Source organism: Pseudomonas sp. PDM21, from assembly GCF_014852505.2.
In the GTDB taxonomy this organism is placed as follows: Bacteria; Pseudomonadota; Gammaproteobacteria; order Pseudomonadales; family Pseudomonadaceae; genus Pseudomonas.
In genome coordinates this window covers 4,372,543-4,428,084 of the sequence record NZ_CM181223.1, presented here as the reverse complement: position 1 = coordinate 4,428,084, position 55,542 = coordinate 4,372,543, and the positions used below count along the sequence as shown (strand labels likewise).

Genomic DNA, 55,542 nt, shown 5'->3' with positions numbered 1-55,542 from the left:
GTGGAACTGGCGGTTCCCCGCGAGATCGACGGTGTTGACTGGCTAGGCGTCTGGAGTTCCGGGGAGTTCTTTCCTATTGCGCCGCAGCCGTGACCTGACGGTCTGAGCGCGGCCGGTAGTTCGATTTCGGCTTCGCTACAACTTTTTCGAACTTGCAAAAAAGGCTCCCGAGGGAGCCTTTTTCGTTACCGCCAACTCAATTACATGTTGGGGTAGTTCGGACCGCCAGTGCCCTCGGGGGCAACCCAGGTGATGTTCTGGGCCGGGTCCTTGATGTCGCAGGTCTTGCAGTGCACGCAGTTCTGGGCGTTGATCTGGAAGCGCTTGCTGCCGTCGTCGTTGCTCACCACTTCGTACACGCCAGCCGGGCAGTAACGCTGCGCGGGCTCGTCGTAGAGCGGCAGGTTCTTCGCGATCGGGGTGTTCGGGTCGGTCAGCTTCAGGTGGATCGGCTGGTCTTCCTCGTGGTTGGTGTTGGACAGGAACACCGAGGACAGCTTGTCGAAGCTGATTTTGCCGTCCGGCTTCGGATAGTCGATCTTCGGTGCTTCGCTGGCCTTCTTCAGGGTCGCGTAGTCCGGAGTCGTATCGTGCAGGGTGAACGGAATCTTGCCGCCGAAGATGTTCTGGTCGATGAAGTTGAACGCACCGCCACCGATGGCGCCGAACTTGTGCATCGCCGCGCCGAAGTTACGGCTGCGGAACAGCTCGTCATACAGCCAGCTGCCCTTGAAGGCATCGACGTAGTTGTTCAGCACGTCGCCGCCTTCGCGGCCGGCGAACAGGGCTTCGGCCACGGAGTCGGCGGCCAGCATGCCGGACTTCATGGCGGTGTGGCTGCCCTTGATCTTGGCGAAGTTCAGGGTGCCGAGGTCGCAACCGATCAGTGCGCCGCCCGGGAAGACCATCTTCGGCAGCGAGTTCAGGCCGCCCTTGCAGATGGCGCGAGCGCCGTAGGCCACGCGCTTGCCGCCTTCCAGGTACTGCTTGATCACCGGGTGGTGCTTGTAGCGCTGGAATTCGTCGAACGGCGACAGGTGCGGGTTGGTGTAGGACAGGTCGATGATCAGACCGACCACCACCTGGTTGTTCTCCAGGTGGTAAAGGAAGGAGCCGCCCGGGTTGTCATCGTTCAGCGGCCAGCCGGCGGTGTGCACCACCAGGCCCTGCTCGTGCTTGGATGGGTCGATGTCCCAGATTTCCTTGATGCCGATGCCGTAGTGCTGGGCGTCGGCTTCGCTGTCGAGCTTGTACTTCTTGATCAGTTGTTTGCCGATGTGGCCACGGCAGCCTTCGGCGAACAGGGTGTACTTGGCGCGCAGTTCCATGCCCGGGGTGTAGTAACCCTCTTTCGGATTGCCTTCGCGGTCGACGCCCAGGTCACCGGTGACAATGCCGCGCACCACGCCATTCTCGTCGATCAGCGCTTCCTGGGCGGCGAAGCCCGGGTAGATCTCGACGCCCAGGCCTTCGGCCTGCTGGGCCAGCCAGCGGCACAGGTTGCCCAGGGAGATGATGTAGTTGCCTTCGTTGTGCATGGTCTTGGGCACGAAGAAGTTCGGCACCTTGGCCGCCGCTTCCGGGCTCTTCAGCACATAGATGTCGTCGCGCTTGACGGGGGTATTGAGCGGCGCTTCGAGTTCCTTCCAGTTGGGGAACAGCTCGTTCAGCGCGCGGGGCTCGAACACGGCGCCCGAGAGGATGTGGGCGCCCACTTCGGAACCCTTCTCGACCACACAGACGCTGATTTCCTGACCCGCGTCGGCGGCCTTCTGTTTCAGTCGGCATGCGGCGGACAGACCGGCAGGGCCGGCGCCGACGATGACGACGTCGAATTCCATAAATTCGCGTTCCACTATCGATCTCTCCTGAATCAAGGCTCTGGGTATTTTGTAGGTATTGGGATGGGCGTGCCCCCACCCAGTAAGAGCGGGGCGCATTATAGCTAGACCTGTTGCTATATCTAAACCCTTTATCGAACGCAATACAAACGTTTGTTTGAATCGCGTGTAACCCTGATAGAATCGGGGTCCGCGGCTTATGAAGGGGTATTTTCGTGTATTGACCCGCCCGGTCGATGCAGTCAAGATACCTGCGGTTTTGCGGTCGCGTTGCGCTGGATGTAGTCGCAGATGGCGTGCACTACCGGCCAGGCCTGTCTGGCGACATTCCTATTCACCGGAGAAAAACGAGGAATCCATGAAGGTTCTTGTAGCTGTCAAACGAGTGGTTGACTATAACGTCAAGGTCCGCGTCAAGGCGGACAACTCCGGCGTCGATCTCGCCAACGTCAAGATGTCCATGAACCCCTTCTGCGAAATCGCCGTGGAAGAGGCCGTACGCCTGAAAGAAAAAGGCGTCGTCACCGAGATCGTTGCGGTCTCCGTCGGCCCGACCGCGGCCCAGGAGCAACTGCGTACCGCGCTGGCTCTGGGTGCTGATCGCGCCATCCTCGTTGAAACCAACGAAGAACTGAGCTCCCTGGCCATCGCCAAGTCGCTCAAAGCCCTCGTCGACAAAGAGCAGCCGCAGCTGGTCATCCTCGGCAAGCAGGCCATCGACAGCGACAACAACCAGACCGGCCAGATGCTGGCTGCGCTGACCGGCTACGCCCAGGGCACCTTCGCCTCCAAGGTCGAAGTCGCTGGCGACAAGGTCAACGTCACCCGTGAAATCGACGGCGGCCTGCAGACCGTTGCCCTGAACCTGCCGGCCATCGTCACCACCGACCTGCGCCTGAACGAGCCGCGCTACGCGTCGCTGCCGAACATCATGAAGGCGAAGAAGAAGCCGCTGGACGTGGTGACCCCGGACGCCCTGGGTGTTTCCACCGCTTCCACCGTGAAGACCGTGAAAGTCGAAGCTCCGGCTGCCCGTAGCGCGGGCATCAAGGTCAAGTCCGTTGCCGAACTGGTCGAGAAACTGAAGAACGAGGCGAAAGTAATCTGATGGCTATCCTGGTAATCGCTGAGCACAACAACGGCGCACTGGGCGCTGCCACTCTGAACACTGTCGCTGCCGCGCAGAAGATCGGTGGTGACATCGCTGTCCTGGTCGCTGGCCAGAACGTCGGTGGCGTGGCTGAAGCCGCTGCCAAGATCGCCGGTGTTTCCAAGGTGCTGGTCGCCGACAACGCTGCCTACGCTCACCAGCTGCCGGAGAACGTCGCTCCGCTGATCGCTGAGCTCGGCAAGGGTTACAGCCATGTGCTGGCCGCCGCCACCACCAACGGCAAGAACTTCCTGCCGCGCGTCGCCGCTCTGCTGGACGTCGACCAGATCTCCGAGATCATCGAAGTGGTCAGCGCCGACACCTTCAAGCGTCCGATCTATGCCGGTAACGCCATCGCTACCGTGCAATCCTCGGCCGCCGTCAAGGTCATCACCGTGCGTGGCACCGGCTTCGACGCCGTGGCTGCCGAAGGTGGCTCCGCCGCTGTTGAAGCCGTTTCCGGCCCGGCCGATGCTGGCAAGTCCGCCTTCGTGGGCGAGGAACTGGCCAAGTCCGACCGTCCGGAACTGACCGCTGCCAAGATCGTCGTTTCCGGCGGCCGTGGCATGGGCAATGGCGACAACTTCAGCATCCTCTACTCCCTGGCTGACAAGCTGGGCGCTGCCGTCGGCGCTTCCCGCGCTGCCGTTGACGCCGGCTTCGTGCCGAACGACATGCAGGTCGGCCAGACCGGCAAGATCGTCGCTCCGCAGCTGTACGTGGCCGTCGGTATCTCCGGCGCCATCCAGCACCTGGCGGGCATGAAGGACTCGAAAGTGATCGTTGCGATCAACAAGGACGAAGAGGCGCCGATCTTCCAGGTTGCCGACTACGGTCTGGTCGCCGATCTGTTCGAAGCTGTACCGGAGCTGGAAAAGGCCATCTGAGCCCGATCCGCTTGCTGAAGGAACCCGCCCATGTGGCGGGTTCTTTCATTTCAGGCCCCTGATTTTTCTCGGGAAATGAGCGTTTTACTGCGCTGATGACCCATTGGTCACGAATCTTTGCCGAGAAGTCCACCGGCGAAGGTGTCTCATCTACAATGCGCGACGTCTCCAGTTCCTGAATGTGTTCAATCGACACCTGGCTACCGAGGTTTTCATGATCATCAAACCGCGCGTGCGTGGCTTCATCTGCGTCACTACCCACCCGACCGGCTGTGAGGCCAACGTCAAGGAACAGATCGAGTACGTCGAGGCGCACGGCCCCATCGCCAACGGTCCGAAGAAGGTCCTGGTCATCGGTTCCTCCACCGGCTATGGCCTGGCCGCGCGCATCAGCGCCGCCTTTGGCGCCGGCGCCGACACCCTGGGTGTGTTCTTCGAGCGCCCCGGCAGCGAGACCAAGGCGGGCACCGCCGGTTGGTACAACTCCGCTGCCTTCGAGAAGTTCGCCAAGGCCAAGGGTCTTTACGCGCGCAGCATCAATGGCGACGCCTTCTCCGATGAAGTGAAGAAAGTCACCATCGACACCATCAAGCAGGACCTGGGCAAGGTCGACCTGGTCGTCTACAGCCTGGCCGCTCCGCGCCGTACTCATCCGAAGACCGGCGAGGTCTTCAACTCCGTGCTCAAGCCGGTGGGCAAGGCCGTCAACTTCCGTGGTCTGGACACCGACAAGGAAGTGATCAAGGAAAGCGTGATGGAGCCGGCGACGCCTGAGGAAATCGCCAACACCGTGGCGGTAATGGGGGGTGAGGACTGGCAGATGTGGATCGACGCCCTGCAGGAGGCCGGTGTGCTGGCCGACGGCGCCAAGACCACCGCTTTCACCTACCTGGGCGAAGAGATCACCCACGACCTGTATTGGAACGGCTCCATCGGCGCTGCCAAGAAGGATCTGGACCAGAAGGTCCTGGGCATTCGCGAGAAGCTGGCCGTCACCGGTGGCGACGCCCGTGTTTCGGTGCTGAAGGCCGTGGTCACCCAGGCCAGTTCGGCCATCCCGATGATGCCGCTGTACCTGTCGCTGCTGTTCAAGGTGATGAAGGAGAAGGGCACCCACGAAGGTTGCATCGAGCAGGTCGACGGCCTGTTCCGTGAGAGCCTGTACGGTGCTGAACCGCACCTGGACGCCGATGGTCGCCTGCGCGCCGACTACAAGGAACTGCAGCCGGATGTGCAGGACACCGTGAAGGACCTGTGGAACAAGGTGACCAACGAGAACCTGTACCAGCTGACCGACTTCACTGGCTACAAGTCCGAGTTCCTGCGACTCTTCGGCTTCGAGATCGCTGGCGTGGACTACGAGCAGGACGTCAATCCGGACGTGCAGATTCCGAATCTGATCCAGCTCTGAGTTTGCCCCAGTAGAAACGGCGCCTTCGGGCGCCGTTTCTGTTTTCCAGCCTGGTTCAGTTCGACGCGGTCACGGGGGCGTGGTTGCGCTGGAGGAAGTCCAGGTAGAGGCGGGCGGTTTCCTCCGGGCGCTCGATCATCGGCACATGGCCGCAATCGCGCAGGATGGCCACACTGGGTTTCTTCAGCAGTGGCTTCATCACGTCGATGCTGGAAACGTCCAGCACGCGGTCGCGGTCGCCCCACAGCAGCAGGGTCGGCGCAGTGATCTTCGGCAACTCGGGTTCCAGCGGGATATAGCGCTCACGTAGCTGCTGGAAAACCATGGCGTTGAACGCGCTGCGCTCCAGCGAGCGTTCCGCCAGATAGTCCTGCAGCCGCGACGGCAGCGGCGGCTTCTGTACGAAGACGAAGTCGAGCAGGGCGGGGAAGTCATCCACCGAGCGCAGCACCAGCGGGTTTTCGCCCTTCTTGAGGTGCTCGAACAGCTCGCTCGGGTGCGGTGCGATAACGCCGGCATTGTCGAACAGGCCGACTGACAGCACTTCCTGCGGATGCCGCGCGGCCAGCAGTGCGGCGATATGCCCGCCCATGGAGTTGCCGACCACGTGGAAGCGGCCGATGCCCTGTTCGCGCATGAAATCCGCCAGGCGCTCGGCCTGGGTGCCGACGTCGTAGCTGATGTTTGCAGGTTTGCTGCTGTCGCCGAAGCCTGGCAGGTCGACGGCGATGACGTGATAGTCGCTGGTCAGGAAGCGGGCGAAGCGCGGCCAGTTGCTCTTGTCGGCGCCGAAGCCGTGGATCAACAGAATGGTCTGGGCCTTATCCGGGCCGCCCTCGTAGTAGGTGATGTCGAGGTCGTCGACCTGCAGGCTGTTGGTGGACAGCCGGGCGCGGGCGCTTTCGACGTACTGCGCAGTCGCCAGCAGGGTGGAGGGGAAGGCATAGAGCACGCCAGCGGTGACGGCTATCGCCAGGAGAAGGGCCAGAAGGGCTTTCTTCATGAGAAGTCCTTATTACCAAATCAGGTCGGTGTGCTTTACGCTAGCATTTTGCGGCTCTAAGCATGGCCGTTCTTTCTTCTGGTGAGCGAGACTACCGATGCCCGATTGCTCCACGCTGATCCGTGCGGCGCTGTTGCTGGTGACTTTCTCCATTCCCCTGGCCGGTTCTGCAGCCGGCAAGTGCGAGCGCCTGGTGGCCACCGGAAACCCGGAATACCCGCCCTACCTGTGGCGTGATCCGGCGCAGCCGGAACGCCTGATCGGCGCCAACGCCGACCTGCTGGAGCAGATCGGCAAGGCGGTCGGGGTGAACATCCGGGTGATCTACACCGGCTCCTGGGCCCGCGCTCAGGAAGAAGCGCGGCTGGGTCGGGTCGACCTGATTGCCGGCGCCTTCCTCACGCCGCCGCGCCTGGAAACCATGGACTACATCCATCCGGCCTTCCTCACTACCGACAATGTGGTGTGGATGCGCAAGGACGCCACCACGCCCTATGCCGGTCGTGACGACCTGCGTGGCCTGAAGGGCGGTACCCTGGTGAACAACAGCTTCGGCCCGGACTTCGACACCTTCGCCAAGCGGGAGCTGACCCTGGAAGAGGTGCCCAGCCTGACCCAGGCCTTCCAGAAGCTGCTGCTCAAGCGCTCGGATTATGTGATCTACGAGCACTACCCCGGCCTGGCGGTCGCCGATACCCTCGGCATGGCCGACGATCTGCAGCCGCTGGAACCGCCGATCTCCAGCGAAGGTCTGTACCTGACCGTGGCGCACAACTCGGCCTGCAATGACCCGTGGCTGCGCGGACAACTGGCGAAAAAAATGACAGAATTGACGGCCGCCGGAGTCCCGCAGCGCCTGCTGCAGGACAACCTGGCCCGCTGGAAGGCCCAGCAGCTTCAGCCTGCCAGCACTCCCACCGAGTAGGACAATAGATTTCGTGATCAATCGACGGATGATGGTCGCCGGCCTGGCTTTGTTTGCATTGGCCGGCTGTGCGACGAACGACCCGGCTCCCAATGAACAGATGCGCCTCACCGAACAGGCGCTGGAACAGGCCAAGGCCGTGGGTGCGACCGATGACCTGGCCGAGCTCAAGCTCGCCGAGGACAAGTACCAGGCCGCCAAGGGCGCCCTGGCAGTCGGCTCGAACAAGAAGGCCCGGCAGCTCGCCGAGCAGGCTGAACTTGACGCCCGCCTGGCCGAGGCCAAGGAGCTGACGCGCAAGAGCGTCGAGCAACTGGCCGAGCAGAGCAAGAGCATCAACCGCCTGCGCAAACAGTTGGGAGAAGTGCAATGACTTCCGCACAACTGTTGCGCCGTGGCTCGTCGTGGATGGGGGCTCTTTCCGCCGTCGCGCTGCTGGCCGGCTGCGCCAACAGCCAGCTCAGCGAGAAGTCCCTGGAGCAGGCACGCCTGCAGTTCCAGGCCGTGAAGGAGGACTCCTCGGTGCTGCGCAGTGCGCCCAAGGACGTGATCCGCGCCGGCGAGTCGCTGGCCCGAGCCGAGCGCCTGTCCAACTACTGGGGCAGCAGCGACGACGTGCTGCAGTACTCCTACCTCAGCCAGCGCTACAGCGAAATCGCCCGCGAGCACAGCAACCTGGCCCTGAACCAGGAGCGCCTGGGCAAGCAGCAGATGGAGCGTGAGCGTCTGCAACTGGCGATGCGCGAAGCGCGTCTGCTCAACGTGCAGGAACAGAGCAAGTGGCTGGAACAGCAGATGGTCAGCCTTGCCACCAGCGAAACCGAGCGCGGGCTGGTGCTGACCCTCGGCGACGTGCTGTTCGATAGCGGCGAAGCGGACCTCAAGCCCGCCGCCAATCGCACCGTGCTCAAGCTGGTGCAGTTCCTCCAGCTCAATCCGCGCCGGGTGATCCGCATCGAGGGCTACACCGACGGTGAAGGAGACCGCGAGCAGAATCTGCAGCTGTCCAAGGACCGTGCGCAGGCCGTGGCTGACGCGCTGACCGATCTGGGTGTGGACGAAAAGCGCGTGCAGGTGCAGGGCTATGGCGAGTCCTATCCGATCTCGGACAACGCCTCCTCGCTGGGGCGCGCGCAGAACCGCCGGGTGGAGATCGTCTTCTCCGATGAGAAGGGCCAGCTCGGCGCCGAACGCTGATCCCTTCGCAATATCCCGTCACAGGAAAACCCCGGAAGCCTTGGCTCCGGGGTTTTTTGTCAGGGGGATCTCGAAATCTTTCGAGTGGCAGCTTGGCGAAAATAGCCAAGTGCGACTAATCCCCTCAGGGGAGCTGTAGACGAGAGAACGAGATGTCATCGGAAAAAAAGCTTTTCAATGTAATCGTGGCGGACCCGCAACCGATGATCGGTTGGGGCCTGGAACGCTATCTGCTGGAGCGCGAACTGGCGCAGGTGAAAGCCTTCGTCAGCGACACCGACAGCCTGCTGGATGTGCTCACTGCTCATCCCGAGGTCGATCTGGCCATCGTCGAGCTGGCGCTGCCCGGCGCCCGCGGGCGTGACGGTGTGCACCTCATCGAATGGCTGCAGCGCCACCATCCGGAAGTGCCTGTGCTGGTCTACTCGGTCATGGGCGCGCCACTCTTGGCCACCGCAGCGGTCAAGTGCGGCGCCGTGGGCTATGTCTGCAAACGCAACCCGCTGAGCCTGCTCGACGACGCCATCGCCCGCATCCGCAAGGGCGAAACCTACATCGATCCGATGCTGCGACCGCCGCGCCATACCGGCAAGCCGCTGAGCCCGACCGAGATCGATATCATCCGCCGCCTGGCCCATGGCGCCACGGTGGGGGAAATCGCCGAGCGGACCAACCGCAGTGTCTCCACTATCAGCACCCACAAGCGCAACGCCATGCAGAAGCTCGGCCTGACCACCGATGCGCAACTGGTGGTGGCGGGGCTGCTGGACTGGCTCGGGGAGATCTGAGCGAGCGGGGCGGCGTAACTGTATCGGACGGAATGCCTCAGACTGTTCTGGAACAGTTTGCACTTTTTGGCTACTGTTTCGGTTCAATGACCGAGGGATGGCCGTCATGTCCAATCTGCTGCTATACCAGCGCATCGCCCAGCAACTGGCGGAAGACATCCGTCGTGGTGTCTACCAGCCGGGCGAGCGCGTGCCGTCCGTGCGCAAGTTGAGCACTCAGCTCAACGTCAGCCACGCCACGGTGCTTCAGGCTTACGCCACCCTCGAAGACCAGGGGCTGATCCGTGCGCGCCCGCAGTCCGGCTTCTACGTGCACCGCACGCCAGCGCTGACAGCTTCGACCCCGGACATCGCCCGAGTCGAGCGGCCCGGGCTGGTCACCCGCAGCAGCATCATCAACCAGGTACTCGCCGAAGCGCGCCGCGAAGGCGTGTTTCCGCTGGGTGCTGCCGTGCCGCACGTGGACTACCTCCCGGTTCGCGCGCTGCACCAGCAGTTGGCCAAGGTCACGCGATTCTCCAGCCCGCGCGCCTTCAGCTACATGTTCAGCCCCGGCTACGAGCCGCTGCGTCGCCAGGTGGCGATCCGCATGCGTGACGCCGGCGTGGTGGTCGACCCGACCCAGGTGACCATCACCCACGGCTGCGTGGACGCCATCCACATGGCCTTGCGCGTGATGACCCGTCCGGGCGACCTGATCGCCACCGAGTCGCCGAGCTATTACGGCTTGCTGCAGTTGGCCGACATCCTCGGCCTCAAGGTCATCGAGATCCCCAGCGACCCGCTGACCGGTATCAGCCTGGAGGCCCTGCAACTGGCCGCCAACCAGTGGCCCATCAAGGCGCTGGTGCTGACCGCGCGTCTGAGCAATCCGCTGGGCGGCACCATTCCGGAAGACCGTCAGAAAGCGCTGCTCAAGCTCACCGCCGAGCACAACATCGGGGTGATCGAGGACGATATCTACGGCGAGCTGATGTTCGATCAGGGCCAGACCAAGGCGCTCAAAGCCCACGACCGTGATGGTCGCGTGGTGTATTGCTCGAGTTTCTCCAAGACCATTTCCCCCGGCGTGCGCATCGGCTGGATCATCACCGAGCGCTACCAGGAGGAAATCCGCCGCCTGCAGACCTTCACCACGCATTCAGCGTGCACCGTCACCCAGATGGGGGTGGCGGCCTACCTGGAGAACGGCGGCTACGACCGGCACCTGCGCTACATCCGCCAGGAGTACCGCAAGAACATGACCGCCTACCAGCTGGCGGTGCAGCAGTACTTCCCCGAAGGCACGCAGATGACCCGGCCCAAGGGCGGCTTCATCCTCTGGGTCAGCCTGCCGGCCAAGGTGAACACCAAGGAGCTGCACGTGCGCGCGCTGGAGCAGGGCATCAGTATCGCGCCGGGGCTGATCTTCAGTAACACCGAGCAGTTCAACAACTGCCTGCGCCTGACCTGCGGCATCCCGTGGGACCGCGAGGCGGAGCGGGCGATCATGACCCTTGGCATGCTGGCCTGCCAGCTCTGCCAGGAGGAGCTGATCGCTGCCTGACGGCTGTTCAGCGTCCCTTCATTGCTTGCGTCATGGGGCGCACTACCGTTCGCGGTCGTGCGCCCCATGAAGCTTCCGGCGCACGAATCGACCCGTTTCCACTCGCCGTCTCGTCCAAGGTCATTGACCCCTCGATGAGACCGATGCCGTGCCGCTCGACAGTCAAACCCTCCTGCCTGCTGGCCAGTGGCGACCCGGCGCTACACCAATACGCGCGACATCGGTGATACTGGACGGCTGGCGCAGTGCCTGCAGACACCCGCCCCGATACGGATCGAGAGAGTTGAAGATATCCCCCAAGGACGAAAGCGACGCGGCATTGCTGCGACGCTACCGACAAGGCGACGCCGAGGCCTTCGCCGAGCTCTACGCTCGTCATCGCCTCGGCCTGTTCCGCTTCCTCTGCGGCCTGTGTGGCGACCACGCCCAGGCCGAGGAAGTGTTCCAGGAAACCTGGATGAGCCTGATCCGCAGCGACAGCCAGCCGCTGGGTGCGGCCAGCTTCAAGACCTGGCTGTACCAGATCGGCCGCAACCGTCTGATCGACCATTGGCGCAAGCTGGGCCGTCACCTGGGCCGTCAGGAGAGCTTCGACGAGCAACTGCACGGCGAGGCGCTGGCCGGCGAAAGCGTCGACCCCGAGCGCGAGCTCAGCCTGAGCCGCGACCGGCAGCGCCTGCAAGGCGCGCTGGAGTCCTTGCCGGAAGAGCAGCGCGAAGTGTTCCTGCTGCGCACCCATGGTGACCTGGAGCTGAACGAAATTGCCGAGCTGACGAAAACTCCGGCCGAAACGGTGAAGAGCCGGCTCCGCTATGCGATGCAGAGACTGCGTCGGTTGTTGTCCGACCCGTCGGTGACCGAGGAGGTGAATCCATGAACCGCGATCCGCACGAGCAGGACCTGCTCGAGCACTACCGCCGGCACAGCGATGAGCAGCCGTCGGCGCAGCTGGACGCGCGCATCCTGGCTGCAGCCCGTGCCACCGTGCAGGAGAAGAGGCCGAGTCTCGCCCAGCGCCTGCACCATTGGCTGCAGGGCGCCTGCAGCCGGCAGCGCTGGGGCGTTGCCGTAGCGGGTCTGGCAACCCTGGGCATCGGCCTGAGTCTGACCCTGCGGACCTACGAGGAGGCGCCGGATCGTTTCGATGCACCGGCCGCTCCGGCGATGATGCGTGCGCCGGCTCCCGCTCCGGCCATGGCACCGCCAGCGGCCCCGTCTGCCGCGCCCTATGCGGCGGAGCCGAGCATGGCCGCACCGCAGAGGGATAGCGTGGCTGCCGGTGCTTCGATGGACGAGCTCGCCAAGCCTGCGCCGATGAGCAAGAAATTGGCCGTGGAGAGTGCGAAGGCCAAGGTTCAGGCAGAGGCTCGCGAGCTTTCTGATGCCCAGGCGCAGGGAAAGGTGCAGGCGTTCGCGGCGGAGACCGACGAGCCGCGCACCAGCCTGTTGCATCTGCGCGACTTGCAGGACAAGGGAAAGAAGGAGGAGGCTGAACGTGTGCGCGAGAGCCTGCGGCAGCGCTTCCCGGACCTGGATATCGATCACGCCTTGAAGGATTTGCCTGACAACCCTTGATCAGTGACAGGCGGGGTTCAGATCGCGCCTGTCAGACTGATCGTCGTAATGGTTTGTCATGGCAAGGCTCTTGCTCTGCCTCGCATCTCGCGCCAGCATTGCGCGGTTTTTCTGACGGTCAGCTCCATGAAGATGTCCAGAATTCTCATTGTCGCCAGTTTGTCCCTGCTGCTCGCCGCCTGTGGTGATGAGCACAAGGACAAGGCTGCTGCTCCGGTTCCGGCTCCAGCGCCCGCTGCAGTGCCGGCGCCAGCGGCCAGCGCGCCCGCGCCCGAGCCGAGCGCCGAGCAACCGCGCGAGTCGGAAGCCAAGCCCGCTGCCGCCAAGGCCGTGGCCTCGCCCAAGGCGCCCGCGGTCGAAGCGGCCATCAAGCCCGAGGCCAAGGCGCCGTCGAAGACCCCGGCGCAGGTAAAGAAGCCGGTCGACCCTGTCGTCAAGCAGCCACTGCCGCCGGTGAAGCTCGATCTGCGCCTGCCCAAGGATATGGTCCACCCGCTCGATCCGGATAAGTCGGTGACCGAGTTGGAGGACAAGCCCCTGCTGCCGCAGATGTTCGGCGAAAAGACCGGGCAGAGCCCGTTCCAGGTGGGCGGCCGGTTGATCTCGCGCGAGCCGAATGAGCGCGAAACCAATGACGACAGCTGGCACTCGGATATTCGCGGCGCCGAACTGCAGTTCCAGTTCCGCAACTGACCCCCTCGGTTTCCCTGTAGGAGTGAGCCTGCTCGCGAACATCGCCGCGCCTGGAACTCCAGGCAAAGCTTTGCGAACAGGCCCGCTTCTGCGAAGGTTCGCTCAGAAGCGGTGAACGCCGCCGCGAATCGCCTCGAACAGCGCGCCGTCCAGCGCCCGGTAGTCCGCCTCGCCGGGTAGTCGCACGAACAGCGCCTCGGTCACGGCTGAGGGGTCGTAGGCGTTACGCTTGAGGTCGGTCTTCTTGTACTTGAAGGTCCCGGTGGTCTCCACCTGGACCAGCAGGCGCAGGAATAGCGGCACGGCGTAGGCCGGTAGCTCGCGGTCCAGGTGCGCCGCCAGCAGCGCGGCGTCCAGGCTCGCGCCATCGGCCAGGCGCAGCGCGGCCATGCCGCAGCGGCCGTTGGTGCCGGGAATCTCCACGCCGTAGACCACCGCATCCTCCACGCCGGGGAAGGCGCCCAGGGCGTTTTCCACTTCAGTGGTGGAGACGTTCTCGCCCTTCCAGCGGAAGGTGTCGCCGAGGCGGTCGACGAACTGCGTGTGCTTGAAGCCGATGTCGCGCATCAGGTCGCCGGTGTTGAACCAGGTATCGCCTTCCTTGAACACGTTGCGGTAGATCACCGCCTCGCTCTTGGCCGGGTCGGTGTAACCGTCGAACGGCCACTTGTCGCTGATCTCGCTGATCAGCAGGCCAGCTTCGCCCTTGTCGACCTTTTCCATGAAACCCTTGGCGTTGCGCACCGGCTGGTCATTTTCCAGGTCATAACGAACGATCGCGTAGGTTGCCGGCGAGAAGCCCACCGTATTGTCGAAGTTGAATACGTTGGTGAAACCGATGTTGCCTTCGCTGGACGCGTAGAACTCCGTGATGCGCTCGATGCCGAAACGCTCTTTGAACTCGTTCCAGATCGATGGGCGCAGGCCGTTGCCGATCATGCAGGTCAGGGTGTTGCCGCGCTCTTCTTCGCATTGCGGCTGGTTGAGCAGGTACCGGCAGAGCTCGCCGATGTAGCCGAAGCAGGTCGCCTGGTAGGCCTGCACGTCCTTCCAGAAGGCGCTGGCGGAGAACTTGCGGCGCAGGGCGATGGCCGCGCCACCGGCGAGCACGGCGCTCCAGCAGACGGTCACGGCGTTGTTGTGGTAGCAGGGCAGGGTCAGGTAGAGCACGTCGCTGTTCGTCAGCCCGAGCCCGGAGTGGCCGAAGCCGCCGTAGGCCTTGATCCACTTGCCGTGGCTCATGATCGAGGCCTTCGGCAGGCCGGTGGTGCCGGAGGTGTAGATGTAGAAGCAGGCGTCCTTCAGACGTACCCGCGCTGTCTCGGCGAGGTTGTTCGAATCCTGTTCCTGCGCCAGACGCATCAGGCTTTGCCAGCCGGCCGGGGCCTGTGCCGAGTCTTCACCGTCGGCGATCCAGTAGCAGCGCCCGCCGCTGTTTTCCAGGGCCGGGCGGACGTCCTCGAAAGCCTCGCGCAGTTCCTCGCCGACCACGAAGTGGCTGGGCTTTACCAGGTTGAGGCTGTGGCTGAGCACCTGGCCGCGCTGGGTGGTGTTGACCAGCGCGCCGATGGCGCCGAGCTTGGCCAGGGCGGCAAGTACCACCATGAGTTCGGCTCGGTTCTCCAGCATCACCGCGACCACGCTGGCGTGGCCCACGCCTTCGGCCTGGAAGGCCCGCGCCAGGCGGTTGGCCCAGCCGTTGAACAGCGCGTAGGACAGGCGCCGCCGTTCGTCGATCAGCGCCGGGCTGTCCGGGTAGAGGCGCGCAGCGCGCTCCAGCGCCCAGCCCAGGGAGAGGTTCTTCTCGCGGTTGCGGATGCCGGTGTAGTACAGCCCGCGCAGCATGCGTGGCACGCGACCGAGGGTGGCCGGCAGGTGAGCGAGGAAGCGGGTCGGGGTGATGATATCGGCGTGGCTCATTGACGCGTGCCCTTATTGTCATTGTTGTCTGGCGTGCAGACGCTCCAGCGCGACTCTAGGTCGGCCCCTGGCGGGAGGCTATGGCCCGGGCGCGCGTGTGGCCGGGCAGATCGGCAAACCGGCCGGCAGAGCGTTCATCGCAGTCTAGGAGGGGATGGCCGGACGACCAGGGCGGGTTTGTGTCGATTGGTAAACGTCACAGGGCGCGCTGCCCGCGGCTATGCGGCGGATAACACGTGCCGCGTCATGCGCCCTACGGGGAGCTGGTGCCTGGAAGGGACGTAGGGCGGATGACCGCTCGCGGTTATCCGCCGTTGGCCTTAGTGCGATGGGCGGCAGCGGTCAGTCGAGGAAGAGATCGGGCACCAGGCTGCCGCCGTTCGGGTCGAAGCGGTACTGCTCGAAGTCGCTCTGGCCCTGTTCGCGGAGGATGTCCTCGTCGATCAGCAGGCGGCCGCTGATGGCGCGCTCGCTGCTGGAGAGGATGGCGTAGGCGGCGTCGGCCATGATCGCCGGCGTGCGGGCGCGTTTGAAGGCGTCGCGGCTGCCCAGTTCGAACTCGATGGCGGCAGTGGCGATCATGGTCTTCGGCCACAGGGCGTTGACGCTGATGCCGTACTTCTTGAACTCCTCGTGCATCCCCAGGGTGAGCATGCTCATGCCGTATTTGGTGACGGTGTAGGGGCCGTGCTGGGCGAACCACTTGCCGGCCAGGTTGATCGGCGGAGACAGGCTGAGGATGTGGCCCTTGCTCTGCTTCAGGTAGGGCAGCGCGGCCTGGCTGCAGACCATCACGGCACGGGTGTTGATCTGGTACATCAGGTCGAAGCGCTTGGGCTCCAGGCGCTCCACGCCGACCAGCTTGATGGCGCCGGCGTTGTTGATCACCGCGTCGATCCCGCCGAAGTGCTCGGCGGCCTTGGCCATGGCGTCGCGCACGGCGTTCTCGTCGCGCACGTCCAGTTGCAGGGCCAGCGCCTTGCCACCGGCGGCCTCGACTTCTTCGGCGACGCTGAAGATGGTGCCTTCGAGTTTTGGATGGGGCTCGGCACTCTTGGCGGCGATGACGATGTTGGCGCCGTCGCGGGCGGCGCGCAGGGCGATCTCGCGGCCGATGCCACGGCTGGCGCCGGTGATGAAGAGGGTTTTGCCGTTGAGGGACATGGTTGGGGCTCCGTGTTCTTGTTGTCTTTGTCGGACGGAATCGCGGATGAATCCGCTCCTACGAAATGTGCTTTCTGATGTCTGGTGCGCTCGGGCCTGCCCTCACCCTAACCCTCTCCCGGAGGGAGAGGGGACTGTCTGCTGCAAGGATGAATGGCGTGCCTCCCTTTTGCTCCGAACGGCTCCCGCTCCCTCAGGAGCGGGGCGCGCAGCCAGGGCTGGGGTGAGGGAAGCCAAGCTGTCAGGCGGACTCCAGCGCTTCGACCTCCACCAGCAACTGCCGGGATTTCACCTGCTCACCCTTGATCACCTGCACGCGGCGGATCACGCCGTCGACGCCGGCCTTGAGCGGGTGCTCCATCTTCATCGCTTCCAGCACCAGCAGCAGCTGGCCCTTGCTGACCCGCGCGCCCTCGGCCACCAGCACGTCGACGATGGCGCCATCCATCGGCGCCTTTACCGTGCCGGAGCCTGCGCCAGCAGAGGCGCCGGCTGGCTCATGGGTGACGTCCTGCAGTTCCAGGTTGCCGTCCGCGCCATACAGCCACAGGCGTGCGCCATCTCGGTGGAAGGGCAGGCGGCGGCGAACGCCGTCGGCTTCGAGGATGGCGTCGCCGTTTTCTTCGCCGAGCAGGTGCAGGTGGATCTCGCTGTCACCGATGCGCGCCAGCAGCGTCGGCCGGGGGCCGTGTTCGAGGACTTGCAGTTCGACGGCGAATTTCTCCTCGCCATGCTTGAGGACGAAACGCCACGGCGCGCTGCCGGCGCTGCGCCAGCCGGAAAGGCCGGGCTGGTGCGCGCGGTCGCTGGCCGAGGCCTGGTAGAGCAGGGCGGCGGCACAGGCCAGTTCCAGCGCCTGCGGCTGGCACGGGGCCAGGCTCGGGTCGCCGGCGAACTGCTCACCGATGAACGCGGTGGTGGCCTTGCCGGCGGCGAATTCCGGGTGCTTGAGCAGGTTGGCGAGGAAGCGCTGGTTGCCGGTTACGCCCAGCAGCACGCAGTCCTCGACGGCGCGTATCAGCTTGCGCCGCGCCTCGTCGCGGGTGGCGCCATAGGCGATGACCTTGGCCAGCATCGGGTCGTAGAACGGCGTCACCGGCTGGCCTTCGCGCAGGCCGTGGTCGATGCGGATGCCGTCCAGCTGTGGCGGTGTCCAGCGCAGTACCTGGCCGGTCTGCGGGAGGAAGCCGCCACCTGCATCCTCGGCGTACAGGCGCACTTCGATGGCGTGGCCCCTGAGCTGGACCTGCTCCTGGGTCAGCGGCAGCGGATGGCCTTCGGCGACGCGGATCTGCCAGGCCACCAGGTCCTGGCCGGTGACCAGCTCGGTGACCGGGTGCTCCACCTGCAGGCGGGTGTTCATTTCCAGGAAGTAGAAGGCGCCGCTGGCGTCCAACAGGAATTCCACGGTGCCGGCGCCCAGGTAGTTCACCGACGCGGCGGCCTTCACCGCAGCGTCGCCCATGGCCGCGCGCAGCTCCTCGCTGAGTACGGGGCAGGGCGCTTCCTCGATGACTTTCTGGTGGCGGCGCTGTACCGAGCAGTCGCGCTCGCCGAGGTAAACGATGTTGCCGTGACTGTCGCCGAACACCTGGATTTCCACGTGGCGCGGCTGCACCACGGCTTTCTCCAGGATCAGCTCGCCGCTGCCGAAGGCGTTCTGCGCTTCCGAGCGCGCGGTGCGCAGCTGTTCGGCGAGGTCTTCGCTGCGCGTCACCAGGCGCATGCCGCGCCCACCGCCGCCAGCGCTGGCCTTGATCATCAGTGGGTAGCCGATGCGCTGCGCTTCGCGGGTGAGGGTGGCGTCGTCCTGCTCCGCGCCTTCGTAACCGGGGATGCAGGGCACGCCGGCTTCGAGCATGGCGATCTTCGAGAGGCGCTTGCTGCCCATCAGGTGGATGGCTTCCACGCCAGGGCCGATGAAGACGATGCCAGCGGCCTCGCAGGCGCGGGCGAAGTCGGCGTTCTCCGAGAGGAAGCCGTAGCCGGGGTGGACGGCGCTGGCGCCGGTACGCTTGGCCGCTTCGAGAATCGCATCCGGCTTCAGGTAGGACTGCCCCACGGGTGCCGGGCCGACGCACACGGCTTCGTCGGCCAGTTGCACATGGCGCGCGTTGGCATCGGCCTCGCTGTACACGGCCACGGTGCGGTAGCCCAGGTCATGGGCGGTGCGGATCACCCGGCAGGCGATCTCGCCACGGTTGGCGATGAGGATTTTGTCGAAACTGGGCATGACGGTTTCCTCGGGGCTACTGCGCCCAGTTCGGTTTGCGTTTCTGCACGAAGGCCAGGGTGCCTTCGGCGCCTTCCGCGCCGGTCACCGCAGCGGCGAACTGGCGGGCAGCGTCGTCCAGCAGCGGGCCGAGGGCTTCGCTCTCGGTGGCGAGCAGCAGCGCTTTGGTGGCGGCGTTGGCACCGGGGGCGCAGCGGCGAACGTGGTCGATCGTCTGGGCGAGCTGTTCGCCGAGGTTATCGGCGCTGTCCGCGCAGGCATGCACCAGGCCCAGCCGCAGCGCCTCGCGGCCGTCGAAACGGGCGGCGGTGAGGGCCAGGCGGCGCGCCTGGGTCAGGCCGATGCGCTTCACCACAAAGGGCGCGATCTGCGCCGGCAGGATGCCGAGGCTGGTTTCCGGCAGGCCGAACTGCGCGTCCACTGCCGCCAGGGCGATGTCCGAGACGCAGGCAAGGCCGAAGCCGCCGCCAAGCACTGCGCCTTCCAGCACGGCGACCAGCACCTGGGGTTGCGCCTGGGCTTCTTCCAGCAGACCGCCGAAGGCGCGGTTCAGCGCGGCGTAGGCATCCGGACCGGCGGCGCGGGCGCCGGCCATGTCCTTGATGTCGCCGCCGGCGCAGAAGTGCCCGCCGGCGCCGCGCAGGACGATGGCGCGCACGGCGCGGTCGTCGCGCACGGCGGCCAGCACCGCAAGCAGTTCGCCGACCATTGCCAGGCTCATGGCGTTGCGGCTGTCCGGGCGGTTCAGGGTGACGTGCAGCACGCCGCCGTCACGTTCCAGCAGCAGGGTTTCGCAGTTCGGCAGGGTCATGGCATCAGCCCTTCTTCTTGCCCGGCAGGGTGCCCATCATCTTGCAGATGATGCCCAGCATGATTTCGTCGGCGCCGCCGCCGATGGAAACCAGGCGGGTGTCGCGGTAGGCGCGCGAGACCGGGTTTTCCCACATGAATCCCTGGCCGCCCCAGTACTGCAGGCAGGCGTCGGTGACTTCGCGGGCCAGGCGGCCGACCTTGAGCTTGGCCATGGAGGCCAGGCGGGTCACGTCCTTGCCGCGGATGTACTGCTCGGTGGCCTGGTAGGTGAGGGCGCGCAGGCACTCGATCTCGGTCATCAGCTCGGCCATGCGGAAGTGGATGACCTGGTTGTCGATCAGCGACTGGCCAAAGGTCTTGCGCTCCTTGCAGTACTCGATGGTGGCGTTGACGCAGTATTCCAGCCCCTTGATCCCGCTGGCGGCGCCGAACAGGCGTTCTTCCTGGAACTGCAGCATCTGCATCATGAAGCCCGCGCCCTCGGCGCCGATGCGGTTGCGCTGGGGGACGCGCACGTCGTCGAAGAACACCTGGGCGGTCTCCGAGCTGCGCATGCCGAGCTTGTCCAGGTGCGGGCTGACACTGATGCCCTTGGACTTCATCGGCACCATGATCAGTGACTTGTTGACGTGGGGCTTGTCGTCGGAGGTGTTGGCCAGTAGGCAGATGAAGTCGGCGGACGGTGAGTTGGTGATCCACATCTTGCTGCCGTTGATGACGTAGTCGTCGCCATCCTTGCGCGCGGTGGTCTTCAGGCCCGCCACGTCGGAGCCGGCGCCGACTTCCGAGACGCCGATGCAACCGACCATCTCGCCGGCGATCGCCGGGCGCAGGAACTCCTCGCGCAGCTCGTCGGAGCCGAAGCGCGCCAGCGCCGGGGTGCACATGTCGGTCTGCACGCCCAGGGCCATCGGCACGCCGCCGCAATGGATGGTGCCGAACTCTTCGGCGGCGACCACCGAGTAGCTGTAGTCCAGGCCCATGCCGCCGAATTTCTCCGGCTTGGAGATACCCAGCAGGCCCAGATCGCCGGCCTTCTTGAAGACTTCATGGATCGGGAAGCGCCCGGCTTTTTCCCACTCGTCGACGTAGGGGTTGATCTCGCGCTCGACGAAGTTGCGGACGGTGCGGCGGAGTTCTTCGTGTTCCTGGGTGAAGATCATCGTTGTTGTTCTCCTTGAGCCTGAGTTGTTCCCTTGCCCTCTCCCCAACCCTCTCCCTGAAGGGAGAGAGGGCTGTTCGGAGCGGGCTGGAAGTTCGCTTTACGCCGGGTCGCTTTGGCTCCCTCTCCCTTCAGGGAGAGGGCGGGGGGAGAGGGGCTCGGCCCGCACTCCCGACCTCCAATCAGAACCTCGCTACCCCAAAACTATTACCCTTGAGCGGCCGCACGGCCGCCTCCGCGCAGATGTCCAGCAGGTAACCGAGCAGCGCGCGGGTGTCGCGCGGGTCGATCAGCCCGTCGTCCCACAGGCTCGCCGTGCCGTAGAGCGCGGTGGACTGGGCGTCGAGCTTCTGCGCGGTCATCTGTTCGAGCATGTCGAGCATCTTCGGGTCGGGCTCCTTGCCCTCCTTGGCGTGTTTTTCCTCGGTGACGATGCGCAGCACCTTGCCGGCCTGGGCGCCGCCCATCACGGCGGTGCGGCTGTTGGGCCAGGCGAAGATGAAGCGCGGGTCCAGCCCGCGGCCGCACATGGCGTAGTTGCCGGCGCCGTAGGAGCCGCCGACGACCAGAGTGAGCTTGGGCACCGTGGCGTTGGCTACGGCCTGGATCATCTTCGAGCCGTGCTTGATCACGCCCAGGCGTTCGGACTCGGTGCCGACCATGAAGCCGGTGGTGTTGTGCAGGAACAGGATCGGCGTGTTGCTCTGCTCGCACAGCTGGATGAACTGCGCCGCCTTGGCCGCGCCCTGCGGGGTGATCGGGCCGTTGTTGCCGATCAGACCACAGGCGTGACCTTCGATGTGCAGGTGGCCGCAGACGGTCTGGCTGTCGAACTCGTTCTTGAAGTCGAGGAAACGCGAACCATCGGCGATGCGCGCGACGATCTCGCGCACGTCATAGGGCTTCTTGGCGTCCGCCGGGACCACGCCGAGCAGCTCCTCGGCCGGGTGCAGCGGGGCATCCCACTGTTGCTTCGGGCGCGCCGGCAGCTGCGCATTCCACGGCAGCGAAGCGAGGATCTCGCGGGCCAGGCGCACGCCGTCGGCGTCGTTCTCCGCCAGGTACTCGGCGGTGCCGGCGACCTGGGCGTGCAGTTCGGCGCCGCCGAGGTCTTCATCGGTGGCGATTTCACCGGTGGCGGCCTTGAGCAGCGGTGGGCCGGCGAGGAACATCTTGGCCTTGCCGCGCACCACCACCACGTAGTCCGACAGCCCCGGCTGGTAGGCACCGCCGGCGGTGGACGAGCCGTGCACCACGGTGACCTGCGGAATGCCCATCGCCGACATGCGCGCCTGGTTGGCGAAGCCGCGCGCGCCCTCGACGAAGATGTCCGCCGCGTAGTTCAGGTTGGCGCCGCCGCTCTCGGTCAGCGCCACCACTGGCAGCTTGTTCTCGAAGGCGATCTGCTGCAGGCGCAGGGTCTTCTTCAGCCCGGTGGGGGAGATGGTGCCGCCCTTGATCGCGCTGTTGCTGGCGGTGACCAGGCAGCGAACCCCGGCGATGTAGCCGATGCCGGAGATGATGCCGCCGCCGGCCTGGGTGCCGTCCTTGTCGTCATGCAGCTTGTAGCCGGCCAGCGAGGAAATCTCGAGGAACGGCGCGCCAGCGTCCAGCAGCAGGTTCAGGCGTTCGCGCGGCAGCAGCTGGCCACGCTTGTCGAACTTGGGCTTGGCCTCGGCGGCCTTGTCCAGCACCTTCTGCTCGACCTCGCGGAAGCTCGCCACGGCGGCCAGCATGGCCTCGCGGTTGCGGGCGAATTCTTCGCCCTGGGGATCGACTTCGGATTGGATGACGGGCATCGCTTACTCCTGATCCTTGAGGACGTCCGGCAGGTAGGCACGGTGGAAGCCATTGTAGGAACGGCTCTGCCCCGGCTTGCCCTTCACCAGCGGGAAGGCGCGGCTGCCCTGGCTGGCGGCGCCGTCGATACGGATGGTGTTGCCGCTGATGAAGGCGGCGCCGGGGGAGAGCAGGAAGACGATGGCGGCGGAGACTTCCGACTCGGTGCCGATGCGCTTGAGCGGCACATGCTCGCGCAGGGTCGGGATCACTGCCTTGAATGCGCCTTCGTAGGTGTCCATGCCGCTGGAAGCGACCCAGCCGGGCGCCACGGCGTTGACCCGCACCCCGGCATGGCCCCACTCGATGGCAGCGGTCTTGGTGAAGTTCTCCATGCCGGCGCGGGCGGCGCCGGAGTGGCCCATGCCGGGCATGCCGCCCCACATGTCGGCGAGCATGTTGACGATGCTGCCGCCAGTCTTGCTCAGGCTCTGGTTGAACACTTCGCGGGCCATCAGGAAGCCGCCCACCAGGTTGGTGCGCACCACCGCCTCGAAGCCCTTCAGGTTGATCGAGGCCAGCGGTGCGGGGTACTGGCCGCCGGCGTTGTTGACCAGGTGATGGATCGGCCCGCGCTCGGTGATGACCTGCGCCACCAGCGCCTTCACCGCGTCTTCGTCGCGGATGTCGCAGCTGTGCCAGCTGGCGCTGCCGCCGTCCTCGATGATTTCGCCGGCGGTCTTCTCCAGTTTTTCCGCCTTGCGCCCGACCAGCACCACGTGGGCGCCGAGGGCCGCCAGCTCGTGGGCGGTGCAGCGGCCGATGCCGCTGCCGCCGCCGGTGACGATGATGGTCTGGCCGTCGAACAGGCCGGCTTTGAAGATCGAGTCGTAGCTCATTGTGGTTCTGACTCCGAGGTATCCCGTAGGGCGAATGAAGCGGCACGCTTCATCCGCCGTTTGTGAATGGCGGATAACGCCGGTGGCGTCATGCGCCCTACGTTCATTTCATCAGCGTGCGTTCAGTTCGTCGGCGATGTGTTGCGGCACCGCCACCGGGAATTCCAGCAACTGCTGGGCGAAGGCCTTGCCCTGCGGGTCGATGCGCAGGCTGGCGACGCCGCCGCCGCCCAGGGCGTTTTCCAGCAGAAAGTTCAGGCTATGGCTGCCCGGCAGGTGCCAGCGGCTGACGCGACCCAGCTGCGGGTCGAGCACGTGCTGCATCCATTCGGCCACGGCGCCTTCGCTCAGCGCCTCGGCGATCCACGGCAGGTATTCGGCCTTGCGGGCCATGACGCCGATGTTGCTGTGGTTGCCCTTGTCACCGGAGCGCGCCACGGCCAGCTTCACCAGCGGCACGCTGGCCTGGGCCGGGCCCTTGGCGGCCGGTACCGGAACATCGTCGGCCAGCGCGGCCGGGTCGAAGGCGTCAAGGGCGGGCAGGGCGGCGCCGTGGCGCTCACCGTCGATGTCCACGGCCAGCTCGCAGCGGTCCTTGTCGATCAGGAAGGAGAACAGGCGGATCACCGGGTACACGGTCGGGCGACCGCCGACGATGCCGGTCAGGCCCGGCGCCATGCCGGTGGCGGCCTGGGCGATCTCGCGGGAGAACAGCACCAGCGCTTCCTTGCGGCTGTGGCGCACGGCGAGCTTCACCACGATCTCGCGGTTGTCGCTGCGGCGCCCGTGCGGGCCGTAGGTGGCTTCGCTGCCGAGCAACTCCACGCTGACCTCACGGTACGGCCCCCAGCCGCGTTCCATGAGGATTTCCTCGGTCTTGGCGATGATCGCCTGGCTGACCCGCTCAGCCTTCTTCACCGCGTCGATGCCGGCGATCAGACAGCTGGCGGTGCAGCGGAAACCGTCCGGATAGGTGGCGCTGACCTTGTATTGCCCGGTCGGCGGCAGGCCGCGCGCGCCGCTGACGGCCACGCGGTTGTCGCCCACCTGGGTGAGTTCGACCTGGGTGAAATCGCAGACCACATCAGGGAGCAGGTAGGCGCGCGGGTCGCCGATCTCGTAGAGCATCTGCTCGCCCACCGACAGCGGCGTCACCAGCCCGCCGGTGCCCTGCGGCTTGGTCACCACGAAGTCGCCGCTGGCCTGCACTTCGACGAGCGGGAAGCCGATGTGCTCGTAGTCCGGCACGCTTTCCCAGTCAGTGAAGTTGCCACCGGTGCACTGCGCGCCGCACTCGATGATGTGCCCGGCCAGCGCGGCCTGGGCCAGTTTGTCGTAGTCGTTCCAGGCCCAGCCGAATTCGTGTACCAGGGCGGCGCTGACCACTGCGCTGTCCACCACGCGGCCGGTGATGACGATATCGGCGCCGGCCTTCAGCGCTTCGACGATGCCGGGGGCGCCGAGGTAGGCGTTGACCGAGACGCACATCGGCGGCATAGGTGCGCCCGAGAACATCTCGCGGATGCCGGCCTTGGCCAGTTCGCCCAGGCGCGGCTGCAGGTTGTCGCCGTGTACCACGGCGATCTTCAGCGCCACGCCAGCCTTCTCGCAGGCGGCGGCGAGGGCGCTGGCGCAGGCCGAGGGGTTCACCCCGCCAGCGTTGCTGATCACGCGCACCTGTTTCGCCGCGATGTCACCCAGCAGGGGTGTCATCACTTCGACGAAGTCGGTGGCATAGCCTGCCTCGGGATTTTTCAGGCGGGCGCCGGCCATGATCGACATGGTGATCTCGGCGAGGTAGTCGAATACCAGGTAATCCATGTCCGCGCCGCGCACCAGTTGGGCAGCGGCAGTGGAGGTGTCGCCCCAGAAGGCGGAGGCGCAGCCGATACGTACGGTTCTAGTCATTGTTCTGCCCGTGACGCTGAGTGATGGATCGACATTACCAAGCAAGCGCTTGGTTGAAAAGCCCCGAAAGTGCTACAACCCCAACCAATGGATGGCCAAGCGCTTGCTTGGTTGGGCTCCGGGGGCTTACATTTCGTCAGACAACACAAGCACTTGCAGGGCGTTTCGATGAATCGCTCTGAGCAGATCGGCCGATGGGCCTCATGGGGAGAGAACAGCGTGGATGACCGCAAAGCCCGCGAAGTCATGCTGGAGCTGGTCAAGACCGGGCAGATCACCGACCCGGAGAGCGCCCGCGGCAAGCTGTTGCACACGGCCGCGCACCTGTTCCGCAGCAAGGGCTACGAACGCACCACGGTGCGCGACCTGGCCGGCGCCGTGGGCATCCAGTCCGGCAGCATCTTCCATCACTTCAAGAGCAAGGACGAAATCCTCCGCTCGGTGATGGAGGAAACCATCCTCTACAACACCGCCCTGATGCGTGCCGCCCTGGCCGACGCCACGACCCTGCGCGAACGCCTGCTGGCGCTGATCCGCTGCGAGCTGCAGTCGATCACCGGCGGCACCGGCGAGGCGATGGCGGTGCTGGTCTATGAATGGCGCTCGCTATCGGAAGAGGGCCAGGCCTACATCCTCAGCCTGCGCGACATCTACGAGCAGATGTGGCTTGAGGTGCTGGAAGAGGCGCGCCTAGCCGGTTTCAGCCAGGGCGATCCGTTCATCCTGCGGCGCTTCCTGACCGGGGCGCTGTCCTGGTCCATCACCTGGTTCCGCCCCGAAGGCAGCCTGACCCTCGACGAGCTGGCCGAGCAGGCGTTGCTGCTGGTGATGCGCGAGTGAGTTCTGCGTTGGGCGAAATCGATCGCGGACGGAGTCCGCTCCTACGCATGTGTCAGGTTCGGTAGGAGCGGACTTCGTCCGCGATTGCCTACCGGCGGCGCCGATTCGATCAGATGATCCGCAACGGATAGCTGAACAGCAGCAGATGCAGGCAGTTCACCGCCGCATGGAGCAGCACCGGCACCGCCAGGCGGCCGCTGAAGTGGAAGGCCAGGCCGTAGCCCAGGCCGGCGACGCCGGCGACCACCGCGAACAGCGGGTTGATCGGCCAGTGCACCATGCCGAACAGCACGCTGGCGGCCGCGACCCCGGCGACGGCGCCGAAGCGGCGCACCAGCTCAGTCTGCAGCAGGCCGCGGAAGAAGGCTTCCTCCGTCAGCGAGATCACGCAGACGTTGACCAGCATCCACAGCCAGAAGCCGGGCGGCCATTTCGGATTCCACACCACCAGGCCACCAGCGACGGCTACCAGCGGCACGGCGAACAGCGTGGTGACGATGACGATGGCGGCGAAGTCCGGAGAGCGCTTCTCCGTCGGTACCGGGTCGCGGCGCAGCCACCAGGCCAGCAGGGTCGCGCCCACCAGCGCCTTGTCCCAGGACAGGTGCAAGGCGTAGACGGGAGCGTCCGGGCTGAGCTGGCGCACCGGCCAGAGGGTCCAGGAGGTAGTGCCCGGCAGCAGGTGCGCGGCCAGGGCGATACTGAGCACGAGGCACACCAGCCACCAGAGCAGGCGCGGCAGGCGATGCTCGCCGTAGAGGGTCCAGGCGACGTAAACGGCGCCGATCAGCAACCCCACCGGCTGGACGAAACCCAGCGCGGATCCGCAGAGCAACAACACGATTGGCAGCAGCGGCAGGAGTTTCCTGAGCATTCTTTCCTCCAACAAGGAGGCGCAGTCTAGGCAATTTCGACTGCTGCTGGCCATGGCTATGGCCAGTTTTTGACTGAAGCGTCAGTCAGTTAGGCGATTTTCACCGCTTGTCGTCGGCTTCCTTGGCATCCATCTCGGCGTTGCGCTCGTGGATGCGCTTGAGCTGTTCCTCGGTGAGCGGGAGCTTCTTCGCGGTGTCGCGCAACATCATCAGCGCGCCGACGATGGAGCCCAGGGCTAGGGCGATGATCAACCAGGCATACCAGGGCATGGTCCCGTCTCCGACAGTGGTAGTAGAGCGTCACGATACGCTGTGATTCAGACCTTGTCAGGCGCGGGCCGGTTCCGATGGATTGCTTCGGGCAGGTCGCTATCGTCCTTGAGCCGTACGCCACTCACCCGCAGGCGCAGCGCCTGTTGCAGCAGGTGGGCGATCTTGTGCGCCGCCAGCTCATAGGGCAGACCCTGTGGGCGCACGTTGGAAATGCAGTTGCGCTCGCTGTCCATGCGCCCCACGCGCGGCTGCCAGGTGAGGTAGAGGCCGAGGCTGTCCGGCGAGCTGAGACCGGGGCGTTCGCCGATCAGCACCAGCGCGAGCTTCGCTCCCAGCGTCTCGCCGATGCCGTCGCCAATGGCCACGCGGCCCTGCTCGGCAAGCACCACTGGCGTGTGCTGCCAATCGGTGGCGAAGCGCTCGCGCAGGGCGCTCAGCAGCGGCAGCGCGTGTTGCTGGACAGCGAAGGAGGAGAGGCCGTCGGCGATCACGATGACCAGCTCCGCGGCGAGCTTCTCGCCCTTGAGCTGCCACTGGCTGTCCGGGTGCAGGGCGCGGCCCAGGTCCGGGCGCAGCAGGTAGGTCTGGCGGTCCGGCGCCTCGCTGCGCGCGCGCAGGACGCGAAAGCCCTCGTGGGCCAGCGCCTGCTGCAGTGCCTCGAAGTCCAGCGGATGGTGCACCGCATCGCGGGCCTGGGCGTGGGCCAGGCCGAACTTCAGCACCTCGCGGGTCGGCAGGCTGGAGCCGACGCGGCCCAGCGCGATGCGCGCGCAAGTGTGCGCACGCAGCTCGTCCCAGGGGTCGTTCTGGATCAGGTCCATGTTTCCAGCTCCTCAGAAGGCCCGCAGCAGAGCGTGGCCACGGCTGATCGGGCGCAGCTGGCCCGAGGCTTCGGTGATCGCCATCTTCGCCAGCCAGGCGTCGAATTCCGGCGCGCGCTTCAGGCCCAGGGTACTGCGCAGGTAGAGGGCGTCGTGGAAGGAGGTGCTCTGGTAATTGAGCATGATGTCGTCGGCGCCGGGGATGCCCATGATGAAGGTGATGCCCGCCGTGCCCAGCAGGGTCAGCAGGTTGTCCATGTCGTCCTGGTCGGCTTCGGCGTGGTTGGTGTAGCAGACGTCGCAACCCATGGGCACGCCCAGCAGCTTGGCGCAGAAGTGATCCTCCAGCCCGGCGCGGATGATCTGCTTGCCGTCGTAGAGATACTCCGGGCCGATGAAGCCGACCACGGTGTTGGTCAGCAACGGGCGGAACTCGCGGGCCACGGCGTAGGCGCGGGCTTCACAGGTCTGCTGGTCGACACCGTGGTGGCCGCCCGCGGAGAGGGCGCTGCCCTGACCCGTTTCGAAGTACATGACGTTGTCGCCCAGCGTGCCGCGGTTGAGTGACAACGCCGCTGCTTGGGCTTCGCGCAGCAGGGCGAGGTCGATGCCGAAGCTCTCGTTGGTCTTCTGCGTGCCGGCGATGGACTGGAACACCAGGTCGATCGGCGCGCCGGCCTCGATGGCCTGGATCTGCGAGGTGACGTGGGTGAGCACGCAGCTTTGCAGGGGAATCTCGAAGCGCTGGCGCAGTTCATCCATCATCCGCCACAACTGCATCAGCGTGGCTGGCGAATCGCTCGCCGGGTTGATGCCCACCACTGCATCGCCGGCGCCGTACAGCAGGCCATCGAGCAGGCTCGCGGCAATGCCGCGCAGGTCGTCCGTGGGGTGGTTGGGCTGCAGGCGCACCGAGAGGTGGCCGGGCAGCCCGATGGTGTTGCGAAAGCGCGTGACCACGCGGCACTTCTTCGCCACCAGGATCAGGTCCTGGTTACGCATCAGTTTGCTCACTGCGGCGGCCATCTCCGGGGTGATGCCTCTGGCGGCGGCAGTCAGCGTGGCGCTGTCGGTGCTGTCCAGCAGCAGCCAGTCGCGGAAGTCGCCGACGTTGAGATGGCGGATCGGTGCGAAAGCGGTGGTGTCGTGGCTGTCGATGATCAGCCGGGTGACTTCGTCGGCTTCGTAGGGGATCAGCGCCTCGTCGAGGAAGCGCTGGAGCGGCACGTCGGCCAGGGCGATCTTCGCCGCCATGCGCTCTTCGTAGCTGTCGGCAGCCAGGCCCGCCAGGGCATCGCCGGAGCGCGCCGGGCTGGCCTTGGCAAGCAGGGTCTTCAGGTCGGCAAAGCGGTAGGTCAGGCTACCGACGGTGGTCTGGTAGGGCATGCGAACGTCCCGGTGGCTGCGCGCCGGCCGCGAAAGCCGGCGCGCAGTGGGTGGCTGTCAGGCTCCCGTCAGCATAGCGTCCGCCGGGGCGCTGGCGCGATGGGCGGCGGTGAGCTGGAAGTAGACGAAGCCGGCTGCCATGAAGGCCAGGAATATCCCGGCGATCTGCAGGTTGAACCAGACCATCGCCACCAGGCACAGCACGGCCAGCGCCAGGGCGATGCCCGGCACCACGGGGAATCCCGGCGCGCGGAAGCTGCGTTCGAGGTCCGGTTCGCTGCGGCGCAGCTTGAACAGGCTGAGCATGCTCATGATGTACATGACGATGGCGCCGAACACGCTCATGGTGATCATCGCCGCGGTCAGGCTCATGCCCTGCAGGGCGATCAGGCCATCGCTGTAGATCGCCGCGATGCCCACCAGGCCGCCGGCGATGATCGCCCGGTGCGGCGTCTGGAAGCGCGACAGCTTGGCCAGACCGCGCGGCAGGTAGCCGGCGCGGGCCAGCGCGAAGAACTGCCGCGAGTAGCCCAGGATGATGCCGTGGAAGCTGGCGACCAGGCCGAACAGGCCGATCCACACCAGCATGTGCAGCCAGCCGGAGTTCTCGCCGACCACCATCTTCATGGCTTGCGGCAGCGGGTCGTTGATCCCCGAGAGGGCCTTCCAGTCGCCCGCGCCGCCGGCGAACAGCATCACCCCGAGGGCCAGCACCACCAGGGTCAGGATGCCGCTGACGTACGCCTTGGGAATGGTGCGTTTCGGGTCCTTGGCTTCCTCGGCGGCCATCGCCGCGCCCTCGATGGCGAGGAAGAACCAGATGGCGAAGGGGATCGCCGCAAAGATCCCGCCGATGGCCGCGCCGCCGAAGCTGTCGGAACCGGCCCAGCCATTGAGCACGAAGTTGCTGAAGCTGAAACCCGGCGCCACCACGCCCATGAACACCAGCAACTCGGCCACTGCGAGGATCGTGACGATCAGCTCGAAGGTGGCGGCGATGCTGACGCCCAGGATGTTCAGGGTCATGAAGATCAGGTACGCGCCGACAGCCGCGTGCTTCGGATCGAGGGACGGGAACTGCACGTTGAGGTAGGCGCCGATGGCCATGGCGATGGCCGGCGGGGCGAAGACGAACTCGATCAGCGTGGCGAGCCCGGCCACCAGTCCGCCTTTCTCGCCGAAGGCGCGGCGGCTGTAGGCGAAGGGTCCGCCGGCGTGGGGAATGGCGGTGGTCAGCTCGGTGAAACTGAAGATGAAGCAGGTGTACATGGTCGCCACCAGCAGGGTAGTGACCAGGAAGCCGAGGGTGCCGGCCACGCCCCAGCCGTAGCTCCAGCCGAAATACTCACCGGAAATCACCAGGCCCACGGCGATGCCCCACAGGTGCAGGGTGCCCAGGGTAGGTTTGAGTTGCGTGCTCATGCGAAGTCTCCAGGACAGAGGATGAAAGACACGACCCGTGCAGTCGTGCAGTGGTCGTGCCATTCCCCGGAGCCCGGTCGCAAACCGCCAGATCGCGTCGTTTCGTGAACATTCGCCACCTGTTCGCCTGCTTCGAAGCGGTGCGACGACGTTTCGCGCGTCCCGTTCGGGTGCGCTGCAGCGGCGCTTGTTGCAGTGAGATGACTGCGCCGTGAAGCTTCCTGGCCGCGCGACGGCTGTCACAGGATGGCAATCTGCCGCTGCTCTACTGGCGCCCATCCCAGCGACCGGAGATTCGCCAATGACCACCCGCGCCCTGCATGAGTTGTTGCGCCAGGTAGCGCCCTTGGCCCCGGAACTGAGCATCAGCGACGTGGCTGAGCGCTTCCTCGACGCGGAGCACCGTTCCTTCCTTTCGCTACCGGTGGTGGATGCCGCTGGAATGCCGCTGGGGCTGGTCAGCCGCAACGGCCTGCAGGACATCTTCATGCAGCGTTTCGGCCGCGACCTCTGGGGGCGCCGCCCCGCCAGCGACGTGATGAACGCGCAGCCGCTCAAGGTGCGCGCCGACCTGAGCCTCGAAGAGGCCTCGCAGCAGGTCACCGCGCAACTGCGCTACCCGATCACCGAGGACTTCGTGCTGATCGACGAGCAGGGCCGCTACCTCGGCCTCGGCACGGTGCTTGACCTGCTCAAGGCCATGGAGCAGCGCGTCGCCCAGCGCAATCGCGTGCTCAACAAGACCCTGCAGGACCTGCGCGAATCCCAGGCGCAACTGGTGCAGTCGGAGAAGATGGCCTCCCTCGGGCAGATGGTCGCTGGCGTCGCCCATGAGCTGAACACCCCGCTGGGCTACGTGAAGAACAACGTCGCGCTGCTGCGCGAGCTGCTGATCCCGCTGCTCGGCCTGACCGAGGCGCAAACCCTGCTCAACGAGTGCCTGGACGATACGGCCTGCGCTCCCGAGCAACTGGCCCGCGCCCGTGCCGCCTTCGAGCAGGCCCGTGACGACGCGGCGCTGGAACAGTTGGTGGGTGATCTCGACCAGCTGTTCGGCGACACCGATTTCGGCCTTGCGCAGATCGGCGAGCTGGTCGGCGGCCTGAAGGATTTCGCTCGCCTGGACCGCGCCCGCAGCGAGGAAGTCGACCTCAACGACTGCGTGCGCAGCGCGCTGCTGATCGCGCGCAACAGCATCAAGGAAAAGGCCGAGGTCGCCACCCAGCTGGGCGCGCTGCCCAAGGTCGTCTGCGCCGCCAGCCAGATCAACCAGGTGTTGCTCAACCTGCTGACCAACGCCGCCCAGGCCATGGAGAAATTCGGCCTGATCCAGGTGAAATCCTGGGCGGACGAAACCCAGGTGCACCTCTCCGTGCAGGACAACGGCAAGGGCATGAACGAGGAGGTGCGCGCGCGCATCTTCGATCCCTTCTTCACCACCAAGCCGGTGGGGCAGGGCACGGGCCTGGGCCTGTCGATCAGCTACAAGATCGTCCAGGACCACGGCGGCCGTATCCGCGTGGCGTCCGAACCCGGACGCGGCACGCGATTCCTCATCAGCCTGCCGATCCAGCAGGCCAGCGAACTGAAACGGAGCGCCTGAACATGAGCCAGCAGCCTGTCCGCATCCTCTTCGTCGACGACGAGGAACGCATCCTGCGCAGCCTCGCGATGCAGTTTCGCCGTCACTACGACGTGCGGGTGGAGACCGATCCGCACAAGGCCCTGCAGCGCCTGCGCGAAGAGCGCATCGACATCCTCGTCAGCGATCAGCGCATGCCGCAGATGACCGGCGCCGAGCTGCTGGCCCGGGCCCAGGAGATCGCTCCGGACACCCTGCGCATCCTGCTGACCGGTTATTCCGACCTCGATGCGGCGGTGGATGCGCTCAACAGCGGCGGCATCTTCCGCTACCTGACCAAGCCCTGGGACCCGCAGGAAATGGCCTTCACCCTGCGCCAGGCTGCGGAAATCGCCCAGCGCCAGGCGCCGGCCGAGCCCATCGACACCAAGGCCATCAGCCGCGTGGTCGCGCCGCTCAACGTACTGCTGCTGGATGAGGATCCCGAAACCCTGGCCTGCGTCGGCGAATTCTGCAGCGCCGGCACTCACCGGCTGCACCGCGCGCGCAACCTGGCCGAGGCCATCGTGCGGCTGAACAGCGAGCCGATCGACATTCTCGTCAGCGACCTGAAGCTTGCCGGGGAAGACACCGCACCGTTGCTCAAGTCCCTGGCCCAGGCTCACCCGCGCCTGCTGAGCATCGTTGTCACGCCGTTCCGCGACACCCAGGACCTGCTGGCGCTGATCAATCAGGCGCAGATATTCCGCTACCTGCCCAAGCCGATCCGCCGCGGGCTGTTCGAGAAGGGCCTGAAGGCCGCCGCCGAGCAGGCGCTGCTGTGGCGCGCGCAGCCCGAGCAGAAGGTCGCGCGCATCGCCGAGGTGCCGCGCGAGGAGCGCGAGCGGGAGAAGGTCGGCAGCCTGCTGGGCATGCTCGGCCGCCTGCGCGAGCGGCTGAGTGCCTGATCGCCGTCGGCGACGCAGCATTCCTGCCGGGCGGGCTACGGAAGTCGGCGCGTTTCTGCGACAATGCGCGCCGATTTTTTCGATACCCGCGAGAGAGCCCATGTCCGCCTGCCAGACCCCGATCATCGTCGCCCTGGATTTCCCCACCCGCGAAGCCGCGCTGGCGCTGGCCGACCAGCTGGACCCGAAACTGTGCCGGGTGAAGGTGGGCAAGGAGCTGTTCACCAGCTGCGCCGCCGGTATCGTCGAGACCCTGAACAGTCGCGGTTTCGAAGTCTTCCTCGACCTGAAATTCCACGACATCCCCAACACCACCGCGATGGCCGTGCGCGCCGCCGCCGAGATGGGCGTGTGGATGGTCAACGTGCATTGCTCCGGCGGCCTGCGCATGATGAGCGCCTGCCGCGAAACCCTGGATGCCTTCAATGGCCCGTCGCCGCTGCTGATCGGCGTGACCGTGCTGACCAGCATGGAGCGCGAGGACCTGGCCGGCATCGGCCTGGACGTCGAGCCCCAGGAGCAGGTGCTGCGCCTGGCTGCGTTGGCGCAGAAGGCCGGCATGGACGGCCTGGTGTGCTCCGCCCAGGAGGCGCCCGCGCTGAAGGCCGCGCACCCGGCGCTGCAACTGGTCACCCCCGGCATCCGCCCGGCCGGCAGCGCCCAGGACGACCAGCGTCGCATCCTCACCCCGCGCCAGGCGCTGGACAACGGCTCCGACTACCTGGTGATCGGCCGCCCGATCAGCCAGGCCGCCGACCCGGCCAGGGCCCTGGCCGAGATCGCTGCCAGCCTGGCCTGAAGCTTTCTTCGGACATGAAAAAGCCCGCAGTGATGCGGGCTTTTTTGTTTCGGCTTTTCGTTTCAGCCGTGGGCTTGGGCGGTTGACTGCGCCCGGCCAACCCAGCGCTCGCGCAGTACGTCATACACCCAGTTGAACACCAGCGCGTAGGGCAGGAAGAACAGCACCAGGCCGATGTCGAGGATGAATGCCTCCAGCAGGCTCACCGACAGCCACCAGGCGGCCAGCGGCACCAGCAGGATGATCAGGCCCAGTTCGAACAGCGAGGCATGCAGCACACGCACCGACAGGGTACGGCTGAAGCCCATGCGGTTCTGCGCGCGGTCGAAGGCGGCGTTGAACAGCATATTCCACACGGTGGCGATGGCCGAGAACATCAGGGTCATGGCGCCCATGTGGCCCAGCGGTTTGTCCATCAGCCAGGCCAGGGTCGGCGCGCAGATGACGACCGCCAGCAATTCGAAAAGGCCGGCGTGGAACATCCGCTCTTTCAGGGTTTTAGTGGGAGTCATGGGGTATCTCCAGGCATCAAGCTCTCAATTCACGAGAAGGCCGACTCCGTCGGTCCGGCGCCATTATCATCGGTCGACCGGCTGGATCTAAGTTGGATACCATCGGCTTAACCGATGGAAGAGGCTGCCACCATGCAATATTCCCCCGAATCCCTGCAGGCCTTCGCCGAGGCCGCCTGCCTGGGCTCGTTCAGCGCCGCCGCGCGCAAGCTGGGCAAGAGCCAGTCCACCGTCAGCGAGGCCATCGCCCGCCTGGAGATCGACCTCGGCCTGACCCTGTTCGACCGCAGCAGTCGCCAGCCGCAGCTGACCGAGGCCGGCCACGCGCTGCTCGGACGGGTGGAGGAAGTGCTGATGGCCAATGACCGTCTCGGCCAGCTCGCGCATCAGCTGGTCGGCGGACTGGAGTCGCGAGTGACCCTGGCGATGTCGGACACTTACCAGTCGGCCGAATTCGAAGCCCGGCTGGCGGAGATCGATGCGCGTTATCCGGATCTGGAGTTCGAATGGCTGATCGCCGAGGACAGCGACGTACTCGACCTGGTCGTCCAGGGGCGCGCCAGCCTTGGCTTGCTGGCGGCGCAGAAGGATTACCCGCCGGACGTCAGCTCGGCGACCCTGAGCGAGCAGGCCGAGTTCGGCCTCTTCGTCAGCCGCGACCATCCGCTGGCCGGCCATGCACAGGTAGAGCGCGAGGATCTGCTGGCCTACCGGGCGCTGCGCCTGAACACCTACCTGGATGACGCCGCACCGATGCTCGGCGGCCGCTGCTGGAGCGCGCCAAACTACCTGCTGTTGCTGGACATGGCGGTACTGGGCTTTGGCTGGATCGAATTGCCCAGCTGGATGGTAGGACGTTTCGCCAGTGGGCGTATGCAGGAGCTGAAGGTCGCTGGCTGGCCGCGCCGGGTGGCGGTGGACGTGATCTGGTCGCGGCAACGTCGGCTGGGGCCTGCCGCGAGTTGGCTGGCGGAGCGCCTGCTGGGACGCTAGGCGCTCTGGATCACAGCTCTGCATCACAGATTGCGGACTAAATGTGTCGAAGCCTTTGATGCTCTGTCCTGGATCAGTAGGATCGGAGTTTTCCGGGGAAGAGAGGGTAAGGATGCACGCCAAGCTGGAGAATTGTCTGAAGGCAGTCGATCAGGTACTGCTCGGCAAGGAAGTGCAGGTGAGACTGGCACTGACCTGCCTGCTGGCCCGCGGTCACCTGCTCATCGAAGACCTGCCCGGCATGGGCAAGACCACCTTGAGCCATGCCTTGGCGCGGGTGCTGGGGCTGAGCTTCCAGCGCATCCAGTTCACCTCCGACCTGCTGCCCGGTGACGTGCTGGGCACCTCGGTGTTCGACAAGGACAGCGGGCAGTTCGTCTTCCACGCCGGCCCGATCTTCTCCGAGCTGGTGCTGGCCGACGAGATCAACCGCGCCACGCCCAAGAGCCAGAGCGCGCTGCTCGAGGCCATGGAGGAGGGCCAGGTGACCATCGAGGGTGCGACCCGTCCGCTGCCCGAGCCGTTCTTCGTCATCGCCACGCAGAACCCGGTGACCCAGGGCGGCACCTTCGCGCTGCCCGAGTCCCAGCTTGACCGCTTCCTCATGCGCCTGTCTCTGGGTTACCCCGGTCGCGCCGCCGAGAAGGCGCTGCTGCTGGGCGAGGCGCGCCGCGACCTGCTGCCACGCCTGGAACCGATGCTCGACCCGCAGGAGCTGCAAGCGCTGCAGGGCGAGGTGCTGGAGGTGCGTGCCAGCGATGCCCTGGTGGATTACGTGCTGCGCCTGGTGGAGGCCACGCGTACCCAGCCGGCCTTCGCCCTCGGCCTGTCGCCGCGCGGTAGCCTGGCGTTGCTGGCGGCGGCCCGTGCCTGGGCGCTGCTGGCAGGGCGCGACTATGTGATTCCCGAGGATGTGCAGGTTGTGCTGCCGTCGGTGGCCGGCCACCGCCTGCGTGACCAGGCCGACCCGGCCGGCCATGGCGGCGGCGCGCTGGTGCAGTGGTTGCTGCGCGAAGTTCCGGCGCTCTGAGGGGCTTGCCATGCTCGTCAGGGTCAGACCGCTGTGGCAGAGCTGGATAGCCAGGCGCATACCACCGTCATCGTCGTTGCAGCTCAATCAGCGGCGCATCTTCATCATTCCCTCCCGGCAAGGGATGGCCTTTGGCGTCGCCCTGGCGCTGATGTTGCTCACGGCGATCAATTACCAGAACAGCCTGGCCTACGGTCTGACCTTCCTGCTGCTCTCGCTGTTCATCGTCGCCATCCTGCACACCTACCGGAACCTGGGCGGCCTGCGTCTGACGGCGCTCGGCGCGCAGCCGGTGTTCGTCGGCGAACAGGCTGCCTTCCGCGTGCGCCTGGAAGGCGAAGGGCGCGCCCGGCAGGCCATAGGCCTGGGCTGGGAGGCCGAGCGCATGCAGTTCGCCGATGTCGCGGCAGACCATGCCGAAGAAGTGCTGCTCACGATGACAGCGCAACGACGGGGCTGGCTGCGCCCCGGTCGCCTGCGCGTGGAAAGCCGTTTCCCGCTGGGGCTGCTGGTGGCCTGGAGCTGGGTGGACCTGGACCAGTCGGTGCTGGTCTACCCGCATCCGCAGCCCGGCGACCTGCCGCTCGAAGGCGGGCCGGCAGAGAATGACGAAGAGGGCGTGCGTCCCACGGGGCGTGGTGTCGATGATTTCCAGGGACTGCGGCCCTACCAGCCGGGCGACTCGCGCCGGCGCCTGCACTGGAAGGCCTACTCGCGCGGCCAGGGTCTGCTGGTAAAGGACTTCTCCGCGCTGGCCGGACGCAATGTCTGGCTGGAGTTCAACAGCCTGGGCGGGGACACCGAGGGGCGCCTTTCACGCCTGTGCTTCTGGGTTCTGCAGCTGTCGCTGCGCCAGCAGCCCTTCGGCTTGCGCTTGCCGGATGCGCAACTGGCGGTTGGCCTGGATGATGCCCATCGCGATGCCTGCCTGCGCGCCCTGGCGCTGCATGGTACGAAGCGATGAGCCGCGCGACCGCCGCTTCCGTCCAGCCGATTCCACGGGTTGCCCTGACCTGGCTGCTGGTGGCCCAGGCGGTGGTAATCATTCCGCACCTTGAACACTTGCCGCTGTGGATCGTCGCGCTGTGGTTGGGTTGTGCGGCCTGGCGTATCCAGGTATTCCGCATGCGTGCCAGCTATCCCAGCGGCATCGCCAAGCTGGCGCTGGTGGCAGCGGCGGGGCTGGGCGTTTGGTTTTCCAGCGGCTCTCTGATCGGGCTGGACGCCGGTGTGGTACTGCTGATCGCGGCCTTCGTGATCAAGCTGATGGAGCTCAAGACCCGCCGCGACGCCTGGGTGCTGATCCTGCTGGGTTTCTTCGCAGTGACCACCAGCTACCTGTTCCAGGACGACATCATCGCCGCCGCCTTCAGCCTGCTGCCGGTGTTGGCCCTGCTGGCAGCGGCCATCGGCCTGCAGCAGAGCAGCTTCGCCGCACGCCCTATGCCGACCCTGCGTCTGGCCGGCGGCCTGCTGCTGCAGGCGCTGCCCCTGATGTTGCTGTTGTTCTTGCTGTTCCCGCGCATGGGGCCGCTGTGGTCGCTGCCGCTGCCGGGCGACAAGGCCATGACCGGGCTGAGCGACAGCATGGCGCCAGGTGACATGGTGGAACTGAGCCAGTCTTCCGCGTTGGCTTTCCGCGTGAGTTTCGATGGCCAGCCGCCGCCGCGCTCGCTGCTGTACTGGCGTGCCTTGACCCTGGAACGCTTCGATGGCCTGCGCTGGAGCACCGCATTCCAGCGGGGCGATCGTCCGCCGCAATGGCAGCCGCGGGGCACTCCGTTGCAGTACCAGGTGATCATGGAGCCCAACGGCCGGCCCTGGCTGTTCGCTCTGGATGCGGGGCAGACCAGCCTGAACGATGCGCGAATGATGAGCGACTTCCACCTGGAACGGCGCCTGCCGGTGCGCCAGGGGCTGATGTACCGTGCCACCTCCTGGCCTGAAGCTCTGCTGGAGCCCGATGACGCCGCCCGCGCGCAACGGATCAACCTCAGCCTGCCGCAGGGCGGTAATCCCCAGGCTCGCGCCTGGGCGCAACAACTGCGCGAACGCTACCCGCAGCCGGCAGAGCTGGTGCAGGCGATGCTGAGGAGCTTCCGCGAGCAACCCTTCCGCTACACACTCCGGCCGCCGGATGCCGGCCCGGAGCGCATCGACGGCTTTCTGTTCGACACCCGCGCCGGCTTCTGCGAGCACTACGCCGGCGCCATGACCTTCGTCCTGCGCGCAGCTGGTATTCCGGCTCGCGTGGTCACCGGCTATCAGGGCGGCGAGGCCAGCAGCTCCGGCAATTACCTGGCGATACGTCAGTTCGACGCCCACGCATGGGTGGAGTACTGGCAGCGTGGCCGGGGCTGGACGCGGGTCGATCCGACGGGGGCCGTGGCTCCCGAACGCATCGAGCAGGGGTTGGAAGCGGCCCTGGGCCAGGAAGGCAGCTTTCTGGAGTCCGATCCGTTTTCGCCGCTGCGCTATCGCAACTTTGCGCTGCTCAATCAGCTGCGCATGGCCTGGGAAGACGCCAACTACGGCTGGCAGCGCTGGGTGCTGGGCTACCAGTCCGAGCAGCAGGGCGACATGCTCAAGCGCTGGTTCGGCGGGCTCGACCGGCAATGGATCGGCGCCCTGCTGATCGGCGGTGGCGCGCTGTTGCTGGGCCTGCTGGCGCTGGTGCTGTTCAAGCCCTGGCAGCGCACCGCCGATGTCCAGTTGCGCAGCTTCCAGCGCTTCGAGCGGATACTCGCGCCGCTGGGCATGCGCCGCGAGCCGGGAGAGGGCGCGCGGGATTTCTGTCGTCGCGCCATCAAGGTCTTGCCGGCCCACGCGCAGGCGATCCGCGACTATCTGGATGCCTTCGAGAAACAGCGTTACGGCGGTGCGGCTGCGTCTCCAGCCGAGCTCCGTGGGCACCTGGCGCGCCTGCGCCGAGAGCTGCCTTGGCGCCTGCGGCCGTCGCGCGGAAAAGGAACGTGACATTGCGCCCCTTGCCGCTGCGTCGGCCGGGGCTAACCTGATATTTCATCCTCTGAGTGGAGCCTGCCGTGACCTCCTTCTGCGATTACCTGGTAAGCCATCTGATCGAGCAGGAGGTTGCGCTGTTCTCCGCGTCTTCCCGCCTGAAGGCCGAATCCGATCCGGAAGCGCTGCACGACCTGCGCATCGCCGTACGCCGGTTGCGCAGCCTGCTGCACCCGGTGCGCGGCATGCCCGGTATCGACGAGCTGGAGCAGGCACTGGGCGACATGGGCCGGCTCAGCGGCCCGCTGCGCGACCTCGAAGTGTTGCTGCCGGTGCTGGAGGCCGAGGGCTATGAGCGTGCCGCCGCGCTGCGCCGGCCGGCGTTGATCTCCGGCTACGCCACGCTGCTTGCCAGCCCGCAGTGGGAGCGTCTGCTGATGCGCCTGGACGGCTGGCCACAGCTGTGGCGCACGTCCGAGCGCCACGGCGTGCTCAAGGGGCTGCACCACAAGGTGGAAAAACGCCTGGCCCGGGAGTGGCAGAAGCTGCGCGATGCCCTGAAAGACCCGGCCCACGACCGTCATCGCCTGCGCCTGCTGATCAAGCGGGTGCGCTATTCGCTGGAGGCCTATCCCGAGGAGTCCGCCGTGCCGCAACGCCTGCTGGCGCCGCTGAAGGAGGCGCAATCGGCACTGGGCGACTGGCATGACTACGAGCAGTGGCTGATCCGCAGCGAGCGCGAGCTGGACCTGATGCCGCTGCAACCGCACTGGAACGCCCGCCATGACCTCGCCGAGCGTCTCGCCGACGAGAGCCTGGAGGCCCTGGAGAAGGCTCTGCATAGAGGCCGTTGATGATCGGGCATTTTCTGCAAGGGACAAGGCTTTGGATGGTTTGCCGGTGCCGCCGGTACCCCTAAGATCGCAACCAGTTGCCATTCTCCAGAAGCTTCAGGGAAGTCCGATCATGTCCTTCAGCGAAATGCTCCGGGCGGTGCGTACTGCGCCGTTGTCCATCGTCATCCCCGCCGCCTGGGCCCAGGGCCGCGCCAGTTTCGGCGGCCTGGTGGCGGCGCTGGCCTATGAGGCCATGGCGTCGGTGGCCGAGGCCGGGCGGCCGGTGCGTTCGCTGGCGATCACCTTCGTCGGCCCCATCGAGGTGGAAGTGCCAGTGAGCTTCGAGGCCGAAGTCCTGCGCGAGGGAAAGTCGGTCAGCCAGGTGTTCTGCCGCGCCGTGCAGAACGGCCAGGTCGTGCTGCTGGCTCAGGGCAGCTTCGGCGTGGCGCGCGAATCCAGCGTGCAGATGGAGGGCCTGCCGCCGCCGGCGTTCAAGGCCATCGAGGACTGCCAGGAGCTGCCCTACATCCGCAAGATCATGCCGGCCTTCACCCAGAATATCGCCATGCGCTGGGCCGTCGGGCACATGCCGTTCTCGGCCAGTCGCGAGCGCGAGATGGGTGGCTGGATGCGTTTCCGTGGTGATGACGTGGGCGACGAGCCGATGGAGATCAGCCACCTGCTGGCGCTGATCGACGCCTGGCCGCCGGCCAACCTGCCGCACCTGAAATCGCCTGCGCCCTCCAGTTCGCTGACCTGGACCGTGGAGTTCGTCCAGCCGCTGCCGTCGATGCCGGCCAATGGCTGGTGCCAGTACCTGGCAACCATCGAGCATGCCCGTGACGGCTACGGCCATATTGCGGCGCAGACCTGGTCGGCGGACGGCCAGCTCCTGGCAATCGGCAGGCAGACGGTGACCATCTTCGGCTAGAAGCCTGGCGGCTAGCGACCCGGCGAGGTCTCCGTACGATTGCGCCCGCCGGCCTTGGCCCGGTACAGGGCACGGTCCGCGCGGGCGAGCAGGTCTTCCAGGCGCAGTTCGCCTTCGCGTCGCTCGGCCACGCCGATGCTCAGGGTCAGGCGCACGCGGTTGCCGTCTTCGCTGGTGAAGGACAGCGCCTGCACGCTGTTGCGCACCCGCTCGGCGACTTGCAGCGCCTGCTGCAGGTCGGTTTCCGGAAGGATCGCGGCAAACTCCTCGCCGCCCAGGCGGCCGAGCAGGTCGACTTCGCGCAGCCCCTGGGTGAGCTCCCTGGCCACGGCCTGCAGCACCGCATCCCCGAAGGCATGGCCGTGGCTGTCGTTGATCGGCTTGAAGAAGTCGATGTCCAGCATCAGCGCTGCGCACTGGCGGTCGTAGCGCTGCGCGCTCTTGAGCAGGGCGACGCCGCGTTTGACGAAGGCGTGGCGGTTCTGTAGGCCGGTCAGCGGGTCAGTGGTAGCCAGCAGGCGCAGCTCCTGCTCCATGGCTTTGCGCTGGTTGATGTCGAAGCTCCACACCAGCGAGGCGGGGCGGCCGTCCACTTCCATCTTGCGCGCCCAGACGATCGCCCAGTAAGCGGGGTTGCCCGCCAGACGGGTTTCCCAGCTGTCCAGCTGGCCATTGTCGGCCAGCGACTGGCGGAAGCGCGCTTCCTCGTCCGGGTCATCGAACAGGCGGTGCAGGGTGAAGGGTTCGTGCGGGCGGATGCCAGTGCGCTGCAACAGGCGCGGGCTGACGTAATGGGCGCGGGAGTCTTCGTCACTGAGCAGCGCCACGTCGCTGGGGCTGGTGTCGAGGATGTAGCGCAGCAGTGCCTTGCGTTCGCTCAGCTCCTGGGTGCGTTGTTCGACGCGTTGCTCGAGCGACTGGTTGAGGTCGTGCAGGCGCTGGGTGAGCTGCAGCTTGCGCCGCGAGTTGGCGATCACTCGCAGAGCCAGCAGCACGCTGCACAGGCCGAGGCCGAAGAGCACCCAGGCCAGCAGGTTGAAGGCGCGCTGCAGATCAAGGCGTTCGGCGTCCATGTAGTTGGTCAGGGCGATGTTGGTGACCACCACCAGTTCATGGGTGGGTTCGAGCAGCGGGGGCAGTTCGCGCAGCATCTCGCCGGCCAGCACCTTCGCCGCCGCCGGCTGGCCCCAGGGGGCACGCTGAAGCCAGGCGTCGCTCAGCTGCTGGATCGTCTCCAGCGTCGCCTGCACTTCCGGACGCGGCTCCACCAGGTAGCGGTAGACAGGCGTGGTGCGCAGGGGCGGCAGGAGGCTGGCGAGCACCTCGATGCGGGTCGCCAGGGCATCGCTGTCGCTCTTGCCAGCGAGCACCTGGCGGGCAGTGTTCAGCGAGCGTTCCAGCTCAGCGCGCAGCTGGTAGGCCTGCCACAGTTCACTGTGGGCGTCGGGATGGGCCAGCTGGCGGACGTGCTGGTGCACCATCAGCAGCGCCGCACCGGCGCCGGCGGTCAGCGCGGCGATCAGGCCGCTGAGAATGATGACGGTCAGGCGGCGATGGCGCCGCCTGGGAGGCTGCGGGGGCACGGCGATCACTCCAGGGTAATGCGGCTTACCTGCCAGACGGTGCGGTTGAAGTAGACCTGGGTCCGCAACTCCGGGTGATCGAGCATCGGGTAGATGACGAACAGCGGGCCGCGCTCGGCGATACCGATGGCCTGGCCATCGCGGCGGTAGGCGAGGATGGGGTCGAAGGCGTCGAGGTCGCTCAGCGGAATCAGCGCGGAATAGTCGTTCAGCGCCTCGACCCGCAGGCGCTGGGAATCGGTGCGGTCGAAACCGGCGAGCAGGGTGCTCAGGCGCACGCCCTGCCAGCCATAGACGTGGGATTCGTCAGGGAGCATGGAGCGCCGCTCGGTCTGCGGCAGCGCTTCGAGGTCGCGCAGACTGTAATGGCGCAAGAGCTGCGGCTGGTCCTTCACTGCAATGGTCAGCACGGTGCGCTCGGCCGCCGGTTCCGGGGCTGAGTACGCGGGCATGACAATAAACAGGCAGGCCAGAATGCCAATAAAATGACGAAAAGCCGACATCTCAACAGCTCGTGACGAAATCTCGACGATTATATCGGCGAACCTGCCAGGGACTTGAATGGCCGAAATGCCGCGCCCTGATGTGATGGCCGGCTCAGCCGTTACGATTTCGCCAGGCACGCCACCATTTGCCGCTCAGGACGAAGCGCGGGAAGGTGACGAATTGCTCGACCAGCAGCCGACCGACGGCGTCCTTGCGGTCGCTGAAGGGCTCGGGCGCCTGTTCCTCGAGCTTGTGCCCTCGGCCCTGGATGGCCAGCGAGGCGACCATGCCGATCACCCCCAGCAGGATCGCCGACAGGCTCAGGCTGAACAGCCCGTTGAGCAGCGTCAGGGCGCCGAGGATGAACAGCGGCACGGCGATGATGTGCAGCGCGAGGTTGGTCGGGTTGCGGTGGTTGGCGGCGTAGCCCTGCCACTGCCAGGCGAGGAGGTTGGGGTGACGTTTGCCCATGGTGCTGCTCCCGAGACTGAGAAGCCCGCCTGAGCGCAGGCGGGCGGAATGTCAGCAGTCTAGGTGTTGCCCCGGAGCCGGCGCCAATGGGCGCAGACTATGCGGGCGATAGGGATTACAGGCGCAGCTGGCGGATGGCGCGGCTGAGCTCGCCGGCGAGGTCCGCCAGCTGGTGGCTGGTGCCGGCAGAATCGACGGTCTGCTGCACGGTGTGTTCGGTGACGTCGCGGATGCCCACGACCGAACGGGTCATTTCCTCGGCCACCTGGCTCTGTTGCTCGGCGGCCACGGCGATCTGGGTGTTGCTCTCGCGCATCAGCGCCACGGCCGAGGCGATGGCCGCCAGTGCTTCGCCGGCCTCGCGGGCCTCCTCGACGCAGCCGTCGGCCTTGATCGAGCTTTCCTGCATGAACTCCACGGCGTCGCGGGTACCGGACTGCAGCGCGTTGATCATCTGGGTGATCTCGTCGGTGGAGTCCTGCACGCGCTTGGCAAGGTTGCGCACTTCATCGGCGACCACGGCGAAGCCACGACCCATCTCGCCGGCGCGGGCGGCCTCGATGGCGGCGTTGAGGGCGAGCAGGTTGGTCTGCTCGGCGATGCCGTGGATGACGCTGACTACGCTGCTGATCTTGTGGCTGTCCTGGGCCAGTTGCTGGATCATCTCGGCGGTCTGCTGCACGCCCTGGGACAAGCCAGCGATGGACTGGCCGACCCGACCGACAACCTGCTGGCCGTTGCCGGCGAGGCGGTCGGCTTCCTGCGACTGGTCGCGGGTGTCGGCGGCGTGCTGGGCGATGTGGTGGACGGTGGTGGACATCTCGTTGATGGCGGTGGCCGCCTGGTCGGTCTCGCTCTGCTGGCCGAGCATGCCCTGGCGCACCTGGCCCATGCTGCTGGCGAGGCTGCGCGCGCCTTCGTCGAGGCGCCCGGCGGCCTGGGCGACGGTGCCGACCACGCGCTGGTAGCCGGCCTGCATGGCGTTGAAGGCGGTTGCCATCTGGCCGACTTCGTCGCGGCTTTCCAGCGGCACGCGAGCGGACAGGTCGCCGCTCTTCTCCACGTGGAGCATCACGTCGCGCAGGGTCAGCAGGTGGGTGAGGATGAAGCGGATCAGCAACTGCGAGGCGGCCAGCAGGGCCAGCATCAGCACCAGCACGGCGCCGGCGAAGGGCAGGGCGCGGTCCTCGAAGACGCTCCAGAAGTCGGCGCCGGGGGCAAGCACGGCGACGCGCTGGCCGTTGCCGATGTCCTGCACGTAGGCACCTGCCAGGGCGCCATCGCGGGTCTGCGCGCCCTGCAGGTCAACCCAGCCGCTGGTGCGGGCGAGGGCGGAACCGTCGATACCGGCGATCTGTGGCGCGCTGCCGCTGGCGAAGCTGACGAGGTTCGGCGAAGCCGGCAATGCCGAGCCCGCCGGCCAGTTCTTCAGCAACTGGGCCTGGGCTTCGGCACCCTGGCGTGCCTGCTGGTTGCGCCCGTCGAGTTCCTGGTGCATGGCGAACATGACCAGCAGCAAGGTGGTGACGAAGGCGACCGCGTTGACGGCCCAGAATTTGTACTTGAGGGAAATATCGCGGATCCAGGCGGCCATAAATCTCTTCTTGTCGGTCAAATAATGGCAAGGCGCCATTATTGTCGTGAAAAGGGGGAAGGTTGGCCATTGATACCGATCAAGCCACCTTCTGCCCCCGACATATCGGCCGACGAGCCGCGATCTTGAGAGTTGGTTCAAATTTCCGGCAGGTTGAAAAACGCCCGCGCGCTGGCCGTGGTGTGGGCCGCGACTGCCTCGGTGCTTTCGCCGCGATGCTCGGCGACGCAGGCCAGAACTTCCGGCAGATAAGCCGGCTGGTTGCGGCCACTCTTGGGCTTCGGCCGCAGGGTGCGCGGCAATAGATAAGGCGCGTCGCTCTCCAGCATCAGCCGGCCTTCGGGAATCTCCCGCACCAGTTCCTGCAGATGGGTGCCCCGGCGCTCGTCGCAGATCCAGCCGGTAATGCCGATGTGCAGGTCGAGGTCGAGGTACGAATAAAGTGTGCGACGCTCGCCGGTGAAGCAATGCACCACGGCGGCCGGCAGCTTGTCGCGGAAGTCCTTGAGGATCGCCAGCAGGCGCTCGCCCGCATCGCGCTCGTGGATGAACACCGGCAACTGCAACTCCACGGCGAGGCCCAGCTGTTCTTCGAAAGCCTTCTCCTGCTGCGGGCGCGGCGAAAAGTCGCGGTTGAAGTCCAGGCCGCATTCGCCGACCGCCTTCACCCGGTCCTCGGCCAGCAGGCCGCGAAGAACCTTGGCGCTGCCGCTGTCCCAGTGGCTGGCTTCGTGCGGATGGACGCCGGCGGTGCAGTAAAGACGCTGCTCTTCGTCCCGTTGCCGGCACAGCTCCAGGGCCTGTTCGCTGTCGTCCAGGCTGGTTCCGGTCAGCACCATCTGTACGACGCCGGCCTCGATGGCGCGAGCGAGGACCGCTTCACGTTCCGGGACGAAGCTCGGGTGGGTGAGGTTGACGCCGATGTCGATCAGTTGCATTTTTGTTCCCTTTGTTCGGAAGCGGAGCATAGCAAAAGCCGCTTTTTTGACGAAAATTCTTCAAAAACAACAGGTTGAGGAATATTCCGAAGATCTATCGGAAGTTTCGGGTTGGTGTTTATCCCCTCCTGTGAGAGTCTTGCGCGCCCTTGGCGGCCGGGAACTACCGGTCGAAACCGCACTCTAATCGGCCCACCGCCGAGTGCGAGCCCCCGGAGAGCTGGATGACCCGACTGTTGCTGCTACTGCTGTGCCTCGTGGCCCTGACGCCACTGCCGGCGGCCGCGCGCCTGACGGCCCAGCCGGAAAACTGGGAGCAGGAAAGCAGCGACGCCCGCGACCTGGCCACCATCCGCTCTGGCGGCACCCTGCGGGTTCTGGTCAACCAGAGCCGCAACAGCTCCGGCGAAATCAAGGGCGAGCCGATTGGTATCGAGTACCGCCGCCTGCGTGCCTTCGAGCAGTACCTCAACGACAGCGCCCCGGGGCGCAAGCCGCTCACCATCAAGTTCATTCCCAAGGCCAAGGATCAATTGCTCGGCGCGCTGCAACGCGGCGAAGGCGATCTGGTCGCCCCCGGGGAGGTCCTGTTGGCCCGCGACGGCCAGAACGTCAGCCCCAGCCTGCCGTGGAAGGCCGACGTGCCGTTGGTGCTGGTGACCAAGCAGGGCAACCGCAAGTTCGTGCGCCTGGAGCAGCTCGCCGGCCGCACCATCACCCTGCCGGCCGGCAGCGCCGCTGGCGAGGCCGTGCGCAAGGTCAACGAGCGTCTGGCGCAGAAGCGCATGGCACCGCTGGTGCTGGAGTGGACCGATTCCTCCCTGGCCGTGGAAGATGTGCTGGAGATGGTCCAGGCCGGCATCTTCAACTACACCGTGGTCGAGCAACCCATCGCCGAGCGCTGGAGCAAGGTCTTCACCAAGCTGCGCGTGGACCGTCATCTGGTGCTGGACAACAGCGAGCCGATGGCCTGGTACGTGCGCCGCGACGCGCCGATGCTGCGTGCCAGCGTCAACCGCTTCCTCAAGGACTACCGCGCGCCGGCGGACCAGGACGTGGCCTTCCAGCGCCTTTATCGCCGCGCCTACCAGGTGCGCAATCCGCTGGTCGTGCCTGACCGCAAGCGCCTGGAAGCCGTGCGCCCGACCCTGCAGCGCTACGCCGAGCAGAACAAGGTCGACTGGCTGGCGCTGGCTGCCGTGGCCTTCAAGGAATCCAATCTCAATGCCAGCGCGCGCGGCGCTGGCGGCGCTACCGGGCTGATGCAGATCACCCCGGCGGCGGCCCGCGCCGTGGGCGTGGATACCGTGCACCAGAAGGACAGCAATGTGCAGGCCGCCAGCCGTTACATGGCGATGCTGCGCAAGCGCTTCTTCTCCAGCCCGCGCATCAATGAACGTGACCGCATGGCCTTCGTTCTTGCTGCCTACAACGCCGGTCCCGAGCGGGTGCAAAGCCTGCGCGCGGAGGCCAAGCGCCAAGGCCTTAACCCCAACCAGTGGTTCTTCCAGGTCGAGCGCGTGGCGGCCGAGCAACTGGGCATGGGCGTGGTGAACTACGTCAGCAGCGTCAACAAGTACTATCTTGCATATCAGCGCGAACGTGATGGCCTCGAGCCACGTGAAAGCGTGGCGGCAATCAAGAAGTAATCGGTTTATTCGATAGTTATTAGCGCTATTTTGCGCTTTTGATATCGGAAAAACTGGATATAGTGATCGCCAAGCAACCACGGTTGTCACCCACTTCCTACGCAACCCTTCGCTCCCACTCGAGCTTCCATAAGGACGCACCATGAACTCGCTGATCAAATCCATCCTGACCACCAACGCCGGCGCCGGCATCGCTGTACTGCGTATCACCACCGGCCTGACCTTCATGGCACACGGCTCGCAGAAACTCTTCGGCGCCTTCGGTGGCCCGGGTCTGCAAGGCATGGCGGGCTGGCTGGAATCCCTCGGCGTGACCCCCGGCTACCTGATGGCCGCTCTGGCCGGCAGCGCCGAATTCTTCGGCGGCCTGGCCCTGGTCCTTGGCCTGCTGGTGCGTCTGGCGAGTATCCCGCTGATCGTCGCCATGCTGGTTGCCGTGTTCAGCGTGCACCTGGCCAACGGCTTCTTCATCACCGCCAACGGCTTCGAATACGCCTTCACCCTGATCATGATCAGCGTCGCGCTGCTGATCAGCGGCGCCGGCCCGTTCTCCCTGGACCGCAAGCTGTCCAGCTGATCGCCAAGGCAGTAGCAGAAAGCCGGTAACGAAAAAGGGCGGACACCCAAGGTGTCCGCCCTTTTTGTTTGTCTCTGAATCGGTGGAACGCGATTCAGTGGAAGAGATACTGCACGCCGCCATTGATCAGGCCGCCGCCCACCAGCAGGAAGACGAACAGTCCAGCACCCAGCAGCAGCGGCTTGGGGCCTTCCTTGCGCAGGTCGCCCAGGCGGGTGGCCAGGCCCAGGGCGGCCATCGCCATGCCGAGCATCACATCGTCCAGCTGCTGCAGCGGCGCCAACCAGCTTTCCGGCACCCAGCCCAGCGAGCGCAGGCCGGTCACCAGCAGGAAGAACACGGCGAAGCCCGGAATGTGCAGTTTGCGGCGCGCACCCGGCTCGGCGGCTTCGGCGCAACCCACACGGCCGAGGATCAGCAGGGCCGGGGCCAGCAGCAGGACGCGCAGCATCTTGCTGATCAGCGCGGCGTCGGCAGCGGCGGGGTCCATGGCGCGGCCGGCGGCAACCACCTGGGCGACTTCGTGGATGGTCGAGCCGGTGAACACGCCGAAGGCCTGCTCACTGCCGAACAGGTTGGGCAGCGCAGCGTAGATCAGCGGGTGCAGCAGCATCGCCAGGGTGCCGAACAGGACAACGGTGGCCACCGCGACGGCGGTGTGTTCGGCGCGCGCCTTGAGCACCGGGCTGCTCGCCATCACCGCCGCGGCGCCGCAGATGGCGCTGCCGGCGCCGATCAGCAGGGCGCTTTCACGCGGCAGCTTGAGCCAGCGCTCGCCGATCCACCAGGCGACGGTCAGGGTGCTGGCGACCATCAGCACGTCGATGATCAGTGCGGCCGGGCCGAGGGCGGCGATGTCCTGGAAAGTCAGGCGCAGGCCGTAGAGCACCACGCCCAGGCGCAGCAGTTGCTGGCGCGACAGGTCGATGCCGGGGCGGATGCTGCCGAAGCGGGCCAGGCCCAGGTTGCCGGCGAGCAGGCCGATGAGGATCGCCAGGGTCAGGCTACCGAGCCCCAGGTGTTGCAGCGCGGGGATTTCCATGAGCTGGCGGGAGCCGAAGGCGATGCCCAGGCAGAGCAGGGCACCGGGGGCGTAGTAGGGCAGGCGGCGAAGGGCGTTCATTACAGGCTCCTTGTGTAAGGTGAAGCCATGGTGCCGCCGCCCTGCTTAGTGTAAAAACGGATTGTTCTTATTGGGTTGACCGGTTTTATCGATATGGGCCCGCGCATCACCCTTCGCCAACTGGCGACCTTCACCGCTATCGCCGAACTGGGCAACGTGACCCAGGCGGCAGCGCGCATCGCGCTGTCGCAGTCCGCCGCCAGCCAGGCGTTGCAGGAGCTGGAGCGCGCGCTCGGCACGCGCCTGTTCGATCGTAGCGGCAAGCGCCTGGCGCTGAACGACAACGGCCGCGCCTTCTACCCCAAGGCCAGTGCTTTGCTGGCGCAGAGCGCGGAGCTGGAGAGCCTGTTCGAGTCGGCGCCGGTGCAGCTGAGCCTCGGCGCCAGCCGCAGCATCGGTGGCTATCTGCTACCGCAGGTAATGGCCGGTTTTCTCGGCGAACTGCCCGAAAGCCGTCTGGAGTTGCAGGTTGCCAACAGCGGCGGGGTGATCGAGGCGCTGGCCGAGTTCAGGTTGGACGTGGCCTTCATCGAGGCGCCGATCCAGCATCCGCAGATCCAGCTCACCCCATGGATGGCGGACGAGCTTTTACTCGTAGTGGCGCCGGATCATCCCCTGGCGCTGGCCGAACGCGTCAGCCTGAAGGATTTGTCGGCGGCTCGCTGGGTGCTGCGCGAAGCCGGTTCCGGTACCCGTGTGACATTCGAGCAGCAGGTATTGCCACGCCTGGGCAGTGTCAACGCGCCTCTGGAGGTGAGCAACGCCGAGGCAATCAAGCATCTGGTGGGCAGCGGCTTCGGCATCGGCTGCCTGTCGCAGCGCGTGGTGCAGGCGGAGCTTGCACGCGGCGAACTGGTGCGCCTGGAAAACCCGCTGGGACCGCTGCGGCGTACCTTCTTCCGTGCGCTGCATATCGACAAGTACCCCACGGCGGGCCTGCGTCGCTTTCTCGATTACGCCCAGGGCTGGGCGGCGCGCTCAGACGCTGTCTAGCGGCCACTCGCCGATGGCGCGGTAGCGCACGCCAGTGGGGCTGTTCTCCGAGCTGAACAGCGTCACGGCACGGGCTGGCAGCAGGAAGGAGGCTGCGGCGGCCGGCGTGTGGTGGGTATGGCGAGCGAGGGTGATATGCGGATGGAACGGGCGATGCTCGACCTCGAATCCACTCGTATGCAGCTCCTCGCGCAGGGCGTGCACCAGTCCGTGCAGGGCGGCCGGCGCGTTGCTGGGCGCCAGGTGCAGGATGCCGTTGTTCCAGCGCGCGATGTGGTCCAGTTCAAGGTTGAAGCCTTGGCGTGGCAGGCGTTCGCCGATGGCGCGCAATTCGGCCTTGCGCCCGCGCGGCACGGAGCCGAGAAAGGCCAGTGTCAGGTGCAGGTTGGCCTGGGCTACAGGCTGGCCGTCGTGGTGCAGGCTGTCGCGCCAGGTGCAGATGCGCGCCGCCAGTTCCGCTGGGCAGGGCAGGGCGAAGAACAGCCGCATGGGGGGTGTGGTCATCGACTGAAGTCTCCTTGACAGCTTTGCCGGGGCTTCTCTAGGATGCCGCACAGCGCCGATTTAAGTAGCAACTTGCGGGGCGCGGATGCAGCGATGGCTGACATCGAAATACCGCTAAAGCGCTGGTTCGGTGTGCCTCTCGCCGCGTCCAGCAGGACCCCTGAGGCGGAGACGTGACACCATGACCTGTCCCAACCCGCATGTGCGCCTGGCCCCGATCACCACTGGCCTGGTGCGGCGCAATCCGAAGATTCTCCTGGGCGGCAATCACCAGCCCACCCTTGTCCGTTACCTCGATGGCTGGCCCAAGCGCTGGAACGGTTCGCGTACCTTTCTGATCCAGTTTGCCGAAACCTTTGCCGATCTCGCGCGCTTCCCGACTGACAGTTTCGACTTCGCCGTGGTGCAGTCGCCGGTGGTCGAGCAGTTGGAGTCGGCTGTTCACGAGCTGACCCGTGTGGCCCGGCAGGGCCTGATTACCCGGCGCCCACCGTCGTTCTGATCAGGTAGGCGCGAGCTTGCTCGCGAACGGATTCACCGGCGCCACCAACGCTGGGCGGATTCGCGAGCAAGCTAGCCCCTTCAGATAGGCTCCTTCAGGGATACTCGATTTCCACCACGAACCACATCTTCTCGCCGGACGGGCTGCGCACCATCACCTCGGCGTCCAGCTCCTTGCCCACCAGGGCGCGGGCCAGGGGCGAGTCGATGCTGATGTGGTTGTTGCGCAGGTCCAGCTCATCCGGGCCGACGATGCGGTAGCGGGCCTGTTCGCCGTCCTCGTCTTCCAGGGTGACCCAGGCGCCAAAGTAGACCTTGTTCGGATCCGCCGGGCGCTCGCTGACTACCTTGCAGTTTTCCAGGCGCTTGCGCAGGAAGCGCACGCGGCTGTCTATCTCACGCAGCATCTTCTTGCCGTAGGTGTACTCGGCGTTCTCCGAGCGGTCGCCTTGCGCGGCGGCCTCGCTGACCGACTGGGTCACCTGTGGCCGACGCACGTTCCACAGTTCATGCAGTTCTGCGCGCAGGCGCGCTTCGCCTTCGGGAGTGATCAGCGGGGTACCGGCAGGGCGGGGCGGACGATAGCGGCTCATGGCATCCAGTGCGGCGAGAGTGATCGGGGCAGTCTACCCGATCAGCTCTCGCGCAGCAGGCGCAATGGGCTCACATTGAGCGCGCGGCGGGTGCCCAGCAGGCCGGCGCCGCCCACCAGCAGCGCACCCAGTACCGGCAGCCCCAGCAGCCAGGGATGCGGACTCCACGGCAGGTCGAACACCAGGCGGTAGAGCAGGTAGCTGATCAACTCGCAACCCAGCGCCGCCAGCAGGCCGCTGACCGCGCCGAGCAGGGCAAACTCGCTGCGCCGCGTGCGCATCAGCAGGCCGCGTTCGGCGCCCAGTGCGCGCAGCAGTGCGCCCTGGCGCAGGCGCTCGTCGAGGGTCGCCTGCAGGCCGGCGAACAACACCACGAAGCCGGCGGCGAGGACGAACACCAGCACGTACTCCACCGCCAGCGTCACCTGGTCGAGGATGCTGCGCAGCTGCGCCAGCAGCGCGTCCACTGGCAGCAGGGTGACGGTGGGGTAGGCGCGGGCGAGTTCGATCAGTTGGCGCTCCTGGCTTACCGGCAGGTAGAAGCTGGTCAGGTAGGTCACCGGGAGGTCGGTCAGGGTGCCGGGCTCGAAGACCATGAAGAAATTGGGCTGGAAGTTGTCCCATTTCACCGAGCGCAGGCTGCGGATCTGCGCTTCGCGAGTCTGCCCGGCGACGGTGAAGCTCAGGTGATCGCCGACTTTCAGGCCGAGGTTGCCGGCGAGCTTCTCTTCCACCGAGACACCCGGCAGTTCGCTGTTCTCGCCGGTCTGCCACCAATCACCGGCGACTATCTGGTTGCCCGCAGGCAGGCGTTCCGACCAGGTCAGGCCAAGGTCCCGGTGCAGGGCGCGCTCGCTGCGCACGTCTTCCTTCAATGTCTGGACGGGCTTGCCGTTCACCGCCACCAGCCGGCCAGGCACCATCGGATAGAGGTCTTCGGCGTTGGGCGACAGTGCCTTCACCCGTTGCTCGAAACCGTCTTTCTCGGCCGGCAGGATGTTCAGCGCGAAGTGGTTCGGCGCATTGGGTGGCAACTGGGAATGCCAGGTGTCCAGCAATTCACCGCGCAGCAGGGCGATCAGCGCCATGGCCAGCAGGATCAGGCCGAAGGCGAGGCTCTGTCCGGCGGCGGCCAGCGGGTAACGCAGCAGCTGGCCCAGGCCCAGGCGCCACGGCAGGCTGGCACCCTGGAGGGCGCGGCGCAGGCCACGCAGGGCCAGCAGCAGGGTGAAGCCAAGGATCACCGCGGCGATGGCGCCGCCGCCGAGGAGAGCGAGGGTGAGTTTCAGGTCCAGGCTCAGGCGCCACATGATCAGGCCGAGGGCGAGCAGCGCACAGCCATAGGCGGCCCAGGTGCGCATCGGCACCGGCAGCAGGTCGCTGCGCAGCACGCGCAGCGGCGGTACGCGGCCCAGCGCGGCGAGCGGTGGCAAGGCAAAGCCGGCCAGCGCGACCAGCCCGGTCGCCATGCCGGCGAGCGCGGGGACTATGCCGGCTTCGGGAATTTCCGGCGGCAGCAGGTTGCCCAGCAGGTGCATCAGGCCCAGCTGCGCGAGCCAGCCGAGGAAGGCGCCGCAGACGCTGGCAACCAGTCCCAGCGCGAACAGTTGGCTGCCATACAGCAGAAGGGCTTCGCGGCGCGACAGACCCAAGCAGCGCAGCAGTGCGCTGGCGTCGAAGCGGCGGGTGGCGAAGCGGTTGGCCGACAGCGCCACGGCCACGCCGGCGAGCAGCACAGCGGCAAGGCTGGCGAGGTTCAGGTAGCGTTCGGCGCGGCCCAGGGCATCGCCGATCTGACGGTTGCCGTGGTGCGCGTCCTGCAGTTCCTGGTTGGCGGCCAGGTTGCCTTGGGTAGCTTGCCGGTAAGTTTGCAGCGCATCGTGCGCGCCGCCCCAGAGGTCGCGATAGCGCACCCGGCTGCCGGGCTGCACCACGCCGGTGGCGTCCAGGTCGTGCAGGCTCATCATTACGCGCGGGGTGAGGCTGTAGAAGTCGCCAGCGCGATCCGGTTCATAGGTCAGCACACGGGCGATGCGCAGGGACTTGCGGCCGATGTCGACGCTGTCGCCGATCTTCAGGTCGAGGCTGGCGAGCAGGCGCGATTCGACCCAGATGTCGCCCGGTGCCGGGCGGCCGCCCTCGACTTCCGGCTGCAGGGGGGCAGGCGCGCTCTTCAGTTCGCCACGCAGGGGATAGCTGTCGCCGACGGCCTTCACGCTGCTCAGCTGGATGCCGTTGTCGGTGGCCACCACGCTGGAGAATTCCACGCTCTGCGCGTGCTGCAGGCCGAGCTTGAGGCCGCGGTCGATCTGTTCCGGCTGCGCCGGCTGGGTGCCGGTGAGTACCAGGTCCGCGCCGAGGAATTCGGCGGCGCGCACCAGCATGGCGCCGTTCAGGCGCGCGCTGAAATAACCGATGGCAGAGCTCGCCGCCACCGCCACCAGAAGGGCGAAGAACAGCACGCGCAGTTCGCCGCTGCGCCCCTCGCGCCACAGCTGGCGGAGGGACAGGCGGAACAGGTTGGGCAGCGACAGTGGCTTCATCGGCTCTCGTCCGTCAGGGTTCGACGTGGTCGATCAGGTGGCCGCTTTCCAGGCGGATATGGCGCTGGCAGCGGTGGGCGAGGCGTTCGTCGTGGGTCACCAGGACAAGAGTGGTGCCGCGCTCGCGGTTCAGTTCGAAGAGCAGGTCGCTGATGCGCTCGCCAGTGTGGGTGTCGAGGTTGCCGGTCGGTTCGTCAGCGAACAGTACGTCCGGTTCGGCGGCGAAGGCGCGGGCAATGGCGACCCGCTGCTGTTCGCCACCGGAGAGCTGGCGCGGGTAATGGGTCAGGCGCTGGCCGAGGCCGACGCGTTCCAGCAATTCGCGGGCGCGCTGCTCGGCGTCCTTCCGGCCGTCCAGTTCCAGCGGCAGCATGACGTTCTCCAGCGCATTGAGGCTGTCGAGCAACTGGAAGGACTGGAAGACGAAGCCGACGTGGGCGGCGCGTACTCGCGCGCGCTGGTCTTCATCGAGGCTGCCCAGGGTGTGGCCGAGCAGGACGATCTCGCCGCCGCTGGGCAGGTCCAGGCCGGCGAGCAGGCCGAGGAGGGTGGATTTGCCCGAGCCGGAGCTGCCGACGATGGCGAGGCTGTCACCGCGGGCGAGGTCGAGGGAGAGGTCGTGGAGGATGGTCAGCTTGCCTTCCGCGCTGGAAACAACCTTGCTAAGGTTCCGCGCGGTGAGAATGCTTTCGCTCATGGAGAATCCGATGCGTGCATGGCTAATGGGCGGCTGCCTGGCGTTGCTTCTGATCACGCAGCAGGCCGCGGCGCAGACGCTGTTGGTCGTCGGCGATAGTATCAGCGCCGGTTTGGGGCTGGATACCAGCCTGGGGTGGGTCAACCTGCTGGACAAGCGTCTTCAGGAGCAGGGTTTCGACTACAAGG

At 66.2% G+C, this 55,542-nt stretch carries 53 protein-coding genes (2 of these 53 cut by a window edge); 27 read left to right on the top strand and 26 right to left on the bottom strand.

Annotated elements, in window-relative coordinates:
* Positions 1–93 carry the final stretch of a DUF1285 domain-containing protein gene (locus tag IB275_RS20225; RefSeq protein ID WP_192290694.1) on the top strand. 486 nt of this gene lie to the left of the window's left edge, so only the last 93 of its 579 coding nucleotides appear in the window; the start codon falls outside the window, past its left edge; the stop codon is at positions 91–93.
* A gap of 107 nt (positions 94–200) precedes the next feature.
* Here the strand turns inward: IB275_RS20225 and IB275_RS20220 are convergent, their stop codons facing one another.
* Positions 201–1,856: an electron transfer flavoprotein-ubiquinone oxidoreductase gene (locus IB275_RS20220; protein ID WP_192290692.1), complete on the bottom strand. Its 1,656-nt coding sequence runs from the start codon at positions 1,854–1,856 to the stop codon at positions 201–203.
* Between the two features lie 343 nt (positions 1,857–2,199).
* On the opposite strand from IB275_RS20220, the gene IB275_RS20215 reads away from it, so the two are divergent.
* From IB275_RS20215 to fabV, 3 genes are all read left to right on the top strand, one after another.
* On the top strand, positions 2,200–2,949 hold the full coding sequence (locus tag IB275_RS20215; RefSeq protein ID WP_026078867.1) for an electron transfer flavoprotein subunit beta/FixA family protein: 750 nt from the start codon (positions 2,200–2,202) through the stop codon (positions 2,947–2,949).
* The gene (locus IB275_RS20210; RefSeq protein WP_045211570.1) at positions 2,949–3,878 is read left to right on the top strand and encodes an electron transfer flavoprotein subunit alpha/FixB family protein; all 930 of its coding nucleotides are present in this window, start codon (positions 2,949–2,951) and stop codon (positions 3,876–3,878) included. The genes IB275_RS20215 and IB275_RS20210 overlap by 1 nt, the downstream gene beginning before the upstream one ends.
* A 214-nt stretch (positions 3,879–4,092) precedes the next feature.
* Positions 4,093–5,289, top strand: a complete 1,197-nt coding sequence (gene fabV / locus IB275_RS20205) for an enoyl-ACP reductase FabV (protein ID WP_192295069.1) — start codon at positions 4,093–4,095, stop codon at positions 5,287–5,289.
* Positions 5,290–5,344: 55 nt separating this feature from the next.
* Here fabV and IB275_RS20200 read toward each other — a convergent pair whose 3' ends face one another.
* Positions 5,345–6,292 (bottom strand): alpha/beta fold hydrolase, encoded by a 948-nt coding sequence (locus IB275_RS20200; protein ID WP_192295068.1) that lies wholly within the window; start codon positions 6,290–6,292, stop codon positions 5,345–5,347.
* 97 nt (positions 6,293–6,389) lie between these two features.
* Between IB275_RS20200 and IB275_RS20195 the strand changes: the two genes are divergently transcribed.
* From IB275_RS20195 to IB275_RS20160, 8 genes are all read left to right on the top strand, one after another.
* Entirely contained in the window at positions 6,390–7,217 is an 828-nt protein-coding gene (locus IB275_RS20195; protein ID WP_192295067.1) for a substrate-binding periplasmic protein, read from the top strand.
* A 28-nt stretch (positions 7,218–7,245) separates the two neighbouring features.
* Positions 7,246–7,590 carry a DUF4398 domain-containing protein gene (locus IB275_RS20190; RefSeq protein WP_192295086.1) on the top strand — a complete coding sequence of 115 codons (345 nt, stop codon included), beginning with the start codon at positions 7,246–7,248 and terminating at the stop codon, positions 7,588–7,590.
* Entirely contained in the window at positions 7,587–8,414 is an 828-nt protein-coding gene (locus tag IB275_RS20185) for an OmpA family protein (protein WP_405307454.1), read from the top strand. The genes IB275_RS20190 and IB275_RS20185 overlap by 4 nt, the downstream gene beginning before the upstream one ends.
* 152 nt (positions 8,415–8,566) lie before the next feature.
* Entirely contained in the window at positions 8,567–9,202 is a 636-nt protein-coding gene (locus IB275_RS20180; RefSeq protein ID WP_081518684.1) for a response regulator, read from the top strand.
* A gap of 106 nt (positions 9,203–9,308) precedes the next feature.
* Positions 9,309–10,748 (top strand): aminotransferase-like domain-containing protein, encoded by a 1,440-nt coding sequence (locus tag IB275_RS20175; protein ID WP_045212506.1) that lies wholly within the window; start codon positions 9,309–9,311, stop codon positions 10,746–10,748.
* Positions 10,749–11,031: 283 nt separating this feature from the next.
* Positions 11,032–11,625 carry an RNA polymerase sigma factor gene (locus IB275_RS20170; protein WP_192295066.1) on the top strand — a complete coding sequence of 198 codons (594 nt, stop codon included), beginning with the start codon at positions 11,032–11,034 and terminating at the stop codon, positions 11,623–11,625.
* A complete protein-coding gene (locus IB275_RS20165) occupies positions 11,622–12,323 on the top strand; it encodes a hypothetical protein (RefSeq protein WP_192295065.1) in 702 nt (233 codons plus the stop codon). Before IB275_RS20170 ends, IB275_RS20165 begins: the two co-directional genes overlap by 4 nt.
* 126 nt (positions 12,324–12,449) lie before the next feature.
* The gene (locus IB275_RS20160; RefSeq protein ID WP_192295064.1) at positions 12,450–13,016 is read left to right on the top strand and encodes a translation initiation factor 2; all 567 of its coding nucleotides are present in this window, start codon (positions 12,450–12,452) and stop codon (positions 13,014–13,016) included.
* Between the two features lie 102 nt (positions 13,017–13,118).
* Here the strand turns inward: IB275_RS20160 and IB275_RS20155 are convergent, their stop codons facing one another.
* The 8 genes from IB275_RS20155 to IB275_RS20120 all read right to left on the bottom strand — a co-directional run bounded on the left by IB275_RS20155 (position 13,119) and on the right by IB275_RS20120 (position 24,894).
* Positions 13,119–14,936: a long-chain-acyl-CoA synthetase gene (locus IB275_RS20155; RefSeq protein ID WP_192295063.1), complete on the bottom strand. Its 1,818-nt coding sequence runs from the start codon at positions 14,934–14,936 to the stop codon at positions 13,119–13,121.
* A 342-nt stretch (positions 14,937–15,278) separates the two neighbouring features.
* Positions 15,279–16,100 (bottom strand): SDR family oxidoreductase, encoded by an 822-nt coding sequence (locus IB275_RS20150; protein WP_192295062.1) that lies wholly within the window; start codon positions 16,098–16,100, stop codon positions 15,279–15,281.
* A gap of 241 nt (positions 16,101–16,341) precedes the next feature.
* Entirely contained in the window at positions 16,342–18,333 is a 1,992-nt protein-coding gene (atuF, locus tag IB275_RS20145) for a geranyl-CoA carboxylase subunit apha (RefSeq protein ID WP_192295061.1), read from the bottom strand.
* Positions 18,334–18,349: 16 nt separating this feature from the next.
* Complete coding sequence (gene atuE / locus IB275_RS20140) at positions 18,350–19,144, bottom strand: isohexenylglutaconyl-CoA hydratase (RefSeq protein ID WP_192295060.1); 795 nt, start codon at positions 19,142–19,144, stop codon at positions 18,350–18,352.
* A 4-nt stretch (positions 19,145–19,148) separates the two neighbouring features.
* On the bottom strand, positions 19,149–20,309 hold the full coding sequence (gene atuD / locus IB275_RS20135) for a citronellyl-CoA dehydrogenase (RefSeq protein ID WP_081518676.1): 1,161 nt from the start codon (positions 20,307–20,309) through the stop codon (positions 19,149–19,151).
* 181 nt (positions 20,310–20,490) lie between these two features.
* Complete coding sequence (gene atuC, locus IB275_RS20130; protein ID WP_192295059.1) at positions 20,491–22,107, bottom strand: geranyl-CoA carboxylase subunit beta; 1,617 nt, start codon at positions 22,105–22,107, stop codon at positions 20,491–20,493.
* A gap of 3 nt (positions 22,108–22,110) precedes the next feature.
* A complete protein-coding gene (locus IB275_RS20125) occupies positions 22,111–22,986 on the bottom strand; it encodes an SDR family oxidoreductase (protein ID WP_192295058.1) in 876 nt (291 codons plus the stop codon).
* Positions 22,987–23,097: 111 nt separating this feature from the next.
* Positions 23,098–24,894: an acyclic terpene utilization AtuA family protein gene (locus IB275_RS20120; RefSeq protein WP_192295057.1), complete on the bottom strand. Its 1,797-nt coding sequence runs from the start codon at positions 24,892–24,894 to the stop codon at positions 23,098–23,100.
* A 219-nt stretch (positions 24,895–25,113) separates the two neighbouring features.
* On the opposite strand from IB275_RS20120, the gene IB275_RS20115 reads away from it, so the two are divergent.
* Entirely contained in the window at positions 25,114–25,734 is a 621-nt protein-coding gene (locus tag IB275_RS20115; protein ID WP_179955978.1) for a TetR/AcrR family transcriptional regulator, read from the top strand.
* 109 nt (positions 25,735–25,843) lie between these two features.
* Here IB275_RS20115 and IB275_RS20110 read toward each other — a convergent pair whose 3' ends face one another.
* From IB275_RS20110 to eat, 5 genes are all read right to left on the bottom strand, one after another.
* Positions 25,844–26,608, bottom strand: coding sequence for a CPBP family intramembrane glutamic endopeptidase (locus tag IB275_RS20110; protein WP_192295056.1), 765 nt, complete (start codon positions 26,606–26,608; stop codon positions 25,844–25,846).
* Between the two features lie 100 nt (positions 26,609–26,708).
* Positions 26,709–26,879 (bottom strand): DUF2897 family protein, encoded by a 171-nt coding sequence (locus tag IB275_RS20105; RefSeq protein WP_081518671.1) that lies wholly within the window; start codon positions 26,877–26,879, stop codon positions 26,709–26,711.
* A gap of 47 nt (positions 26,880–26,926) precedes the next feature.
* Positions 26,927–27,703 (bottom strand): ethanolamine ammonia-lyase subunit EutC, encoded by a 777-nt coding sequence (eutC, locus tag IB275_RS20100; protein WP_192295055.1) that lies wholly within the window; start codon positions 27,701–27,703, stop codon positions 26,927–26,929.
* 12 nt (positions 27,704–27,715) lie between these two features.
* Complete coding sequence (locus IB275_RS20095; protein ID WP_192295054.1) at positions 27,716–29,089, bottom strand: ethanolamine ammonia-lyase subunit EutB; 1,374 nt, start codon at positions 29,087–29,089, stop codon at positions 27,716–27,718.
* Positions 29,090–29,146: 57 nt separating this feature from the next.
* On the bottom strand, positions 29,147–30,511 hold the full coding sequence (eat, locus tag IB275_RS20090; RefSeq protein ID WP_192295053.1) for an ethanolamine permease: 1,365 nt from the start codon (positions 30,509–30,511) through the stop codon (positions 29,147–29,149).
* A 301-nt stretch (positions 30,512–30,812) separates the two neighbouring features.
* Here eat and IB275_RS20085 point away from each other — a divergent pair, with 301 nt between their 5' ends.
* The 3 genes from IB275_RS20085 to pyrF all read left to right on the top strand — a co-directional run bounded on the left by IB275_RS20085 (position 30,813) and on the right by pyrF (position 33,839).
* The gene (locus tag IB275_RS20085; RefSeq protein WP_192295052.1) at positions 30,813–32,114 is read left to right on the top strand and encodes a sensor histidine kinase; all 1,302 of its coding nucleotides are present in this window, start codon (positions 30,813–30,815) and stop codon (positions 32,112–32,114) included.
* A 2-nt stretch (positions 32,115–32,116) separates the two neighbouring features.
* Positions 32,117–33,040 (top strand): response regulator, encoded by a 924-nt coding sequence (locus IB275_RS20080; protein ID WP_192295051.1) that lies wholly within the window; start codon positions 32,117–32,119, stop codon positions 33,038–33,040.
* A 100-nt stretch (positions 33,041–33,140) separates the two neighbouring features.
* The gene (gene pyrF, locus IB275_RS20075) at positions 33,141–33,839 is read left to right on the top strand and encodes an orotidine-5'-phosphate decarboxylase (protein WP_192295050.1); all 699 of its coding nucleotides are present in this window, start codon (positions 33,141–33,143) and stop codon (positions 33,837–33,839) included.
* Positions 33,840–33,901: 62 nt separating this feature from the next.
* Here the strand turns inward: pyrF and IB275_RS20070 are convergent, their stop codons facing one another.
* Entirely contained in the window at positions 33,902–34,351 is a 450-nt protein-coding gene (locus IB275_RS20070) for a multidrug/biocide efflux PACE transporter (RefSeq protein ID WP_192295049.1), read from the bottom strand.
* A gap of 132 nt (positions 34,352–34,483) precedes the next feature.
* Between IB275_RS20070 and IB275_RS20065 the strand changes: the two genes are divergently transcribed.
* The 6 genes from IB275_RS20065 to IB275_RS20040 all read left to right on the top strand — a co-directional run bounded on the left by IB275_RS20065 (position 34,484) and on the right by IB275_RS20040 (position 41,102).
* Positions 34,484–35,344: a LysR family transcriptional regulator gene (locus tag IB275_RS20065; RefSeq protein ID WP_192295048.1), complete on the top strand. Its 861-nt coding sequence runs from the start codon at positions 34,484–34,486 to the stop codon at positions 35,342–35,344.
* A gap of 112 nt (positions 35,345–35,456) precedes the next feature.
* A complete protein-coding gene (locus tag IB275_RS20060; RefSeq protein WP_192295047.1) occupies positions 35,457–36,374 on the top strand; it encodes an AAA family ATPase in 918 nt (305 codons plus the stop codon).
* Positions 36,375–36,384: 10 nt separating this feature from the next.
* Entirely contained in the window at positions 36,385–37,338 is a 954-nt protein-coding gene (locus tag IB275_RS20055; protein ID WP_192295046.1) for a DUF58 domain-containing protein, read from the top strand.
* Positions 37,335–39,350: a transglutaminase TgpA family protein gene (locus IB275_RS20050; protein WP_192295045.1), complete on the top strand. Its 2,016-nt coding sequence runs from the start codon at positions 37,335–37,337 to the stop codon at positions 39,348–39,350. The genes IB275_RS20055 and IB275_RS20050 overlap by 4 nt, the downstream gene beginning before the upstream one ends.
* Before the next feature lie 68 nt (positions 39,351–39,418).
* Positions 39,419–40,189, top strand: a complete 771-nt coding sequence (locus tag IB275_RS20045) for a CHAD domain-containing protein (RefSeq protein ID WP_192295044.1) — start codon at positions 39,419–39,421, stop codon at positions 40,187–40,189.
* 112 nt (positions 40,190–40,301) lie between these two features.
* Entirely contained in the window at positions 40,302–41,102 is an 801-nt protein-coding gene (locus IB275_RS20040; RefSeq protein WP_081518660.1) for an acyl-CoA thioesterase, read from the top strand.
* A gap of 11 nt (positions 41,103–41,113) precedes the next feature.
* Here IB275_RS20040 and IB275_RS20035 read toward each other — a convergent pair whose 3' ends face one another.
* The 5 genes from IB275_RS20035 to IB275_RS20015 form a co-directional block, all read right to left on the bottom strand.
* The gene (locus IB275_RS20035) at positions 41,114–42,691 is read right to left on the bottom strand and encodes a GGDEF domain-containing protein (RefSeq protein ID WP_405307458.1); all 1,578 of its coding nucleotides are present in this window, start codon (positions 42,689–42,691) and stop codon (positions 41,114–41,116) included.
* Positions 42,691–43,137 carry a putative pterin-binding protein gene (locus tag IB275_RS20030; protein ID WP_225607791.1) on the bottom strand — a complete coding sequence of 149 codons (447 nt, stop codon included), beginning with the start codon at positions 43,135–43,137 and terminating at the stop codon, positions 42,691–42,693. Before IB275_RS20030 ends, IB275_RS20035 begins: the two co-directional genes overlap by 1 nt.
* Positions 43,138–43,282: 145 nt before the next feature.
* Positions 43,283–43,642 carry an Mpo1-like protein gene (locus tag IB275_RS20025; RefSeq protein WP_192295042.1) on the bottom strand — a complete coding sequence of 120 codons (360 nt, stop codon included), beginning with the start codon at positions 43,640–43,642 and terminating at the stop codon, positions 43,283–43,285.
* 115 nt (positions 43,643–43,757) lie between these two features.
* Entirely contained in the window at positions 43,758–45,236 is a 1,479-nt protein-coding gene (locus IB275_RS20020; RefSeq protein WP_192295041.1) for a methyl-accepting chemotaxis protein, read from the bottom strand.
* 137 nt (positions 45,237–45,373) lie between these two features.
* Positions 45,374–46,174 carry a TatD family hydrolase gene (locus IB275_RS20015; RefSeq protein WP_192295040.1) on the bottom strand — a complete coding sequence of 267 codons (801 nt, stop codon included), beginning with the start codon at positions 46,172–46,174 and terminating at the stop codon, positions 45,374–45,376.
* A gap of 224 nt (positions 46,175–46,398) precedes the next feature.
* On the opposite strand from IB275_RS20015, the gene IB275_RS20010 reads away from it, so the two are divergent.
* Both IB275_RS20010 and IB275_RS20005 read left to right on the top strand, forming a co-directional pair.
* Positions 46,399–47,823: an MltF family protein gene (locus IB275_RS20010; protein WP_192211017.1), complete on the top strand. Its 1,425-nt coding sequence runs from the start codon at positions 46,399–46,401 to the stop codon at positions 47,821–47,823.
* Positions 47,824–47,965: 142 nt separating this feature from the next.
* A complete protein-coding gene (locus IB275_RS20005; RefSeq protein WP_017517576.1) occupies positions 47,966–48,400 on the top strand; it encodes a DoxX family protein in 435 nt (144 codons plus the stop codon).
* A gap of 94 nt (positions 48,401–48,494) precedes the next feature.
* Here IB275_RS20005 and IB275_RS20000 read toward each other — a convergent pair whose 3' ends face one another.
* Complete coding sequence (locus IB275_RS20000) at positions 48,495–49,523, bottom strand: YeiH family protein (RefSeq protein WP_192295039.1); 1,029 nt, start codon at positions 49,521–49,523, stop codon at positions 48,495–48,497.
* A 93-nt stretch (positions 49,524–49,616) separates the two neighbouring features.
* Between IB275_RS20000 and IB275_RS19995 the strand changes: the two genes are divergently transcribed.
* On the top strand, positions 49,617–50,516 hold the full coding sequence (locus IB275_RS19995) for a LysR family transcriptional regulator (RefSeq protein ID WP_192295038.1): 900 nt from the start codon (positions 49,617–49,619) through the stop codon (positions 50,514–50,516).
* Here the strand turns inward: IB275_RS19995 and thpR are convergent.
* Positions 50,502–51,020 carry an RNA 2',3'-cyclic phosphodiesterase gene (thpR, locus tag IB275_RS19990; RefSeq protein WP_192295037.1) on the bottom strand — a complete coding sequence of 173 codons (519 nt, stop codon included), beginning with the start codon at positions 51,018–51,020 and terminating at the stop codon, positions 50,502–50,504. The two genes, IB275_RS19995 and thpR, sit on opposite strands and share 15 nt — an antisense overlap.
* Positions 51,021–51,201: 181 nt before the next feature.
* Here thpR and IB275_RS19985 point away from each other — a divergent pair, with 181 nt between their 5' ends.
* Positions 51,202–51,522 (top strand): hypothetical protein, encoded by a 321-nt coding sequence (locus tag IB275_RS19985; RefSeq protein WP_192295036.1) that lies wholly within the window; start codon positions 51,202–51,204, stop codon positions 51,520–51,522.
* A gap of 94 nt (positions 51,523–51,616) precedes the next feature.
* Here IB275_RS19985 and greB read toward each other — a convergent pair whose 3' ends face one another.
* Genes greB through IB275_RS19970 form a run of 3 tightly spaced genes read right to left on the bottom strand, consistent with a single transcriptional unit; the run spans position 51,617 to position 55,354 of the window.
* Complete coding sequence (gene greB / locus IB275_RS19980; protein WP_017517009.1) at positions 51,617–52,114, bottom strand: transcription elongation factor GreB; 498 nt, start codon at positions 52,112–52,114, stop codon at positions 51,617–51,619.
* A 41-nt stretch (positions 52,115–52,155) separates the two neighbouring features.
* Complete coding sequence (locus IB275_RS19975) at positions 52,156–54,657, bottom strand: ABC transporter permease (protein WP_192295035.1); 2,502 nt, start codon at positions 54,655–54,657, stop codon at positions 52,156–52,158.
* Positions 54,658–54,670: 13 nt separating this feature from the next.
* Complete coding sequence (locus IB275_RS19970; protein WP_151187702.1) at positions 54,671–55,354, bottom strand: ABC transporter ATP-binding protein; 684 nt, start codon at positions 55,352–55,354, stop codon at positions 54,671–54,673.
* Positions 55,355–55,364: 10 nt separating this feature from the next.
* Between IB275_RS19970 and IB275_RS19965 the strand changes: the two genes are divergently transcribed.
* On the top strand, positions 55,365–55,542 hold the 5' end (the start) of the coding sequence (locus IB275_RS19965; RefSeq protein WP_192295034.1) for an arylesterase. Its footprint extends 428 nt past the window's final position; only the first 178 of its 606 coding nucleotides appear in the window; it begins with the start codon at positions 55,365–55,367; its stop codon lies off the right edge, out of view.

Coding starts and splice junctions, on each gene's coding strand:
- IB275_RS20215 (WP_026078867.1), top strand. CDS start 2,200: ATGAAGGTTCTTGTAGCTGTCAAACGAGTGGTTGACTATAACGTCAAG.
- IB275_RS20210 (WP_045211570.1), top strand. CDS start 2,949: ATGGCTATCCTGGTAATCGCTGAGCACAACAACGGCGCACTGGGCGCT.
- fabV (WP_192295069.1), top strand. CDS start 4,093: ATGATCATCAAACCGCGCGTGCGTGGCTTCATCTGCGTCACTACCCAC.
- IB275_RS20200 (WP_192295068.1), bottom strand. CDS start 6,292: ATGAAGAAAGCCCTTCTGGCCCTTCTCCTGGCGATAGCCGTCACCGCT.
- IB275_RS20195 (WP_192295067.1), top strand. CDS start 6,390: ATGCCCGATTGCTCCACGCTGATCCGTGCGGCGCTGTTGCTGGTGACT.
- IB275_RS20190 (WP_192295086.1), top strand. CDS start 7,246: ATGATGGTCGCCGGCCTGGCTTTGTTTGCATTGGCCGGCTGTGCGACG.
- IB275_RS20185 (WP_405307454.1), top strand. CDS start 7,587: ATGACTTCCGCACAACTGTTGCGCCGTGGCTCGTCGTGGATGGGGGCT.
- IB275_RS20180 (WP_081518684.1), top strand. CDS start 8,567: ATGTCATCGGAAAAAAAGCTTTTCAATGTAATCGTGGCGGACCCGCAA.
- IB275_RS20175 (WP_045212506.1), top strand. CDS start 9,309: ATGTCCAATCTGCTGCTATACCAGCGCATCGCCCAGCAACTGGCGGAA.
- IB275_RS20165 (WP_192295065.1), top strand. CDS start 11,622: ATGAACCGCGATCCGCACGAGCAGGACCTGCTCGAGCACTACCGCCGG.
- IB275_RS20160 (WP_192295064.1), top strand. CDS start 12,450: ATGAAGATGTCCAGAATTCTCATTGTCGCCAGTTTGTCCCTGCTGCTC.
- IB275_RS20155 (WP_192295063.1), bottom strand. CDS start 14,936: ATGAGCCACGCCGATATCATCACCCCGACCCGCTTCCTCGCTCACCTG.
- IB275_RS20150 (WP_192295062.1), bottom strand. CDS start 16,100: ATGTCCCTCAACGGCAAAACCCTCTTCATCACCGGCGCCAGCCGTGGC.
- atuF (WP_192295061.1), bottom strand. CDS start 18,333: ATGCCCAGTTTCGACAAAATCCTCATCGCCAACCGTGGCGAGATCGCC.
- atuE (WP_192295060.1), bottom strand. CDS start 19,144: ATGACCCTGCCGAACTGCGAAACCCTGCTGCTGGAACGTGACGGCGGC.
- atuD (WP_081518676.1), bottom strand. CDS start 20,309: ATGATCTTCACCCAGGAACACGAAGAACTCCGCCGCACCGTCCGCAAC.
- atuC (WP_192295059.1), bottom strand. CDS start 22,107: ATGCCCGTCATCCAATCCGAAGTCGATCCCCAGGGCGAAGAATTCGCC.
- IB275_RS20125 (WP_192295058.1), bottom strand. CDS start 22,986: ATGAGCTACGACTCGATCTTCAAAGCCGGCCTGTTCGACGGCCAGACC.
- IB275_RS20120 (WP_192295057.1), bottom strand. CDS start 24,894: ATGACTAGAACCGTACGTATCGGCTGCGCCTCCGCCTTCTGGGGCGAC.
- IB275_RS20110 (WP_192295056.1), bottom strand. CDS start 26,608: ATGCTCAGGAAACTCCTGCCGCTGCTGCCAATCGTGTTGTTGCTCTGC.
- IB275_RS20105 (WP_081518671.1), bottom strand. CDS start 26,879: ATGCCCTGGTATGCCTGGTTGATCATCGCCCTAGCCCTGGGCTCCATC.
- eutC (WP_192295055.1), bottom strand. CDS start 27,703: ATGGACCTGATCCAGAACGACCCCTGGGACGAGCTGCGTGCGCACACT.
- IB275_RS20095 (WP_192295054.1), bottom strand. CDS start 29,089: ATGCCCTACCAGACCACCGTCGGTAGCCTGACCTACCGCTTTGCCGAC.
- eat (WP_192295053.1), bottom strand. CDS start 30,511: ATGAGCACGCAACTCAAACCTACCCTGGGCACCCTGCACCTGTGGGGC.
- IB275_RS20085 (WP_192295052.1), top strand. CDS start 30,813: ATGACCACCCGCGCCCTGCATGAGTTGTTGCGCCAGGTAGCGCCCTTG.
- IB275_RS20080 (WP_192295051.1), top strand. CDS start 32,117: ATGAGCCAGCAGCCTGTCCGCATCCTCTTCGTCGACGACGAGGAACGC.
- pyrF (WP_192295050.1), top strand. CDS start 33,141: ATGTCCGCCTGCCAGACCCCGATCATCGTCGCCCTGGATTTCCCCACC.
- IB275_RS20070 (WP_192295049.1), bottom strand. CDS start 34,351: ATGACTCCCACTAAAACCCTGAAAGAGCGGATGTTCCACGCCGGCCTT.
- IB275_RS20065 (WP_192295048.1), top strand. CDS start 34,484: ATGCAATATTCCCCCGAATCCCTGCAGGCCTTCGCCGAGGCCGCCTGC.
- IB275_RS20060 (WP_192295047.1), top strand. CDS start 35,457: ATGCACGCCAAGCTGGAGAATTGTCTGAAGGCAGTCGATCAGGTACTG.
- IB275_RS20055 (WP_192295046.1), top strand. CDS start 36,385: ATGCTCGTCAGGGTCAGACCGCTGTGGCAGAGCTGGATAGCCAGGCGC.
- IB275_RS20050 (WP_192295045.1), top strand. CDS start 37,335: ATGAGCCGCGCGACCGCCGCTTCCGTCCAGCCGATTCCACGGGTTGCC.
- IB275_RS20040 (WP_081518660.1), top strand. CDS start 40,302: ATGTCCTTCAGCGAAATGCTCCGGGCGGTGCGTACTGCGCCGTTGTCC.
- IB275_RS20030 (WP_225607791.1), bottom strand. CDS start 43,137: ATGCCCGCGTACTCAGCCCCGGAACCGGCGGCCGAGCGCACCGTGCTG.
- IB275_RS20025 (WP_192295042.1), bottom strand. CDS start 43,642: ATGGGCAAACGTCACCCCAACCTCCTCGCCTGGCAGTGGCAGGGCTAC.
- IB275_RS20020 (WP_192295041.1), bottom strand. CDS start 45,236: ATGGCCGCCTGGATCCGCGATATTTCCCTCAAGTACAAATTCTGGGCC.
- IB275_RS20015 (WP_192295040.1), bottom strand. CDS start 46,174: ATGCAACTGATCGACATCGGCGTCAACCTCACCCACCCGAGCTTCGTC.
- IB275_RS20010 (WP_192211017.1), top strand. CDS start 46,399: ATGACCCGACTGTTGCTGCTACTGCTGTGCCTCGTGGCCCTGACGCCA.
- IB275_RS20005 (WP_017517576.1), top strand. CDS start 47,966: ATGAACTCGCTGATCAAATCCATCCTGACCACCAACGCCGGCGCCGGC.
- IB275_RS20000 (WP_192295039.1), bottom strand. CDS start 49,523: ATGAACGCCCTTCGCCGCCTGCCCTACTACGCCCCCGGTGCCCTGCTC.
- IB275_RS19995 (WP_192295038.1), top strand. CDS start 49,617: ATGGGCCCGCGCATCACCCTTCGCCAACTGGCGACCTTCACCGCTATC.
- thpR (WP_192295037.1), bottom strand. CDS start 51,020: ATGACCACACCCCCCATGCGGCTGTTCTTCGCCCTGCCCTGCCCAGCG.
- IB275_RS19985 (WP_192295036.1), top strand. CDS start 51,202: ATGACCTGTCCCAACCCGCATGTGCGCCTGGCCCCGATCACCACTGGC.
- greB (WP_017517009.1), bottom strand. CDS start 52,114: ATGAGCCGCTATCGTCCGCCCCGCCCTGCCGGTACCCCGCTGATCACT.
- IB275_RS19975 (WP_192295035.1), bottom strand. CDS start 54,657: ATGAAGCCACTGTCGCTGCCCAACCTGTTCCGCCTGTCCCTCCGCCAG.
- IB275_RS19970 (WP_151187702.1), bottom strand. CDS start 55,354: ATGAGCGAAAGCATTCTCACCGCGCGGAACCTTAGCAAGGTTGTTTCC.